Genomic DNA, 52,052 nt, shown 5'->3' on the forward strand with positions numbered 1-52,052 from the left:
GGGTTTGGGGCTTAAGCCCCAATAAAATCTTTCTTTCCAATTTTTTTTATCCGAGGGTCAAAGGACAGCCTCTCAAGATGGTCCAAGGCACAGCAAATCGTCGTAACCCAGGCATCCCCCCTGCCCGGTTGATCACCAGAAACCGGAAATCACTATCGCCAATGAACAATGGTCCATCCTTGTGCCAGGGCCATTTTCTGCAAGGCAGGAGTAGGGTCCACGGCAACCGGATCCTTGGCCGCCATCAGAATACTCAGGTCCGCCTGATGGTCGGAGTACACGGCAGCCTGACAGGTGGCCAGTTGTTTGCCGAGATGGTGTTCCAGGGCCACGAGCTTGTCGGGACCGTAACAATTGGGCGACGTCAACATACCCGTGAATATTTCCGGGGAATTCCAATCGGTGCGGGTGCAGACCACCTCCTGGATGCCCAGTTGTTCCGCCAGGGGGATGACGTACAGATCCAGGCTTGCCGTGGCCAGAATGAGGCGATGCGCGGCGTTGCGATGCTGGGTCAGTTTTGCAACAGCCCCCGGCTTGAGCCAGACACGGATCAACTCCGCCACCGTGGCATCGATCCGGCGTTGCAACGTTGCACGGGGCAGATGACCGGCTACATGCCGGAAAAACTGCCCCTTCAACCAGGAGTTGCTGCGCCACCCGGCCTTGTACATAAGCGTTGCCCAGAGCAACCAGGGCACCCGCCCCCAGCGACCCGGTCGCCGCAGCAAGACATGGCGTAAAAATATGCGGAAGGTGTCACAAGACGTGATGGTCTTGTCGAGATCGAAAACCGCCAGGTGGTCCTGTTGATTCTCAAGCATGGGTCGGAGGCGTCCTCATGCACCTTTGGCAGATGTTTCCCACAGACGGGTGCTTTCCCGAAAATATCCCCAAAAAATGGCCAGGATGGCAACAAACATGACATATTCGGGAATTTTGAGCCGGTCCCCAAGGATGCCGAGCAGGCCAAAAACCAGGGACAATCCTGCCAGAAACAGCACGGTCCGGTTGACAGACCAGCCCAGATGCAGGAGCAGATGGTGAAAATGTTTGCGGTCGGGGGCGAAGGGATGACGTTTTTGGAGGATGCGACGCAGCATGACGCTGAACATGTCGATGAGGGGGACGGCGATCAACCAGACAGCGGTCACCGGGCGCAGACTGGGATGCGTTCCCTGGGTCAGGTAGACCATGAACCAGGCCAGGGCGAACCCCAGGAAGGTGCTGCCGGCATTGCCCATGAACAGGGTGGCCGGTTGACCGCGCCAGCGCACATTGAAGGCGAGGAATGGCAGCAGGACGGAGATGAAGGCCATGGCCAGCAAGGTTGCCTCCTGATTGCCACTCAAGCCGGCAAGAGAGGCGATCAAGACAAAGGAGACCAGGCTCAGCATGCCGCCCAGGCCATCCAGACCATCGGCCATGTTCACGGCATTGATCACGCCCACCATGCAGATCACCGTAAACAAAACCGACCACCCCCCCAGATAGATGACACCAAAAGCGAGCAGATTGCCCAGATAATTGATGTCCAGGCCACCCCACCAGGCCATGATCATGGCCACCGTGATATGCACGCCAAAGCGGAGCGCAACGCTCAAATCCAGGTAGTCGTCCACGACGCCCACCAGGACCAGAATGGCAATCGCCACAAACAGGTGGCGCATTTCCGGAAGGTTCAAATTGAGGAAAAAGACTGCGGTCAACAGACCCAGAAACATGCCGGCCCCCCCGATCAGGGGCTTGTTGCCGACGTGAATCTTGCGGGCATCGGGATGATCGACGAGACCGATCCGATGCGCCAGAGGCCGCCCCGCCCACAAGGCTGCATACGTGACCGTCATGCCCAGCAATAAACTGGTCAGGGAATCCGAACCCGTCAACCGCACCCAATCCATGATCCACCGTAAGTTTATATTTTTGGTTCGGATTATGCCAAACCAAGCGATCCTTCCCTTGCTATCATAACCTGTTGCCTGAATGAAGCCAACCGATTTACCCCGTTTCGCTTTCCATTTTCCTTGTCAAGCAATCGGGTTGGTATAAACTTGCGACGGTAGATGGATGCGTGATTGACATTTCGCAACTCTTTGGCCGAATTTTTTCAGGATTGCTCCAACATGGCTGATCGTGACTCCAGCAAACCGGGTTCCTCGAATACCGGATCCGGCCCTGCTCCCAGGGATGCGGCTGCCAAAACCGGGTCCAGCCCTGGCCCCAGGGATGCGGCTGCCAAAACCGGATCCGGCCCCGGCCCCAGAAATGCGGCTGCCGATAAGGGTGGAACAGCCAGCTCCCGTCGCCAGTGGGAAAGATCGGTCTTTACGATCAAGGCGACGCTGACCCTGAATAACCGGGAATTTCCTCCCCTGACTGGTGTCACCGAAGATGTCAGTCTCAATGGCGTCAAATTTCTTCCGGCCCGTGCCATTCCCCCCATTCCCATTGGTCTGGAGGGGTCCCTGGTCGTGGCCCTGGGAGACGGTCCCATGACCTTCCCCTGTCGGACAGTCCGGATTACCAATACCCATATTTTTCTCACCCTCCTGGGCAAGGAGGCCATCTTCGGTCAGGCCATCACGGTCGAAGCGTTCCGCAGCATCAAAAGACCTGGTTCCGACCATAAATAAATAGATCCAGCCCTGGCGTCCACAACACCTATGGCACACTTGCAGTTGTTCGCGATGTATGCACTCCTGGGAGCCGCATCCGGGGTATTGGCCGGTCTGCTGGGGGTGGGAGGCGGGATCATTCTGGTTCCGGTCCTGGTAATCTCTCTGGAATCCCAGGGAGTTGTGCCGGCCATTTCCATGCATGTGGCCCTGGGAACTTCCCTGGCCATCATCGTGCTGACAGCCATGGCCTCCATACGTGCCCATCATCGCCGGGGTGCCGTGGAGTGGTCCATCGTCTGGCGCATCACCCCGGGTATTCTCGTCGGCACCTTTCTGGGGTCCGGGGTGGCCGATCACCTCTCGGGCCCCACCCTGAAAAAATTATTCGGCCTGTTTGCCCTTGGCCTGGCCTTCTATCTGGCTTTTGGTCGCCCCCCCAAAGCCAGTCGGACCCTGCCCAAAGTCACCGGCATGGCCCTGGTGGGCGGCATCATCGGCTGCATTTCGGCCTTGATGGGCATCGGCGGTGGCAGCCTGTCAGTGCCCTTCATGGTCTGGTGCAATGTCACCATGCGCCAGGCCGTGGCCACCTCGGCAGCCATCGGCTGGCCCATCGCCATGGCCGGAACCCTGGGGTACATCCTGACCGGATGGGGTGAGGTCCATCTTCCCCCCCTGAGTCTGGGATATGTGCATTTTCCGGCAGTCCTGGGCGTGGCCATCGCCAGCGTCTTCTGCGCCCCCCTGGGTGCCCGCTGGGCACACACCATCCAGCCCCTCCTGCTGCGCCGCCTCTTCGCCACCCTGCTCCTGGTTTTGGGCGGGCGCATGCTGCTGGCTTGAATTAATTTTATTGAGGACCCGTGCCAAAACGTACCCGTTTCAGATGTTGAATAGTGCCACGCTGCCGAATGGGAACTGAAGAGCAGCTTATTTCGGAAGATCAATTGTCGGATTTCTGCTGAACCAGTACACGATTGCCCTGATGTTTTTTTGATAGACCTGTCTTGCAAAAGTGAATATCTTGGAACATCTCTCCGACTCCCCGCTTTGAAGAGTTGGTGAAAAGTAAGATCGAAAGTGGTTTTTACAATTCCGCCAGCGAGGTGATGCAGGATGCATTGCTGATTTTGGAAAAACGCGACCAATCGCGCAAATTGAAGCTTGAGAAGTTAAGGTTCGAGATTCAAAAAGGAATAGATAGCGGGGAAGCGACCCCCCTGGACGTGGAAAAAATCAAGAAACTGGGTCGGGAACGGCTTGTTTCCTGAAGCTACTGATTCGCTTCGTTTTTCCTTATATTGCCAATCTTCCGGTAACTGCTGTCCTGACTGAAAAATGGAAAGCAGATTGCGACCAGCAGCATGATCAGATTGTTGATGACAAAGCCGCTGATCATGTGGCGTTGTTGCAGGGGTGGCCAACCCATTTTGGGAGTTTCCCGGCGTTTTTGTTTCATGATGAAGGAGGTGACCAGAAACGCGACAAAGAGAAACCCCATGCCCAGGACGGCAATCTCCCGGCGGGCACCATCCCCCATGAACAGGGAGAGGGTACTCAGCAACCAGTAGGGAATGATCCACGGGCAAACGAGCAGTTGCAATACCTTGGTGCCATAGATCACCTTCCACAAGGGCGGAAAACGCTGAAACCGATAGGAAAAACGCAACAATTCGACCAGGAAGGCATTCCCCTTGCGAAATTTATGAAAAATGTAGTCGCGGATGGTCCGTGGCGCACGGGTTTCCCAACCACCGAATGAGGCCAGAAATTCCACCCGGACTCCCTGACTGTGGGCCGAGAAAGCCAGGTGAATGTCATCCGCCACGCAATCGTCCGGAAAGAGACCCAAAACACTCTTGCGAAACAGGTAGCAGGGAGCCACAACAATGGATGCGGAAAAAACCTGACTTTCCAAAACCCGCAAAATATTCTGGTCATGCCAGAATTCCGTTTCCAGGGCAATGGCATCCCGTGGAAACATATTGGCTCCGATCACCCCGACTTCCGGATCCGCCAGCAGGTTTTCGACCAGGTTGCGCACGGTTTCCGGATGGAGGATGGCATCGACATCGGTAAACAACAGCAGGGCCTCATCCGGACATCCCGCCATGAAATGATTCAATTGATTGATTTTTCCCTTGCGGGGTGCCCGGACCAGAAACCACCCCTGCCGCTGGACCAGGGCTTTTTGCAGGAGTTCCAGTGTGCCGTCACTGGAACCGCCATCCACAAAGGTGATGGTCAGTCGCTCTGCCGGATAAGCAATTTTTTCCAGATTGTCTATTTTTGCCTGGATGAGATCGCACTCATTGTAGCAGGGGACACAGATGCGGATGAGGGGCAGATCGGCTGCGGCTGTTTTTCTTGAGGATGAATTTTTCTCCAAAGTGAACATGGCCAGCAGAAACAACAGAATGATATAACCGCAGTAGGACCAGAAGAGGATGAGAACAATGAAAAAATAGCTGGAAATGATGATGAACATGGCCGTCAGCGCACCGTCCAGGATTTCCAGAATACGGCGGGCAATGCCGTCAGATATATTCTGGCTTTTTTGAAGCCCAATTCGTAAGGATGGCGCAACACTTCCAGAAAATAGGGCCAGGAAAGGTAAAATTCCCGGTAGGCTTTTTTGGCCCACTGTTCCATGGCGAGCCAATCGACTTCCGGATAATGGGGGGCACCATTCTTCAACCACCCCTTGGCGACCAGTTCATCATGGAACGGTGTCCCGGGGAAGGGAATCATCAATTGAAACTGGGCCGTATCGGGGCGGATTTCGCAGGCCCAGTTGATGGTTTCCCGAATGCTTGCCGGGGTTTCTCCGGGAAAACCGATGGCAAAATCGCCATGGATATGGATGCCTGCCGCCTTGGCATCCCAGGCAAAGCGGGTCATGCGCTCCTTGAGAACGCCCTTGCGGATCGCCCTGAGAATTTCCGGATTGCCTGACTCGAAACCCACATGCAAATTCAGACAGCCGGAACGGTGCATCGTCACCAGGGTATCCCGATCCATATTGCCCCGGGCATAACAGGACCAGGGAAGATCCAGTCCGGCGGCAATCTTGGCCTCGGCAAACTCGCCGGCCCGACCCGCCGGCAGGGTGTCGTCCTGGATCATCAGGGACCGCACATGGGGCAGATGGCGTTGGATGAATTTGACTTCTTCAATAATATTGGCCATCGAACGCACATTGTAGGTCTGCCCCTTGATGAAAGAGGAGACCCACAGGCAATAGGTGCATTTGCCCCAATAACACCCGCGACCAGTCATGATGTCGATGAAGGGAAATTTTTCCGACGGGGTTCGGTACCAGGAGAGATTCAGGTGCCGATTGAAAAAGTCGCTGACAAAGGGAATGCCATCCAGTACCTCGCCAGAGAGATAGGTGCGGGTGGGATTGAGGTGAATCTCTGCCCCGTCACGATGGACAAAGTTGGGTATGGTGGTTGGATCGGCTCCTTCCAGAAAATCCAGGATCGGATATTCGAACTCGCTGACGACACCCCAGGCGACCTTTTTGGATTTGGCCAGGGTTTCCTGCGGCGAGATGGAAAAAAACGGACCGACAAAAACGGCCTGACATTCATGCAGGGTCAGGAGATGATCGGCCAGGGCCGCATCATTGTCGGCGCTCAACTGGCCGGTATAGATCACCAGGAGATCCGGCTTGAATTCCAGAAACAAGGTTTCGGTTGCGGCATGCGTCAACCCGGCGGCTGGGGCATCCACAAATTTGACTGGATATCCTTGTTTTTCCAAAAGTGCGCCACAATATCCCAACCAGACGGGATACCATTGGGTACCCGAGTTGGAGACAAAATCGCACCGGGCATTGCGCATGTAATCTTTGACAAACGGCGGGGAAAGCAACATCACCCTGGATTTTTGCATCTCTCTTTCCATGTCCGGCAAATGGTGCATTCATCTTGCAGAGATCATCCTGAAGATTGCCTGCACTCGTGTCTTGAATGGGGATTTTACATGTTGCTACAGGCCATCCAGACCTGAATGTCAGAAAAAGTTTCTACAGGAACCTGGATAATTTTCATAGGTTTTTTGGCTGCTGTAAGGAAAATCCCTGGAGCATTTATTGCGATTGCATTCAAATCAAGCTGGTTGCACACTGGCAGGCCTTGTTCGTTCCCTGGCAAAGGATCTGGAGAGATGCTGCGTGTTGCCCTGATCAATCCCTTCACCCCGGACGGCAATTTTGTGCCGCCACTCGGTTTGTTGACCTTGGGGGCGATCCTCGAACAACGTGGCCACGATGTCGCCCTGTTTGACCAGAACCGGAACCCGGATATTGTCAACCATGTGGTCGATTATGCACCTCAGCTCATTGGTTTGACCGCTGTGACATCGGCGGTTTTGAGTGCCCGGCATCTGGCCCGTCGGCTTCGTGATCATTTGCCGGGGGTGCGGGTGGTGCTGGGCGGGCCGCATCCAACCGCCATGCCCGACGAAGTGATCCATTGGCCGGAGGTGGATTTTGTGGTGGTCTCGGAAGGGGAAATTTCCCTGGGACTGCTGGCCGATTGGCTGGCGGCCCGGGGTACGCCGGCCCAACTGGAAAAAATTCCCGGCCTCTGGTTCAAGGATGCCGGGGGAGTTCGCGCCAATCCGGTCGGGGCATTCCTGACCAGCGATGATCTGGATCGTCTGCCGCGACCCGCCTACCATTTGCTGAATATCGAGCAGGTTGTCACCCGGATCCGCCACGGGGTGTTTCGGCAGGGACGGCGGGTATTGCCCTACATGGCTTCCCGGGGATGTCCCTATCTCTGCACCTATTGCAGCGCCATGATGGGACGACGCATGCGGCGGCGACGCCCGGATCTGGTTTTGGACGACTTTCAATTTCTTGTGGATCGGTACGGCATTGACGAAATCTATCTCGAAGATGACAATTTCACCCTCTCCCGGGAGTATGCCGCAACCATTCTGGATGGCGTGGTGGCCCGCCGCCTGCCGCTCACCCTGAAATTTGCCAACGGTATCCGGGTGGACAATCTGCAACCGAGTCTCCTGGAAAAAATGGCGGCCACAGGCGTGCGCAGCCTGAGTTTCGGCCTGGAGAGCGGTTCACCCAAAGTCCTGAAACTCATGCAAAAAAGCTTGAATCTTGACCGGGTACGCGCCAAGACGGAGATGATCAAGCGGCATGGTTTCCTGGTCGGAGCCAGCATGATTATCGGCCATCCCGGTGAAACCGAGGCCGATATTCGGGAAAGTTACGCCTTTTTCAAAAGCCTGCGTCTGGACAGCATGGCCGTGGTCAACCTGATTCCCTTTCCGGGAACTGCCGTGCGGGAACTTTGTGTGGCCAACAACTGGTTGACTCCCCAGGCCCAGGATTGGGACAATTATTATTTCGATATTGCCCATCCCAAAATACTCATTGCCACGGACCTGTTGAGTCAGGAACAAATAACAAAGCTGTTGCAGGAGATATTTTTCAAATTTTACCTGGATCCCCGTCGGGTATTGACCTTGTTGCGCCATATGCAGGTGGAGGATATGCTGGAAGGAATCAAACTGGTCCTGCAAAAAATCAAAAACCGGACCCGATCACAGGATCATGACCCGATCACAGGATCATGACCCGATCATGGGATCATGACCCGATCACAGGATCATGGACTCTTTTTCAGGATCCCCTTCATGTTCAACATAAAATTGCGTTCCAGGGAATTTTTCGCCGCCCTGGCTGAATCCCCGCCAGGGGTTGTGCGTTGTCGTCGCTCCTGGCGGCAGGAGCGGGAACGTCGTGAAAAAATCCTGGTTCACCATTTTGATCCATCCGGCTGGGACGACAACTGGTTCGGGAACAGTCTCAAAGGGTTGCAGGCCATTCTGAAAAAAAGTGCCCTGTATGATCGCGGCATTCAGAATGCGTTGAATATTCAAGTGGTCAGCGAAGAGTTGTTCTTCCCGAATCTGCCCGAGGCGTTTGACGGATACACCATTCTGCATTTGTCGGACCTTCATTTTGGCTCCCTGCCGCAGGTGGATGACATCATCATCCAGACCCTTGACAACCAGGAATGCGATTTGTGTGTCATTACCGGGGATTTTCGGGCCAGCATCCTGGACAGTCATGACCATCTCCTGACCCAGATGAAAAGAGTCGTTAACACAGTTGCCGCCCACGATGGTTTTCTGGCTGTGCTTGGCAATCATGACGCTGCGGACATGGCTGAGCCTCTGGATGAATTGGGTTGCCGGGTGCTGATCAATGCCCGGGTCATTCTGCGCCGTCAGGACGCCGCCATGCACATCCTGGGACTGGATGACACCCATTTTTTTCCTTCCCGCATGGCCATGGCGGCCCTTGCTGCTCCGCGCCAGGAAAATTTCAGTATTCTTCTGGTCCACTCCCCGGATGTCGCCCAGGCCGCCGCCCGGAATGGCTTTGATCTTTATCTTTGCGGCCATACACATGGTGGCCAGATTTGCTGGCCGACGGGAACTCCCATCCTGACCGGTTTGCGGGATGGATTGTTTCACCACAGTCATGGCTTGTGGCGACAGGGCAGCATGCTGGGACGAACCTCCAATGGCCTGGGTGCTTCCCTGGTACCGGTCCGCTTTTTCAACCGCCCGGAAATTGTCCGGATTGTCTTGAGAAAAAGGTTGGATGCCGTTCCGCAAGATGTGGTATCGTGAACGCTGGATTGGTAAACAGATCAATCAACAATCGGTCCTTGTGGGGCAAGCCATGCTTGAAGCTGTCGAAGCTGTTTGCATCAACGGCATCATCAAACCTTTGGAACCGATCATCTTTGAAGATGCGGAACATTTGGTGATATTGCGTTTTCCCAAAACGATATCACCTGCACAGCCAGCACACACGCCTCAGAATGTCACCGTAGAATGGCAACAGTTGGTTGGAGTCTTGAAAAATTCTCCCAACTTTAAAGGCGATCCCGCAGCAATCCAGCGTGCCATGCGCCATGAGTGGGATTGATTGGTTATTGGATACCAGCATGGTGATTGGTCTGCTCAAGGATTATCCTCATGCTGTAGCCTTGGCCGAAGAACAGGAATTGACATTGGACCGTACCGCAATCAGTCAGATCACGCGCATGGAATTGTTGGGATTTCCTGGCCTGACTGAAAACGAGGAAACCGCTATCCAATCGTTTCTAAACGCCGGTCATGTCATATTGCTGGACGCCGCCATTGAGCAGCATGCGATCCGGTTACGTCGTGCCGGCTTGCTGAAATTGCCTGACGCCATTATCGCCGCTACTGCGATTGCCCGGCGGTTGCGCTTGCTTACTTTGGACCGAGACTTGTCCAAGGTAATGTCTGATTTATATTCTGGTTGGTGATCCTGTAGCTTGTTTATCGTTCTTTACCTGTTGCCTGGAAAGTATCAATTGTTCTTCCCAATGACAAATTGGCGTGCTTTGGTCAGTCTTAACCGTTGACAATGGACGCATTTGTCAGTGCCCGCCACCCCCGGCCATACGCCGGATATGGGGTACCAGGTCGGCCACGGCCTGAAAACTGTGGGCTGCCCCCCGCCGTGAGCCGGGAAGATTGATGATCAAAGTATTGCCGCGCATGGCAGCCACCCCCCGGGTCAGAACTGCCGAGCGCACCTGTGCCAAACCGGCCTGACGAATCAATTCCGGTATGCCGGGCATCTCCCGGTTACAGACATCTCGCGTGGCTTCGGGGGTGACATCCCGGGGGCCTGGTCCGGTACCTCCGGTGGTGAGAATGACATCCAGGGTGTGTTCATCGGCCCATTGTCGCAAAAGGTGACTGATTTGTTCCCGGTCATCGGGCAGAAGCGTGCGGAGGATCATCTCGCCACCCGCAGCCCGAACCAGTCCTTCCAGGGCATCCCCGCTGCCATCGTTGCCCAGGTTCCGGCTGTCGGAGAGAGTCAGGATACCTACCCGCAAACCGGTCCAATCCTGTTGTCCGTGACTGTGACTGTGACTGTGACCGTGTCCATGCCCGTGTCCATGCCCGTGTCCATGCCCGTGTCCATGTCCATGCCGGTCGTGATCGTGCCCATGTCCACATCCATGTCCATGCCCATGCCCATGTCCATGCCCATGCCGGTCGTCATGATCGTGCCCATGCCGGTCATGATCGTGTTGGTGTCGATCTTGCCGGCATCGGTGCGAGTCATGACCGGGGAGAGGGTGATCATGGGGGGCCTTGGTCGGGTGAGCGTGATGACCATGGCGATGCGAATCCTGGTCACCATGCTGGTGCCTATCCTGGTGATCCAGATCCTGATCCTGATCCGGCTGGATGTTGGCGGCCTCGCACCCCGGACAGGTATCAACCCACCGTTCCCCTTGCTCGGTAATCTCTTTTTTCCAGAATGTGGCCCGCACCTTCAAATGGTCGATCAGGAAACGACAGGCATCGAAAGCCTCGGCACGATGGGCTGCGCTGGCAACAACAAGAACAATATTTTCGCCCAGAGCCAGACGACCGATACGATGCACCACCGTCAGCCCCTCCACCTGAAAACGGGCCTGGGCGGCAACAATGATTTTTTCCAGTTCCCTTTCGGTCATGCCTGGATAATGCTCCAGTTCCAAGGCAATGACCCGGGCATCCGTCGCCAGGTCGCGCACGGTTCCGACCATGGCAACCACCGCCCCTATGCGGGAATTGTTGGCCGTCAGTGCCCGGATTTCCGCCTCGATGGAAAAATCTTCATGCTGAATACGGATCATGATCAGGACGCCTCCTCACCCCCCACTGACAGGTGGAAAAACGGCCACTTCGTCGCTGTTTTTCACCGGGTCATGGGGACGGGCATACACCTGGTTGACCGCCACTCGCAAATGCGCCCCTTCCAGGGCGGCGGCGAAATTTTCACCCTGCTGGCGCAAGAAAGCCAGCATCTCCGCAACGGTACACGTCTCTCCGGGCAGGTCAATGTCCATCCGGGTTTGACCGATTTTTTCGCGTACCCGGGCAAAAAACAAAAAACGGGCCATCGACTCAACTCCTGGCAAGTCCACATTCCAGCCACTGGTGCGCCGCAGCCAGATCCATGGGGGTATTGATGTTGAAAAAGGGGTCCGGGGCATCTGCCCGCAGCGGGAATTCTACCACCCGATGCGGGTGACCGGCAAACCATTGACCCAATGCCAATTGGCCCGCATCGAGAGCCTCGGTAATTTTTGGCCGGATTTGACGGGGCCACAAGGCCACAGTCGGATGGAGGCGTTCCCCTGTGGCCACAGTGACCGGAATCACCGGATCCTGGGTTGCCTGACACAGGATCCAGACCAGGTTCTGGGGCAGGAAAGGAAGATCCGTCGGTACCGTGAGGACCCAGGGCATGGTCGCCATGGTCAAGGCCGTTTCGATGCCGGCCAGTGGACCTGGAAAATCGGTGCGCAGGTCGGGAAAAACCGGCAGACCAAAGGATGCAAACCGGGATGCATCGCCATTGGCATTGATGGCCAGGGTTGCCACCTGTGGCGTCAGGGAGAAAACCATGCGCTCCAGAAGGGTTTTGCCGTTCAGGGCGAGACTTGCTTTTTCCTGGCCCGCCATACGGCGCGACAAGCCACCGGCCAGAATCACGCCCATGACATCCGCCGGGTCTGTTTTGTGCATGTTGCCCTGTCCATTTCACCAAAGGTATACCGTACCGGTCACCCTGCCGGCTTTGCCAAAATAATTCTTGTATCTATTGAACCTTTCACAACCCATTCTGTCCAATCAGTTCAGAAGGTGAAATCATCAGATACCGTCGCATGAGACTCTTTTTCGAATGCGCGTTGAAATTGTGGTTCAAGATACACTCACCCACAACCGATGAACAGGGGGCAGGGAGCGCCGAGAAAAAAACACATTCCCGGAAGCGGGTGGGTTGCATCAGGAGTATCCAGACATGTTACAAAATCAAGACAAAAAACAAACGTCTCATCCAACCCCCGCCAAAGGTGTCCATCCGGAAAAATCGGTTCATTCCGAACCACACCCGCCAGGCAGGTCCCGAGCAGAGCTTCACCCAGCCAAGGGCCACGCACCCGAGACACATGGAAACGGTGGTCGTCGCCATGCCCCTGATGCCCATGCCCGGGATGGACACGCCAACGACACCCATGACCGGGATGGACACGCTCACGACAGCCATGCCCGTGCCAATCATGCCAGGGAAGATACGGAACATGGGCATCATGCGCACAACAATCACGACCGGGATCAACAAACCCATCTCCACACCATCTCCCCCGCCGTCGTTCACCACCGGGGCCAGAGAGAAGAGGGACAGGAAGAGGAAGATATTCGCAAGGAATTGGCACTTTTGATCCAAAAAAATGCCGAGCGGAAAAAAAGACAGTTATTGTTCCTTGCCCTGTATGTCAGCCTTCTGTTGCCGTCCAGCTACTATGCTTTCGCCTATTTCAAGATGGACCCCTTGCCTCTGGGCGTGGCAACAATTGGACCAGAAGCACCTGCCACACAGAAGAAGCTGGATATTATGCGCACTGTCATCCTGGACACAAAGAGTTCCCTGGTAGGCAATCTGGGTTATGATGACACGAATCACATGAGCGTGGTTGAGGAAACACGACAACCCCATGAGTCGGATGAATCCGGGTCTCCCAAAATACTCCGGGCGGAAAAAGGCCCCCTGTTGATCACGAATGTCCAGACAGGAAAAAATGCCCAGGGCAAATATCACCTGCGCGGCGAACTGTTCAATCGTGGTCAGCAGACCATCGACCGGGCTACCCTCCGGGTTCTGTTCCCGGACCAGGATGGCACACCCTTGATGGTCCAGCAGGTGGATCCCCTGGTCACCCAGAGTTGGGTCCTCGGAGTGGTGAGCGCACCCCTGGAGGGGGGAGCTTCGCGAACCTTCGATGCGGAAATCGTGAATGTCCCCGCAGAGTGGTCCGGAAACATCACAATGGAAATCACCCATTTTGAAGCCACCGAACCAAAACGTGAAGAAAAATCCGTGGACCGCAAACCAGCACACCAATCGGTCGGCGACAAAATTCAGGACTCGGTGAAAATTGCGCAAATGGAAGGAATACCTCGTCCATCGCGCCCATAAAACCCGACCTGCACGATGATGCAACTGGAGATCTGGACCTGGAAGGCCGCAAGTGGATAATATACCGTCCACTTGCGGCTTCATTTTTTTTTAACTCCAGAATAATTCGTCCAATGGGTTGGCATGCATCTGGTGTTGGCTTCCACATCCTTGTTTCGGCGACAATTACTGGAACGACTGGGACTTCCCTTCGTCGTGAGTGGACCGGGCGTGGACGAAACACGTCTGCCAGATGAGTCACCGTCGGCACTGGTGCAACGTTTGGCCGAGGCCAAAGCCCGGGCTGTTGGCCCCGATCATCCCGACAGCCTGATCATTGGTTCCGACCAGGTGGCGGAAATCGATGGGTATATTCTCGGCAAACCGGAAACTCATGCCCGGGCCGTGGCGCAGTTGCAACAGGCCTCCGGACGGCGCGTGGCCTTTGTAACCGGAATTTCCCTGTTGAATACGGCCACGGGACGCCTGCAAACGGACATGGTTCCTTTTCATGCCCACTTTCGCCCGCTCAGCCCGCCCCAGATCGAACGCTACCTGCTGCGGGAGCGTCCCTACGCTTGCGCCGGGAGCTTTAAAATGGAAGGATTGGGCATCGCCCTGTTCGAACGCCTGGAAGGCGATGACCCCACGGCGTTGATCGGCTTGCCTCTCATCCGTCTGGTGACCATGCTTGCGGAAGAAGGAGTGGATGTGATCTGATGTCTGGCAACCATGTATCCATGCCCGGAAAGCTTTTTCGCGTCTGGTTGACGCGCTCCGTTTCTCTTTTGCTCATGGTGATATTCATGACGTTTTCCACTGCGGCAACTGCCGCCCCGGATGGCAATGGATTTCCGGGAAAATTTGTTGAAACCTCCTGGCTGGTGAACCACCTGAACGACCCGGATCTGCGGATTGTCCAGGTGGGAGGAGATAATTTTTACGCCAATCTTCATATTCCGGGAGCGCTGCTCGTGCTATACCAGGAAATTGTCACCACGCGCGATGGTGTTCCCGCCATGCGGGCCGATGCGGCGGATCTTGTGGCCCTGTTCGGTCGGCTTGGTATCGGCCCGACCACCCGGGTCCTGGCCTACGATGCTGCCGGCGGTCTGGATGCCGCCCGTTTCATCTGGACCCTGGCTACGCTGGGTCACGAGCAGGGTGCCGTCCTGGATGGCGGCATGGTGGCCTGGTACCAGGAAAGCAAACCTGTCACACCGGTCGTTCCTTCCGTACCATCTGTCGCGTTCAAACCCGCTCCCACGGAAACGTGGAGCAGCACATGGAACGAGGTACAGAAGATTTCCCAAAGCCAGGATCCGACGATTCTGCTGGATACCCGCAGCGAAGGGGAGTACCTCGGACGCAACCTGAACGGCCCACGCGGGCATATTCCCCGGGCACGGCATCTGGATTGGACGGAAAGCCTGCGGGATCGACAAATGCCGGTGTTGAAAGATCGGCAACTTCTGATGGATTTATTGGCGGCACGCGGGCTGCGTACCCCCGACCAGCCCGTCATCGTTTATTGTCAAACCGCCCACCGGGCCTCTCAGACATGGCTATTGTTGCGCCATCTGGGATTTTCACAGGTGCGCCTCTACGATGGATCCATGGCCGAGTGGGGATTGCGCAACCTGCCCCTGGTGGTCGGGGCCAACCCGCAATAGAAGGCGACAGCAGGAGATGCCATACCATGTTTGATGCCCTGACCAATCGACTGGATTCGGTTTTCAAGAAACTGCGGGGACGCGGCACCCTGACGGAAGCCAACATTGACGATGCCATGCGCGAAGTGCGTATGGCCCTGCTGGAGGCGGATGTCAACCTCAAGGTGGTCAAGGAGTTCATCGTCCGGGTCAAGGAAAAAGCCATTGGCATGGAGGTTCTGGCCGCGCTCTCTCCCGGACAACAGGTCATCAAGGTGGTCCATGACGAACTGATCCACCTGATGGGCGATGCCAACACCACCTTGAACCTCGCCACGCAACCCCCCGCCGTGGTGATGATGGTGGGCTTGCAGGGGTCGGGAAAAACCACCACCACCGGCAAGCTGGCCCGCTGGTTGACCGAGAAACAACGTAAACGGTGTCTGCTGGTTTCACTGGATATTTATCGCCCAGCCGCCATGGACCAGTTGGCCACGGTCGGCAAACAGGCCGGCGTGACCGTACTGCCCGGACGCCCGGAGGCCGATCCCCGCCAGATTGCCAGGGATGCCCTGCAAGAAGCCCGCAACGGTGGGTTCGATGTCCTGTTTCTGGATACCGCCGGACGCCTGCATATCGACGAGGAGCTGATGACCGAGCTGGCCGAAGTCAAGGCGCTGGTCAACCCCATCGAAATGTTGCTGGTGGCCGATGCCATGACCGGTCAGGACGCCGTGACCGTGGCCGAACGTTTTCATCAACGCCTGGCCATCACCGGTGTGGTGTTGAGCAAAACCGATGGCGATGCCCGGGGCGGAGCGGCGCTCTCCATTCGCCAGGTTACCGGTACCCCGATCAAATTTTTGGGCACCAGTGAAAAACTGGAAGGTTTGGAACCCTTCCATCCCGACCGTCTTGCCTCCCGCATCCTGGGCATGGGCGATGTGATCACCCTGGTCGAAACCGCCATCGAAAAGATGGACATGACCAAGGCCGCCCAGTTCCAGGAAAAAATTCTCACCACCCAATTCACCCTGGAAGATTTCCTGGAGCAGATCCAGCAAATGAAAAAAATGGGGTCCATGGGTGACCTGATCGGCATGCTGCCGGGCGTCAAACAGGCCCTCAAAGGCCAGGATCTCTCCGGGGCAGATGGTCAGCTCAAGCGGGTGGAAGCCATCATTCGCTCCATGACCCGGGAAGAACGCCACAAACACCAGGTGATCAACGCCTCACGCCGGCGACGGATCGCCACCGGCTCGGGAACCTCCGTCCAGGAAGTCAACAAGGTTTTGAAACAGTTTGTCGAGATGCAGAAAATGATGAAAAAATTCGGGAAAATCGGCAAAAAAGGGTTCATGAGAGGCGGCTTCCCCGGTCTGCCCAAAATTCCCGGCCTGCCGTTTTGATGTCGTGGAAACCCGCTGTTGAACACTCAAGCCCCAACACAACCGGGAATCCGCCAGACCAGATCAGATTCCCGGGAGTGCCTGAGCCAATGCATGAACAAGTGTGTTGCTGCGGGTCAGGCGACCTTTCTGGTCACCTGCATGAACAAGTGTGTCGCTGCGGGTCAGGCGACCTTTCTGGCCACCTGTTTGCGGATGACATCCTGGAGTCGCCGCATGGGCGCGGAGAGTTCCTCAGCCGCCGTTGTCAGAAGGAAATTGTCCAATCCGCCGGCCCGGTCAATGGTACGGATGATCCGAGTGGAAACCGTGGTGTTGATGAAACGCCCCAGTGCCACGCTGAACATGGACTTTTTTTGAACGTTCGACATCCATTTCCGTTTGGTCTTGCGGTTGGAATGGGATACCTTGTGTCCGGTAAGGGGTGGCTTGTCGCCTATCGTCAGTTTTCTGGCCACGAAAGTTCTCTTTGGCATGGAGAGGTTGGAACCTGAATCAAGTGTCTCATGAACCGGAAAATATAGCGAAAGATTGACCAGGCTGCAAGGGCAGGCAAAAAAATGTTGGCCGGGGAACAGAAAGAAGTGTAAAAAATCAGCGGAGTTTGCGGCATGACGGATATCGATACAGCAAAGCCCATGGCAGATTTGATCCAGGAACATCCGGAAGTTGGGATCATTTTGGCCGAGATGGGCATCGAGTGCGGCAATTGTCTGGCCTCCCAGGTTGATACCCTGGAAGACGTGGCCAGAATGTACAAGCTTGACATGGAACGACTCTTGCTGAAAATGCGTGAATATGCAGCAAACGGAACCGGAGAAATCTCCGGAAACACGGCACCATGATCGGGAACCAGAATCGGTTTTGACGGGAGTCTGCGGCTCTCCTCAAGTGGGCGAAATCGGTATCACATTGGCGATGGATTGACGGCACATGTTGCGGAAGTTCTGGAATATGTTGTTGCGCATGGATGGTTGGCGAATCGTATCGGTGGTGTGTTGGCTGGCCATATCCAGCCTGGCGACGGCGGTTTCCGGCTGCGCAGCACCCCCCACGTCCGAGGTCAGTTCCACACAAGAAACCAGTGCCATTACCAGCGGCGAAGATGCCGGCGACAAAGAGCGTGTTGTCAACCAACTGGAAAATTCTTCCCAGGACAAGGATGTGACGTTCCAGTACCTTCTTGGTTTCATGCATCTGCGCGAACATCGCTATCCAGAGGCCGAAGAGGCTTTCACCCGGGTGGCCGAACTGGATCCCAAAACAGTTGATACTCGTGAAATCATTGCCCAATTGGCCACCCAGCGCGGTGACCTGGAAAAAGCGACTCTCTATGCCAGGGCGGCCATTCAACTGGATCCAAAACGGGAAGGAACCCGTCTGCTGCTCGCTTCCCTGTTGCGCACCCTGCAAAAATTGCCGGAAGCCGCCGAACACTACGAATATCTGATCCGGTCGGGAGACAACGCCGATCAGGTCCGCCTGCTGCTGGCACCCCTCTACGGCCTGATGAAGGATCCCCAACGGGCCTACCGGATTCTTGAACCTCTCTTCAACAAGCCCGGCTATGCCTGGCGTGCCCACCTGGCCATGGGTCGGGTCCACATCGATCAGGATGAGGATGCCAAGGCGCTGGTGTCATTCCAGGATGCCCGGCGCCTGGAGCCGGACCAGATCGAGCCGGTCCTGGCCATGGGCGGCCTGCTCCAGAAAATGGAGCGACAGGCCGATGCCGAAAAGGTCTACCGGGATTATCTTCAGGGCAATCCAGGCAGCCGGGTGATTCATACCCGCCTGGGACGCCTGATGTTGACCCAGGATAAACGCCAGGAAGCCCTGGAACAGTTCCAGGCTGTCACCCGCCTGGCACCCGAAAGCATCCAGGCCCGTTTGACAAGTGCCCTGATCCTGCTCAGTCAGGGAGCCTACCAGGAAGCCCTGAAAGAACTGCGCCTGGCCCAAGCCATCCAACCGGACAACACCGGAATCCTGTTCTATCTCGGACAAGCCCTGGAGGCGATGCAACAACGTGACGAAGCCGCCAGAATTTTTGAAAAAATTCCCAAGGGTGAACCCTTCTACATGGAGGCACAGATTCGTCTGGCCTACCACGAGACAACCCATGGCAAAGGAACATCCGCCATGGAACGCATCCGGCGGCTGGTGAATGAATTCAGCGACAAGGGAGAGGTGTTTCTGGCGGCCAGCGTTCTGATGTTGCAAGAAAAAGATTATGCGGGTGTGGTGGAGATGGCCAACCGGGGCCTGGCCCTGGATGCAAAACTGTCCCGCCTGATATTCAACCGGGCCATGGCCTACGACAAGTTGAAACGCTGGAATGAAGCCGAAAAGGATCTGGTGGCCTATCTGGCCGAGAATCCTGACGACCCGCAGGCTCTCAACTATCTTGGCTACTCCTGGGCCGAGCGGAATGAAAAACTCGATAAATCCTACGAGTATCTGCAAAAAGCCGTCAAACTTGCCCCCGGAGACGGATTCATCACCGACAGCCTCGGCTGGGTATTGTTCCGGCTCAACCGTTTGCAGGAAGCCTTGGCCACCATGCGCGAAGCCGTGCGCCTCGAACCCAAGGATCCAACCATCAACGAACATCTGGGTGATGTCTTGATGGCCGTCGGTCAGGTCCAGGAGGCCATCACGGTTTGGCAAAAAGCATTGGAACTGGATGCGGACAACCATCTCCTGCGGGACAAGATTCAAAAACATGCCAATAAATCTCAATAAGGCAAGGTCAGCGCCTGCATGGTTTCCAGCACGATTTTCCGTGGCAATGCCGCATGGCTGTCTCTTGTGACTGATTTTCGATGCCAATTGGCCTGGCCACGTTTTGGTGTTGCCTGCCGGATATTGTTGTTCGGTCTGTGCCTCCTCGAGGCGGGATGCGCCCAATTTCCTGGTGAGCGTTCGGAGGTGCCGACCGACCGGGAGGTTGTCGGTCGTTTTCAGGGTGACCAGGCCCGCCGCCGGGCAGGCTTTTTGGCCTCCGGCTGGCGCGTGGAAGGTGCGGTTGACATGGAAACGCCCAAGATCATGCGCCGCAATCGGATGACATTATGGGGCGTTGGCGTCAAGTGGGCACGGCTCGTGCTTTTTGGCCCTTTTCATGACGTGGGCGGAGAGCTGCACCTGAGCCGGGATTGGATTCGCTGGTCGGATCCGGGCAAGCGGGAAATCATCGAGGTCCCGGCTACGGAATCCGGCATGCAACATTTGACCGGCCTTGGCCTGCAACCAGGCCAGTTGCTGGAGCTGTTGCAGGCCCGGACCGAAACCGATGTGACCCTCACGACCGATGCCGATGGTGTCGTGTGGGGAAAAACCCGCGCCGGTGAACATCTGCTTCTGGAGCCGGCTACCGGGCACGTCCTGGAACGCCATGGCCGCACACCCGATGGGACCCCTTTCGCGGTCCACTATCTCTGGAACGATGCCACGAAGGAAGAAGTGGCGCTGCCCGGTAAGATTTCCATCCAGTTGGGCGATGATGCCAAATTTATCGTGCGGGTGCGAACCTGGTCGGCCAATCGTGACATGGTGAACAGCCCCACCGGTTCGGTGACCATCCCGGAGGGCTTTACCGTGCGGCGTCCCCTGGAGTGACCGTTGCCCATGACCACGCCCCCCGTTTTTTCCGCCCCGGCCAAAGTCAATCTCGCCTTGCGGGTGGTGGGACGGCGGGCGGATGGCTACCATCTGTTGCAAACGGTGATGACCTTCTTTCCCTGGCAAGATCGGCTGACCTTTCACCTGGAAGAAGAGACCATACGGTTGACATGTCGTCCGGCTGTCACCAAAATTCCCGAAGAAAATCTGGTCTTTCGGACCGCTGAACACCTGCGCCGGACCACTGGTTGCCGGCAGGGTGTCCACATCGTTCTGGAAAAACATGTCCCGGACGCCGCCGGTCTGGGCGGAGGCTCTTCGGATGCCGCCACCACCCTCCTGGCCTTGAATCGTCTCTGGAACCTGGCACTCTCCGCTGCGGATTTGCAACAGATTGGCTTGACATTGGGGGCCGATGTGCCCATCTTCCTGGGCGGTCAGGCAGCGCTGGCCGAAGGGGTGGGTGAACGCCTGACCCCGGTGCCACATCTGCCCGAAGTGCCCCTGGTCGTCGTTCACCCCGGGGTGGGCCTTGCCACGCGATGGGTGTTTGAACGGTTCGCCGGGCAATTGACAAACCATGCAACTCCGATTAACATCCCCGATGTTCGTCGTGGCGAGAAGATTTTTGGGTTGCTGGAGAATGATCTGGAAGCCGTGGCCATGAAGTTGGCCCCGGTCATTCAGCGGGTGGCCGATGCGTTGCGAATTGTGGGTGCCACCGCCACCTGCATGTCGGGGAGTGGTACCGCCGTGATGGGCGTGTTTCCTGCGTTGCCAGATGCCGTCACCGCTGCCGCACTTGTGGCACACCAACACCCGGAGTGGCGGGTGGCCAGCGGCACGACCATGAACCGGCATCCATTCGACACCGAATGGCAACTCCAGAAAGGTTCTTGTCTGTAAATTCGTTGGAACTGTGTTGGGCCGTCGCCAAGCGGTAAGGCACCGGATTTTGATTCCGGCATTCCCAGGTTCAAATCCTGGCGGCCCAGCCACTTTTTTTGCTGCATATGTCGGATTGCTGTTCCTGCGCTTGCCTGAAACCCGAATCATTGCCGGGGTTCAGTACCCCATCAAACCTGAAGCGGTGGATTTGCCATGTCCATTCAAAAGATGTGCCTCTTTTCCGGAACGGCCAATCCCGATCTGGCCGAGCTGATCGCCGGATACCTGATGGTTCAGGTGGGAAATGCCACGGTCAAACGGTTTTCCGACGGGGAAATCTTTGTCCAGATCAACGAAAATGTCCGAGGTCGGGATGTGTTCGTCATCCAGCCGGTGTCAGCCCCTGCCAATGATCACCTCATGGAGCTGCTCATCATGGTGGATGCCTTGCGGCGGGCCTCGGCGGGGCGCGTCACCACGGTCATCCCCTACTACGGCTATGCCCGCCAGGATCGCAAAGAGGCCGGTCGTACCCCCATTTCCGCCAAACTGGTGGCCGATCTTCTGAACGCCGCCGGGGTGCAACGGGTGTTGACCATGGATCTGCACTCCGGGCAGATCCAGGGCTTTTTCAACATGCCGGTAGACAATATTTTCGCCACCCCGGTCTTGCTGGGAGCCATCCGTGAACGGGGCGTCGAAAATGCCATCGTGGTCTCCCCGGATGTGGGTGGCGTGGTCCGTGCCCGCTCCTATGCCAAGCGCCTCAATCTGGAGCTGGCCATCATCGACAAACGCCGCCCGGCCCCCAATGTCGCTGAAATTCACCATATCATCGGTGACGTGTCGGGCAAGGAGTGCCTGATCGTCGATGACATGGTGGATACCGCCGGCACCCTGACCAAGGCGGCCAATGCCCTGATCGAACACGGTGCCCGGTCGGTCGTGTCGGTCTGCACCCATGCCGTCCTCTCCGGGCCGGCTGTCGAGAGAATCGATGAGTCGCAACTGACCGGTCTCCTCGTCACCGACACGATCAAACTCTCGGCCCATGCAGCAGCATGCAAAAAAATCAAGGTGGTCACGGTCTCCAATCTGCTCGGGGAGGCCATTCGCCGCATTTCCGACGAAGAGTCGGTCAGTTCGCTGTTCGTCTGATAAACCAGGATCGGTCGGAATCCAGTCGGCTCTCGGCACCCCTGGAGGCCGGTGACCGGCATATGGAATGTCTGTTCCGATCAGCATGACTTTCAAGAAAGGATGATCACATGGCACAAATCAAAGCCTACGCACGCATCGGGACCGGCAAGGGGGTGGCTCGCAAGCTGCGTCGCGAAGGCAAGGTTCCGGCAGTCCTCTATGGAGCCGGTCAGGAAAATCTGAACCTTGCCCTGGAACGCAAAGAGTGGAACATGCTCATGGAGGCCGAGGGTCGGGCACTCCGGACTCATCCCCAGAATCTGGTCATGGAAGACGGCAAACGGATCGCCGTTCTGGTGCGCAGTTCCCAGCGCCACCCGGTCACCAGCCAGACCGAACATGTGGATTTTCTCCGGTTCGATCCAAACCGTCGCATCGACATCATGGTGCCGGTGGTGATCAAGGGAGATGCCGAATCCCCGGGTGTCAAGCGGGGTGGCATGGTGCAGGCCATCCGCCGCGAGCTGCATGTCCAATGTCGGGCCGACCATATTCCAGAGTGGATCGAAGTTTCGGTGGCCAACCTCGATATCGGCGAATCCATCCATATCAAGGATATCCATCTGCCCGATGGTGTCGAAGTCCACGCCGAGGATAATTTCACCGTGGCCGCCGTGGTGGGTGTCCAGGCTGAAGAGGTCGAAACCCCGGTCGCCGAGGCCGAAGCCGCCACCGCCACGACCACAACCGGTGCCGAAGGGGCCAAAGAGTAGTCAGGTGCGTCTCCTGGTCGGTCTGGGCAATCCCGGTGACCGTTACCGGGCGACCCGCCACAACCTGGGCTGGGATGCCGTCCTGCACTGTGTGCGCCATTTCGGCTGGAGTCAGGACGGCTCCCGGTTTCGGGGGCGTTGGGGTGGAGGGCAGGTGGATGCCGAACGGCTCTTCTGGCTCTTGCCCGAAACCTTCATGAACCTGTCGGGTGAATCGGTCGGTGAGGCGGTGCGCTTCTACAAGCTGCCGCCGGAAGTGGTGATCGTCTTCCACGATGACATGGATCTTCCCCTGGGCAAGGTACGCATGAAGGCCGGTGGCGGCAACGCCGGCCACAATGGCCTGAAATCCATCCAACAACATCTGGGAACCCCTGCCTTTGTGCGGATTCGTCTCGGCGTGGGGCGGCCTGCCGCCGGCATGGATCCGGTCCGTTTTGTCCTGGAACCCTTTACCCAAAATGAACGTGACATGGTCGATGCGCTGCTGGCCACCCTGCCGACAGCCCTGCCCTTCATTTTGCAGGGAGACCTGCCCGGAGCCATGAATCGTCTGACCACTCTCCTGGCGAAATCTGGTGGTTCAACAGTAAAATCGGGCGGTTCAACGGCAAAACCTGACGATCCAACGGTAAAACCTGACAGTTCAACATGAGGCATCCATGGCCCTGAAATGCGGTATCGTCGGTCTGCCCAATGTGGGCAAGTCCACCATCTTCAATGCCTTGACCGCAGCCGGGGCGGCCATGGCCAACTATCCTTTTTGCACCATCGAACCCAATGTCGGCGTGGTGGCGGTCCCGGACCCCCGTTTGCAAGAATTGACCGACTTGATCAAACCCAAGGCCACCATACCCACCACCATGGAGTTCGTGGACATTGCCGGACTCGTCAAGGGAGCGAGTCGTGGCGAGGGATTGGGCAATCAATTCCTCGGTCATATCCGCCAGGTGGATGCCGTGGCGCATGTGGTCCGCTGTTTCGAGGATCCCGACATTACGCATGTGCATGACCGGGTTGATCCAGCATCGGATATCCAGGTCATCGATACCGAACTGATGCTCGCCGACCTTGATGCCACCCGTCGCCGCCTGGACAGCACCGGCAAGAAAATCCGTTCCGGCGACAAGGATGCCCTCTTGCTGGCAGCCGTCTGTGAAAAAGTGGCCGCCGGTCTGGATGCCGGGGTTCCGGTACGACGACAGAATCTTTCCGCCGAAGAAAAACTGGCCGCACGCGAGTTGTTCCTGTTGACGGCCAAACCCGTTTTGTATGTCTGCAACGTGGCCGAAACCGAAGTGGCCGCCGCCCAGAAACCCGGCACCCATGCCCTGGTGGACGCCGTGCGGGCCATTGCCGCCGAAGAAGGTGCCGTGGTGGCCGTTGTATGCGGGGCCATCGAGGCCGAAATCGCCGAATTGCAGGATCAGGAAAAACAAGCCTTCCTGGATGATCTGGGCCTGGCCGAACCCGGCCTGAACCGCCTGATCGCCTCGGCCTACGACCTGCTGGGACTCATTACCTATTTTACTGCCGGACCCAAGGAAGTGCGGGCCTGGACCATCCATCGTCACGATACGGCCTTCGATGCCGCCGGTGTCATCCATACCGACTTTCAAAAAGGGTTTATTCGGGCAGAAGTCATTTCCTATGCCGACATGATTGCCTGTGGTGGTGAACAGGGGGCACGCGAAAAAGGACGTCTGCGCCTGGAAGGTCGGGATTATTGTGTGGCCGATGGCGATCTCATGCACTTTCGTTTCAATGTGTGATGCCTCTGGATGCTGAAAAGGGTGGAATTTTTGATCGTCGAGTCGTATCGTCGTCCAGTCGGAGAAAAATGGACTGGAGATGCGCTGGTCGTCATTTCCCCCAGGTTCATCCAGAAAGGTCATTCGCATGTTGCATACATCCGCATTCGATGCCCAGGCTTTCGTAAAGCGCCTCAAATCGGCAGGCGTTTCCGAAGAACAGGCCGAGGTGCATGTCGATTTGATGATCGAGTTTCTGGAGGCTCGTCTGGCCACCAAAACCGACATGGCACAGGCGGAAGCGCGTATCCTGGAATTGAATCGTGATATCAAGGAACTGGACACCAAGAGTGCCATCAGGCTGAAAGAGATTGACATCCAGGGTGAGGCCAGGCTCAAGGAATTGGATGCCAAGATCGAAACTTCCAAGCTGGAGCTGATACACAGCATCGATGAACTTCACATCAAGGGCGAGGCCAGGCTCAAGGAATTGGATGGCAAGATCGAGGCATCCAGGCTGGAATTGAAGCGTGATATCAAGGAACTGGATACCAAAAACGAAACCAGGCTCAAGGAATTGGATGGCAAGATCGAGACATCCAAGCTGGAACTGAAGCGTGATATCAAGGAACTGGACACCAAAAACGAAACCAGGCTCAAGGAACTTGACATCCAAAACGAAATCAGGCTCAAGGAACTTGACACCAAAAACGAAACCAGGCTCAAGGAATTGGATGGCAAGATCGAGGCATCCAAGCTGGAACTGAAGCGTGATATCAAGGAACTGGACACCAGAAACGAAACCAGGCTCAAGGAACTGGACACCAAAAACGAAACCAGGCTCAAGGAATTGGATGGCAAAATCGAGACATCCAAGTTGGAACTGAAGCGTGATATCAAGGAACTGGACACCAAAAACGAAACCAGGCTCAAGGAACTGGACGTCAAAAACGAAACCAGGCTCAAGGAACTGGACGTCAAAAACGAAACCAGGCTCAAGGAACTGGATGGCAGAATCGAGACAGCCAAGTTGGAATTGAAGCGTGATATCAAGGAACTTGATATAAAGAACGAAATCAGGCTCAAGGAACTCGACAACAAAAACGAGACCAGGCTCAAGGAACTCGACAACAAAACCAATGAGTTGGACATGAGCTTGCGGCGGGAAATTGCAGAAACCAAAAGTGACCTGATCAAATGGATGGTGGGCGTGTCTCTGGCAACTTCCGGTGCGGTTGTGGGAATCCTGTTTGCCTTGTTGCGGATTGTCCCACACGCTCCCTGACCATCCCGGCATTCCGTCTTGCCATCAGACTCTTCTTTCCCCAACCAAAAATTTCCTTGATTTTTAATCTGTTTTTCTTAAAGCCAGCGTTTTCGGAATAGATGCCGATTCAATTGATCTGGATCATTTAACTGGCGCAGGATAATTGCGAACATCGCCTCTGGAATAGCGCAATTTCCAGGACAAGTTGCCACGACTTTCGAAAAAAAAATTCCGGACAACGACCCTCTGACCATAAAAAAAATTATTCATGCAAAAAAATTCTCTGGCAACCTTTGCTGACCTGTTTGGCCAATCACCTGCCCTGACGCAAGTGATTCGGGCCGCCAAGGCCATCGCTTCCACCGACGTGACGGTGCTGTTGATGGGAGCATCCGGTACCGGCAAGGAACTCCTGGCCCAGGCCATGCACCAGGCCAGTCACCGTTGCCGGGGACCCTTCCATGCCATCAACTGCGCGGCCCTGCCCGAAACCCTGGCAGAGGCCGAACTTTTCGGCCATGCCAAGGGAGCCTTTACGGGAGCGGACACCTCCCGTCCGGGATGGATCCGCGCCTCGGATGGTGGAACCCTGCTCCTGGATGAAATTGGTGACATGCCCCTGCCCATGCAGGCCAAACTGCTCCGCTTCCTGGAAAGCGGTGAACTCCAAATCCTGGGCCAGCAATCCCTGTGTCGGGTCAATGTGCGTATCATGGCCGCCACCCATGTCAATCTGGCGGCCATGGTGCAGGAAAAAAAATTTCGCCAGGATCTTTTCTTCCGTCTGAACATTGTCCCCCTGGAACTGCCGACGCTCCATGACCGCTTGGGTGACCTGGAATTATTGCTGGATCATTTGACCAACCAGCAGGCCACCAAACATCACCGGCCACCACCTCATTTTTCTCCGGCGGTTTTTGACTCTCTCCACCGCTACGCCTGGCCAGGCAATGTGCGTGAACTGAAAAATTTTTGTGAACGTATGGTTCTCCTGCATGGTGGAGAGACCATCCAGCCCGATCACCTTCCCCCGGAAATGCGCTCACTCCAGGCAGACAAAATTCCCTGGCCAATGCGTGACATGCGCCATCTGGAGCAGTTTGTCCTCCCCAACAACGGCCTCTCCCTGGTTGACCTGGAACGACATCTCATCGAACAGGCCTTGCACAGAAGCCAGGGAAACCGCACCCATGCCGCCAGACTTCTCGGCCTCAGCCGGGATACACTGCTCTATCGCTTGAAAAAATATTCGACCGCGTGAATCGTCAGGAAATCCTTTTCGCGTGCATCACCTGAAAATCATTTCCAACAACTTAAATCATCTTGAAATCATTTCCAACCTCTTGAATCGCCTGAAAATCATTCTCAGCCAAAAAATATTCGACTGTGTGATTTCACACACCCGGCAGGTGATATCACACACTTTCCGGTTGGCAAACCGGGTATATTATATTTCAATAGATTGAAAACATTATATTTTTATAATTGGAACACATCCTGCTGAAGCTCCCGCATCGTGGGCCGGTTCGTTGACTGGCCGGCAGACAGATTCAAGGCAAACTGGATACCCGGGAGCGTCGGAAATCATGTTGTATTGCGCCGGAATGGATCGATGGCGACGTGGGCTTGCGCATGCAGAACGACGCATGAGACCGACCCTGCATCCAGATGTGATGGCATTGTTGGTCCTGTTGACCATTTTTTTCCAGGATGGAACCCTTCAGGCCGCATGGGACAAGGATCCCGCCCCGGCAGCGCGCTCTCCCGCCTCGGGTGCCTGGACCCCTTATCCCTTGTGGCGCAAGGTTCCTCAGGGTCGTACCCGCTTGCAACTGCATGTGGTGGGTATGCCGGGTTCCATCCTGGAAGTTTTTTCTCCCGCCCCGGGCCAGGATTCCCGGTTCACGCCTTTCACGGTTCCCCTGGACAATAACGGGGCCATGGTGCAGCCCGGAAACCAGGTCGGCAACTACCACTGGCTTGCCGCCCATACCGAAACTCCGGCAGAGTCCACAACCCTGACGACGGTCCATCATTTTGCCATTCCCGGTCCTTCACCAGCCCACCTGTTGCAGGCGCACAAGTCCACCCTGGAGGTGATCCCCGTGCCCCTGCCCAGGGAGTATGCCACCTATCGGGCCGGGGAGCGTTGGTCCTTTCTGGTACGGTTTGCCCAACAACCCCTGGCCGCTCAAACAGTCACATTGTACACCCCCGGGCAGGAAAAAATTTCCTTCACAACCAACGCCGCCGGCGTGGCGCAGATCACTTTCCCCCCCTTTCGGGACATGCCCCGGACGGATTCAGACAAAAAACATGGCCAGCGTCGCCCGAGTGTTCCGTTTCAGGTGGTCACCACCCTGATGCAGGACAATCGCCGTTTCACGACCATCTTTCAACATGACTATGGCCCGGAACCTTTGGCCAACCGCAGTCAACTTCATGGCCTGATCTTTCTGTTGGTTGGCATGGGTGGGGGATTGACTCTCTGGCAACGCCACGCCCCCGGTGGTGGATTACCCTCCCGGCAACGTCAACCACACCGCCAACGAGACAAACAATCATGACCGATGCCGCTGTCCCGCTCCCTGCACCCCATCCCTGGTCATTGAGTCGCCTGCGCCTGGGGGTGCAGATCGTCCTGTTGGGCGTCACGGTTTACGGTGGTCTGGTGACCGGTCCCTACATGGCCGACAAACTGGCCAATGCCCTGCCAGCCCTTTCCTGCGCCTTTGATCAGCAGAATGGTGGCTATTGTGCCCTGATTCCCTTTCAGCATCAGTTTCACCACCAGTTGGGCGAAGGCCTGGCCCGCACCGGCAGCCTTGCCTGGGCGACCCTGTGGCCGGTTTTGGTTACCTTGATGATTTTTCTGGCGTTTTTCATTTTTTTGAACAAGGCGTTCTGCGGTTGGGTCTGCCCGCTGGGAACGGTCCAGGAACTCCTGGGCAAGGCTGGTCGGCGGCTGCATCTGCGATTGCGGTATCTGCCACCCGGCTGGGTCGGGAGGGTGCGTCTGGTCAAATGGTTGCTGTTGTTGTTTCTGGTGTTCGCTCTCCCCCTGGCCGCCGGTCTGGGTCTGGCTCCCCAGGCAGCGGGGGATGCCTGGTGCCGCATCTGCCCCTCACGCATCGTCACCACGCTCCTGACCGGCAATCCGGAACAGTTGGCCCTGGCCATCGGTTCGCCCCTGGAGGTGATCCTGGGCATTCTGGGCAACCTTCTGGCCGGCTTTGTCCTCATGGCAGCATTTGTCGTGCGCCAACCCTTCTGTCGCATCTGTCCCATGTTGGCGCTGCATGCCCTGTTTCGTCGTCTGCCCCCCCTGCGGCTGGCCAAACAACGCCATCCCCGCTGCGGACGTTGCCACTCCTGTCATGCAGCCTGTCCCATGGAAATCCGGGAAATTTCCACTGCCGACGGCCCTGCCGCCTTCCATGACGATTGTACCCTGTGCGGTCGCTGCATCGAATATTGCCCGGAAGAGAATGTCCTGAGTCTGCGCCTGGGTCCCTTGACGCTGTACCGATCCAGTCGTGCCCTGTTCCAGACACGGACCGGGTGTGAATCCCCTGCCGGTTTTCCCAAAAAACGGCCCATGCCAACAATATCTGCGACACCTGCAACACCCACAATACCCACAACACCCATAATACCCACCCCCGGCACGGCAACGGAAAGAACCGGTCATGGATGACACGGTTGCCCAGGCCGCCACCTTTTCGGCCACCGCCCTGCTCGGCTTGACCATGGGATTGACCGCCTGCTCGGCCTTTTGTCTGCCCTATTTCGGAACCTGGATGATGGGGCGCGGCGTGACGACACAACCCTGGCAGGATGCTGGCAGCTTCCTTTTGGGTCGGCTCACCGCCTATACCCTGCTGGGAGGGATGGCGGCAGGCGTGGGCAACCTGGCATGGCTCGCCTGGCTCGAAAATACCGGTCGTCTGGCCCTGGCCGGCCTTGTGTTGTCCATCGGGGGATGGTTGCTGCTCTCTCCCGTCCCCAAACCCATCACCTCCTGCCGGAATTCAGCTCTGGATCGGACGCTGCCCCCCTTTGCCCTGGGTCTGACACTGAGTCTGGTCCCCTGTCTGCCCCTGCTGACCCTGCTGGCAAGCTGTGCCCTGGCCGGTGGTGTGATTCAAGGTCTGTTGCAGGGTGCCCTGTTCGGTTTGACCGCTTCCCTGGCCCCGATTTTTCTGGCCACGGTGGTGTTGGGTGGGATCGGTCGCGGGTTGATCCATCAGCAACCACGCTTTGCCCCCTGGTTGCGTCGCGGTGCCGGGTTGATTCTGGTGGCCATGGCCGTTTCGCCCCTTGCAACCCTGTTCGCATGGATCGGTGGATAAACAAGGATGCAAGCGGCAAACAACATCTCCCCCCTGTGGGCAGTCACCATCTCCCTGCTTGCACACCTCCTGCTCATCGTCGGGTTGTTCAACTGGCCGAACACCCACCGACAACCGCCGCGCTCCCTGGCCACAGTCACCTTTGAAATGACCCCATGGTCTCCCCCCGCACCTGTGATCGCATCCACCTCACCCCGGGAAACGGTCTTGCCACCCCCCCCTGCGGTCGAGGTTCCCCCTCCCCCTCCCTCTCCCTCCGAACCCATGCATCCCAAGCCGGAACCCTCGCTTCCCGTAACCAGAAACCCGGCTCCGCCGCCTCCTCAACGCCAACCCAAACCCGTCAAGGCGAAAAAAACCGTTCCGCCTGCCAAACCTCAGACCCGGTCGCCACAAGAAAATGTAAAACCTGCACCAACGGCGGACCCGTTACCTGCCACTTCACCTGCCACTTCAACAGACACCATCAATCCAAGGCAGGTGCCGGAGTCATGGCCTCCCGCAACCCGGGTATACCCTGCTGCCACAACAGAGTTGCCCAATAAACCGCTTCCGGAATCCCCTCCCGACCATACGGCAGCCTATCTGCACAATCCCCGACCTGCCTATCCCCCGTTTGCCCGGCGCATGGGACAGGAGGGGACGGTCGTACTGCGGGTGGATGTCTCTGCGACCGGTGGTGTTCTCAACGTCAGCGTGCAACACAGTTCCGGTTTTCCCTTGCTCGATCAGGCCGCTGTGGAAGCCGTGCAACACTATCGATTCGTCCCGGCACAACGCGACGGTGGACCGGTATCGGAACGTGTGATGATTCCGCTGCGTTTTCGCCTGCAAGAGGCTGAAGCGCGATGAATTTTCGTTCCCCATCCCGGCAAATACTGCCCAACCCGGCTTCGCCATCGACCGGAAAAGGGCCGCATTCTCATGAACATCCGGCAACCAGTCAAAATTTTTTGAAATGAATCAAAGGAGTTTCACATGTCGTCCACCCCCCGGACCATTGCCACATCACTGTTGCTGATGCTCTCCGCCGGATCCCTGGCCCAGCAGGCCACCAGCGCCCATGCCGCTGAAAAGCAGGATTCACCTGCCCTGGAAGAGATCACCGTCACGGCCACCCGTGAAGGGGAACTCAAAAGCGAAACGCCGGCCACGGTCAATATCATTCGGGAAGATGTCGTGCAAAAGGGGCGTCCCTCCCATCCCAAAGAGATCATGAATCAGGTCCCCGGGGTATGGGTCAGCAATCTGGCCGGCGAAGGCCATTCGACCGCCATCCGGCATCCCCTGACGACCAATGCCGTCTATCTTTATCTGGAGGATGGCATTCCGACCCGTTCGACCGGTTTTTTCAACCACAATGCCCTGTATGAAATCAACCTGCCACAGGCCGGCGGGATTGAAATTTCCAAAGGCCCGGGCAGTGCCTTGTATGGCTCGGACGCCATTGGCGGCACAATCAACGTGATGTCGCGCACGCCCCCCAAAAAGGACGAATTGGAACTGACCGGTGAAGTCGGATCCTATGGCTGGGGACGCCTGTTGCTGAGTGGCGGCATGGCCCGGGAGAGCGACGCCTGGCGGGCCAACCTCAACCTGACCCGCACCGATGGTTGGCAGGAGGGTTCCAGTTATGATCGGGAGACCGGCTCCGTCCGCTGGGATCGCGCCCTGACCGGCAACTCCCTCTTGAAGGTCCTGGTCAGTTTTGCCCAGATCGACCAGAACCACGTCGGCGATTTGAATCAAGCGGATTATGATGGCAATCCACGCAAAAACAACACCCCGTTTTCCTATCGCCAGGTCGAAGCCTTGCGGCTGTCGGCAGCCTATGAACAGGAGACCGCCCACTCCCTGCTGTCGTTCACGCCCTATTTCCGACATAACGTCATGGAGATCATCCCCAATTGGTCGTTGAGTTATGACCCCGCCAAATACACGGTCCGCAACGACTCCTTTGGCCTCCTGAGCAAATATCGCCAGGATTTTGCCCCGTTGCGTACCCGGCTGATCGGTGGCCTGGATGTGGATTACAGCCCCGGATCACACAGCGAGGATGCCATCCGGGTCACCCGGACCGGTACGGTCTATTCCAGTTACGATTCGGCCACCCGGATATACGATTACGATGTCACCTACCGAGGGATATCTCCCTATATACAGGGAGAATTTTCTCCGTTAGCCCGGTTGCGGCTGACCACCGGCCTGCGCTACGACACCATGCACTATGAATATGACAATCTGCTGCCGGATACCGCCACTCTGGGACCGACCGGAGCCTTTCCAGCCGGGGGATGGTATGGACATGTGGCGGATGGCAGCGTCACCTATACCCATTTGAGTCCAAAACTGGGGGCAACCTTCGCTTTCACCCCGGATTTGAATGGCTTCATCAGCTACAGCAACTCCTTCCGTGCCCCTTCCGAGGGACAGGTATTTCGCGGTTCACGCGAAACCACGCCGGCCCGTGCCCAACTCGCCGCACAATCCCAACGCAATCTCAAACCGGTCACCGTGGACAATTATGAAACCGGTCTGCGCGGCCAACACGCCAAACTCACCTATGAAGTATCCCTCTTTCACATGTACAAAAAGGATGATCTCATCAGTTATCAGGATCCGGTGACCACGCAGAGAACCGTCGTCAATGCAGGCGAAACCTCGCATCGCGGTGTCGAAGCGAGCATCGGTTTTCCCGTTGGCCAGGAGTTGCATCTGGACTCCAGCCTCTCCTACACCCAACACACCTATGACAAATGGAGCGTCTCCGGTACGGCGGATTACTCCGGCAAGGAGATGGAGACCGCCCCAAGGATGATGGCCAATACCCGGTTGACCATTGCCCCGGAGTTCATGCAGGGCGGCACTGTGCAGGCAACCTGGACCAGACTGGGGAGTTACTGGCGTGATCCGGCCAATACCAGTCAATACGAAGGACATGATCTCATCCACATGCAGGCAAGTTATCCCCTCACCAAAAAATTGGAAATCTACGGCAAGGTCAACAACCTGTTTGACAAAAAATACGCTGAAACCTCCGGTCTGTCGGCAGGGGCACCCACCTATACGGTCGGCCAACCCCGCGTGATGTTCATGGGGTTGCAGGCCACTTGGTAATTTCCCGCCAACCCAACAATCCGGACAAACTGACAAAACGGAGAAGCCCATGCAAAATATGACAACATGGTTGACCTGGTGGAACAATGGGGATTTCCTGGTCAGGGGGGTCTTTCTCCTGCTGCTGGCTTTTTCCCTGACCGGATGGGGCATCATCATCCATAAGCAGTTCAAATTCGATAGACTGCTGCGGAAAGAACGCCGTATACGTGTCGCCATGGAACAGGCCCTCCGGCAGGGAAATTCCCTGCCAGCCGAGGTTGGCATTCTCGGGGAAATTGCCGCCCTGGTGACCCTGCGCAAAGTGTCCGCATCTCACCGGAATGCCACCTGGGAAGCCAACCTGGCTCATGCCCTGCGAGAAAAAAGGGTGGAGTTGGAAAGCGGTCTCACCCTGTTGGCTTCCATTGCCTCATCGTCGCCATTCATTGGCTTGTTCGGCACGGTTTGGGGAATCATGCATGCGCTGGAGGGGTTGGGCCACAAATCGCTCTTGACCATGGACGTGGTGGCCGGCCCCGTGGCCGAGGCCCTGGTGGCCACGGCCCTGGGTCTGCTGGTCGCCATTCCTGCCGTGATTGGCTACAATCTGCTGGTTCGTCGTCTGCGACGTCTGCTGACCACCGCCGAAGGCAATCTGTTGCGTTCCATCCATCAGATCGAACAAGAGAGCCACCCAACCCTCACCAATACGCCAGGAACGGTCATTCCTTTTCCCGATGCCCCATTCGACCACAGAGGAACGGACCATGGCTACCGGATTCCTTGACCTTGCCGGAAACGGTCATTCTTTTTCTGACTCCTTTTACGACCGCAGAGGAACGAACCATGGCTACCGGATTTCTTGACCATGATGGCGAAGACCGTCCCCTGGCCGAGATCAATGTCACCCCCCTTGTGGATGTCATGCTCGTTCTGCTCGTGATTTTCATCATTCTGGCCCCGGTGATGGCGCAGTCGTTGCGCATCGATCTGCCCAAAACCACGGCCAACGCTCCCCTGCTGCCTGACCCTCTCATCGTCACCCTGCATCAGGATGGCACAATGCAATTGGGCGACCTGACCCTGACACCGGAACACTTGGCCAATCGCTTGCAAACCGCCAGCGCCCAAACCCCTGACACGGTTTTGCGTATCGATGCCGACAAGAATGTCATCTATCAAAAACTGGCCGACCTGTTGGCCCTGGCCCAAAGCAACGGCATTCGCAAAATTTCCTTCACCACCTCTGCCGCGCCATGACCAGATCCGGTTCTCCGGCATGCAATGATTTAATAATAGTTATTTTCCCCTGCCTGCCAGATTTTTCCGGAGTTTTATTCATATCACCATTAAAGGGAGATTCACTGCCCGTAATCGGGACAATCACTCTGCGACCGCACGCAGCATGCGCATGATCCTGGTGCCTTTGTGCCGGGATTTGTTTTCTTCCGCCACAGCCCGCCCCTCCACAAGCACGCATCCCAGCCAGCCACGAAACGCCTTGTTTCCAGAAACATCCGCAGGATAATCCGTCAACCCGGTCATATGCATGACCAGTTTATGTTGTCCTGTTGTACCGGCAGGAACCACGACACGAAATATTCCTGTTTCATCTTTTGTTGATAACCATGTGGTTCCCTTGTCGGGTTTGCTTGCCATCACGCACACCGACTTGCCCTGGTCATTGATCAATCCGGGAATCAGGGACAGGGAAAGAGAGATGTCCACGGTTTCGGGATTCCGGATGTCCAGGCAGAAGGGGTAATCTCCACTTGTCTGTTTTTCCAGAGGTACATGAATACGACCCGCAGTCGTTTCGGCACAAAATTCAACATGCAATTCAAGCCGGCTGCCGGGACCATGGGCCAACAGGTCACCAACCCCCAACAAGATTGTCAGGCATCCTGACAAGCACCCAAACAATAGTGTAGATTGCAACAACGCCGGCATCCTTGAAACATCTTGTGCATTTCAGGGTACCAAAGACAAGACCAGTCATGGTACATATCCTGGAGGGAAGGAAATCGTCATGATACGCTCTGATATATTATCCGATCATGGCCGGGAATGTCCAATGGATTCCTTTCCTTGACTCCCACGCCCGGAATTTCCCATAGACATCCCAAGGATCTTCCGATCAGGTTTGATAAGAGACTCCCATGTCAGAAAATCATGAAAAACCCCAAAAAGATTCCTTCGACACTCCCTGGAAAGACATACTGGAGGCCTACTTCAAGGATTTCCTGGCCTTTTTTTTGCCGATTGCGCATGACAATATTGATTGGGAGCGTGGCTACGAATTTCTGGATACCGAGTTGGCCAGCATTACCCGCGAGGCAGAAATCGGCGACCGGCGCATGGACAAGCTGGTCAAGGTGTGGCAACGCTGGCCCACCTGCAAGCCAAAAAGACCAGGAATCGACCAGAAAAACGTTATCAGATGAAATTGTCCCTGGTCCGAAGCTTGTACAAACGGGGATTCGGTCGCCAACAAGTGATTGATATTTTTCGCTTTATCGATTGGGTACTCCGTCTGCCGGAAGAGATCGACAAGCGGTTTCGGCATGAGATGCTCAACTTTGAGGAGAACCAGAAAATGCCCTACATTTCAAGCGTGGAACGAATTGGCATGGAAATAGGCCGTCAAGATGGCCTCAAAGAAGGCCTCAAAGAAGGGGCGGCTGTCGTTTTCCTGCGTCTTCTGCAACGACGTTTTGGTCCATTATCTGTGAGCATCCATGACACCGTGAAAAGCGCAGATATTGCATCCCTGGAACTATGGAGTGACAAAATCTTTGATGCCAAGTCGATTGAGGAAATTTTTGCCAATTGATTGTCGCTGGCTGGGGGTTGGCTTTCGCAGCCTCTTCCCCGGTGTCTGCCTCGCCAGGACTCTTTGACCTCAATATCTTTCAGGTTTCCTGGTTTTGGCGGTGCGCAGGACACTGTCGTCGTTGCCGTTTCCATTGTCCTGGTTGGGATTATGCGGGTGGATAACGTCGTTTTACTGTTTTTTCAGCCGTTCATTGACCTCCCGGGTGGCCCGCAACATCTCTTCCTGCACGGCAGGCATGATCTCCGCCATGTAAACCCCGAACTTCTTCATGGCATTGGAACCGTGTTGGGATCCATAAAAATCAGCCAGGGCATTGAGTTCATCCGCAGTAAATATTTTGACCATGGCTGCACGGGTGAACTTTTCGACATTGTTCAATCTGGTTACTTCTTTCATCAGGGTGGTAAATTCGGCACGCCTTTCCGGGGGAAGGTTTTTTGCCATTTCATTATATGAATCATCAAACAGCTTGGAGAGGGGCACGACCTTGAGATACCTGTCGCAGGCCGCTTCCCGATTCGCCACGCTGTCCTGACTGTCCTGCGCCTGGAGCGGCAGAACAATGGCGCTTGCCACAACAAAAATCACGGCACAGCAGGACATTTTCAAAGAGTTCATCGTGACGCCTCCGTTTCAAACACATGGAAATTTCAGTCGGTTGTTCATGCGGCCAACAGGCATGATCAGCCAACAGGTGCGATCAGCCAACAGGCGCAATCAAGAAGATTGGAAGGATGGCATCCTCCCAGGCTCTTAGTTTAGACACAATCAAGATACATGAACAATAAAAAAACAGATACGGTAGCGGTTTGGTTTTGCCTGCACAGGCCGGATTGGATAAACTGGCAATTATGGAAAAAAACATCGAAGATGGACGGTTGGAGAAAATTGGACCCGGGCGATGCAGCAACGCAGTCAGGCGGAAACGACCATGAAGAAAGTGGAAATATTGGCCCCGGCCGGCAACCTGCCCTCGCTGAAAGCGGCGGTGGACAATGGGGCCGATGCGGTTTATTTCGGCTTTGGCAATGCCACCAATGCCCGCAACTTCGAAGGATTGAATTTTACCGAAAAAGAGGCGGCATCCGGCATCGCCTACGCCCATGCCCGAGGGGTCAAGGTCAATGTCGTCCTGAATACCTTCCCCCAGATCAACGATCCCGACATCTGGTATCGCACCGTGGATCTGGCAGCCAGGATTGGTGCCGATGCCATCATTCTGGCCAACCTGGCCCTCCTGAAATATTGCCGGGACAAGTATCCAGATCTTCCCATCCATCTGTCGGTGCAGGCCTCGGCCAGCAATCAGGCCGCCATCAATTTTTATCAACGCCATTTTGCCATCCAACGGGTCATTCTCCCCCGGGTCTTGACAGTGGCCGAAATCCGCGATCTGCGCCAACAGGTCCAGGTTGAACTGGAAGTGTTTGCTTTTGGCGGACTGTGCGTCATGGCCGAGGGACGCTGTTATCTCTCCTCCTATGTGACCGGCGTCTCACCCAACATTGAAGGGGTTTGTTCCCCGGCCCGCGCCGTCCGTTTTGACAACAGCCAGGATAAACTCCAAACCCGCCTCAACGGCATCCTCATCGCCCAGTATGCCCCCGATGAAGAGGCGGCCTATCCCACTGTCTGCAAAGGGCGCTTTGCAGCCAATGATCAGATTTATCACGTCATGGAAGAACCCGGCTCCCTCAATATTCTGGCCATGCTGCCGGAGGTGATCGCCTCCGGCGTGGCGAGTCTCAAAATAGAAGGACGCCAACGCACCAAATCCTACGTGGCAACCGTGACCCGCATCATGCGTCAGGCCGTGGATGCCTACTATGCCGATCCGGATCGTTTCCAGGCCAAGGGAAGCTGGCTCAAAACCTTGAACGCCACCTCCGAAGGAACCACCTATACCCTGGGAACCTATCAGGAAAATTGGCAATGAATGGATCCATTTCCGGAAACCTGTCAGGAGAATCGGCCATGACGGACCTTGTTCAGGAGAACGGCTGGTCAGGAGAATCAGCCATGACGGCCCTTGTTCAGGAGAACGGCTGGTCATGAAAATTGCCATCGGTCCTGTTCTTTACGAGTGGGGAAAAAAAGGGATACGGGATTTTTACCGGCGCATGGCTGATGAGACAGCGGCGGATGTTCTCTACATCGGCGAAGTCATCTGTTCCAAACGCAACCACCTGACCCCGGACGAAATGGCTCTTCTGGCCGAAGAACTCCGTCCCTCAGGCAAGGAGATTGTCTTTTCGACCCTGGGCCTGGTCATGAGCGGGGAAGAACAGGAGTACATTCAACAGGTGGTGCAACAGGCCACCCGCCTGGGCATCCTGTTCGAGGCCAATGACATGGCCGGAATTGCCATGGGCGAAGGACACCCCATGGTGGCCGGACCCCACATCACCACCTACAACCCGGAAACCCTCGATTTTCTTGCAGAAGTCGGTGTGCGCCGCGTCGTGATTCCGGTAGAACTCTCCCAGGCCATGATCGCCGGTCTCATCCGGCAAAACCGCGCCCGGGTACAGGTGGAAGTGTTCGCCTACGGTCGGCTCCCCCTGACGTTTTCGGCCCGTTGTTACACGGCCCGGGCCTTCCATCTGCCCAAAACCAACTGCCAGTACAAATGCGGCGATTTCCCCGATGGGATGGTCATGAAAACCCAGGATGGCGTACCCTTCCTGAACATCAACGGCATCCAAACCCTGTCGGAACGACTCTGCAATCTCGTCACCGAAGTGGAACAATTGGCCACCATGGGTGTGGACATGATCCGTCTTTCGCCGCAAAGTCGTGACATGACAGCCATCGTGCAGGTCTGGCAGGAGCGTCTGGCAGGCCGGATGGACGCCGCCGAGGCCCTGGCACGCCTGAATGAAATCAATCACCAGGAACCTTTCTGCAACGGATATTTTCATGGCCGGGCCGGCCTGGAGTTTGTGGCCCCCCGCCCGGTCAAACCGCACCTGACGAATGAAGCCCCGACTTCCGGAGAGTGAATCATGCAACTTGACAACAATCTGATCGATCAAATCACACAAAATGTCCTGGGAATATTTGAAAAAGTCGGAGCAACCCGCGATGAACTCCATCGCCGGATCCACGACGCCGTCAAGGAGGCCATCGTCCATTTTGATATCGTGACCCGGGATGAGTTTGATGTCACCGCCGAACTCCTCAGCAAAACCCGCATCAAAGTGGAAGAGATGGAAAAGAAAATTGCCGATCTGGAAAAGCTTCTGGCCGTCAAGGGAGATGACGAACCCCAGACGGAAGCCAAATCCAAACCGGACAAGGTTGCCAAAAAATCGTAGATCAGGCAGCGAATCAGTCACGCATCGAGCAGGGAGAAAGAGTCATGCGCAAGGCCTATCTGGCGGGAACCTGGGTGGAGAGCGGCAAGAGCCAGGATGTCATCAATCCCTACAATGGTACCGTCGTGGACCAGGTGGTCCAATGCACCCCGACCGAGATTGACCGTGCCCTGGATGCCGCCGTCGCCTCCCTGGAAGAGACCCGGAATCTGGAACCCTACCAGCGGGCCGATGCCCTGTGGTTTGTCGTCAACCAGCTCCAGGAGCGTCAGGAGGAGTTTGCCCGTCTCCTGTCACAGGAAAATGGCAAAACCCTGGCTGAATCGCGTCTGGAAATGGCCCGGGTTATCGCAACATTCGAAATTGCCGCCGGAGAAGCCACCCGGGTTTATGGAGAGGCGTTCGATCTGGGCATCAACCCGATGGGTGCCAAACGCCGTGCCCTGGTCCGCCACTATCCGGTGGGGGTGGTTTCAGCCATCGCCCCCTTCAATTTTCCCCTCAATCTGGCCGTACACAAAATTGCCCCGGCCATGGCCGTCGGCTGCCCGGTGGTCCTGAAACCCGCCTCCAAAACCCCGCTGACCTCCCTGCTGCTCGCCGAAATCATCCAAAAGTCCGGCTGGCCTCTGGGGGCATTTTCGGTCCTGCCCTGCGACCGGGCCGCCGGGCAAATGCTCGTCGAGGACGAACGCATCAAATTGCTCTCCTTTACAGGCTCACCGGAAGTGGGCTGGAAAATGAAACGCGACGCCGGCAAAAAAAAGGTGGTCCTGGAGCTGGGCGGCAATGCCGGTCTCATCGTGGATCGGGATGTCCGGGATTGGGATTGGCTGATCGCCCGGGCCATCACCGGAGCGTTTTATCAATGCGGGCAGGTGTGCATTTCAGTGCAGCGCATCTTTTTGCACCAGGAGATCATGGGCGAATTTCGCGCCCGCTTCAAGGCCGCTGCCGAAGCCCTGAAAATCGGCGATCCCCTGGATGAATCCACCACCCTGGGACCGATCATCGACCAGGCCAACCGGGAACGCATCGTGGCCTGGATCCATGAAGCCCTCGATCTGGGAGCCAAACTGGTCACCGGCAACACCATTGCCCCGGTCGGCGTCGGCAACAGCCTGAGCGCCACCATCCTGGAAGAAGTCGATCCCCATTCCCGCATCGCCGCCGATGAAGCCTTCGGCCCGGTCGTCACCCTGACCCCGGTCAGTTCCATGAACGAAGCCTTTGCCCTGGTCAACAACTCCCGCTTTGGCCTGCAATGCGGCATCTTTACGAATGATTTCAACACCGTCATCCAGGCCCTGGACACCCTGGAAGTGGGCGGCGTCATCCACAACGATGTCCCCTCCTTCCGCGTGGACAGCATGCCCTACGGTGGCCTCAAGGACTCCGGCCTCGGTCGAGAAGGGATCCGCTACGCCATGCGCGACATGCTCGAAGAACGGGTCCTGGTCTATAAACGTTGAACTCGATCCGGAATCCAGGTACATGACAGGAGCTTCCATGACCATAGCCGAAGAAATCTACGAACGTGCGCTGCAACTGCCAGAAAATAAAGCAGAGGTGGTACTGAATTTTATTGGTTACCTGGAAATGGCGGCGATGGAAAGAAAGAGCAATCATATTCAAGAAAGCCTTGCCATGACAGACAAGTTGAAAACCTATTCCACAGTAACCATCCCAGTCATCGTGGACGAAGCACCACCTGATGATTGGCCTGAACCTATTCATGTCGATTCATGGGACGACAATATCGACCTGAGCCGGAATGCCTTGTATGGCGATGATGGACGATAACGCCCTGTTTTTGGATACCAATATCCTCGTTTATGCCGCCGTGGGAAAATCTTTGCATCACAAAACATGTGTCAAATATCTGGTCAATAAGCGTCGATCCAACACGAAACTTGTTATCAGTCGTCAAATCCTGCGAGAGTTCATGGCGGCACTCTCCCGCCCACAAAAGGCCTTTTCTCCCATTCGAAGAGACAGGATCGTGCGTATGGCGCTTGCATTTCAGCGCCGCATGGCTGTTTGCGATGATCATGCTTTGGTCAGTACTCATCTGGTACAAATTTTCGAAGAATTTCCGGTAGGTGGCAAGCAGGTCCACGATGCCAACATTGTCGCCACCATGTTGACCTACGGTATGTCAACCCTGGTCACCTATAACGTGACCGACTTTCGCCGTTTTGATGGACTTATTCGTTTGGTCACACCAGGGGATGTTGCAGAAGAATAACGCATGACCCACCCCCGGAATCCGCTGGTCCTGCTCCTGAGATGCGCAGGAAAGTGAGCCATTGTGATTTTCATGTCCGTGGCACATAATCGCGAACTGCCGAGAGTCGGTTGCCTGTCATCTGAACTGCCACCAAGTTGCATTGGGAGGTTCGTCGTGAGCAATAAGTCATTGGAAGCCACTGTGGATCCTGAGCTGGTGCGAAAGTGGATCAGCGATATCGGGTCGGATTCCACGGCGGCCGTGCCGCTGCTGCAAGCCATTCAGACGGAGTATCGCTATCTGCCCCGCACAGCCATGGATCTCGTGGTGGGGAATACGAGCATTACCGCCAGCCAACTGTATGGTGTCGCCACTTTCTATGCCCAGTTTCGTTTGCGCCCGGTTGGTCGGCACATGATCAAGGTATGCCACGGAACGGCCTGCCATGTCAGTGGTGCAGACCGGGTGGATACCGCCATTCGCCAAATCCTCGATCTGCGGGAACCGGATGCGGATACGGCTGCCAACGGCAGCTATACCATGGAAAAGGTGGCCTGCATCGGCTGTTGCAGTCTGGCCCCCGTCATGTTGATCGGCGAAGAGGCCTTCCCCCACCTGAAAGGGGCCGATGCCCAACGCTTCATCCAGAAACATGCCAAGGGTGTCGGAGAAGCACTGCCGGGAGACGCCGGAAAAAATGATGCCGGCGACGCGGCCCACGACAAACCAGGCAAGACGAAAAAAACCATGGAGGCGCGGCCATGACGACCGGTAAAGGGATGACCATCACCATCGGTGAGGGAACTTGCGGTATCGCCGCCGGTGCCCGCGATGTGGCCAACATGTTGGGACAACGATTCCCGGATGCCCACATGCGCAGCGTCAGTTGCATGGGCATGTGCCACCAGGAACCCCTGATCGAAATCACCAATCCAGACGGCAAATCCTTCCTGTATGGCAAGGTCAACAAAAAAAATCTCCCCAAGATTGTCCATTTTCATCGGGGAGAAGGAGAGTTGCCCGTCGGCAACTTCATCCGCTCCACGGATCAGCCGGAAACGGAAAAATGGTCCTACATGGGCAACCAGACCCGTATTGCCCTGCGCAACGTGGGTCACCTGAATCCCACATCCATCAGCGAAGCCCGGGCCAGAGGCAGCTATCAGGCCATCGAAAACATCCTCCAGGGTGGCATCTGCCCGGAAGCGGTTCTCGAAGAGGTGAAAATTTCCAAGCTGCGCGGACGGGGTGGTGCCGGCTTCCTGACCGCCACCAAATGGGGCTTTGCCCGCAGCGCCCCCGGTTATCCCAAATATCTGGTCTGCAACGGCGACGAAGGTGACCCCGGTGCCTTCATGGATCGCTCCCTGCTGGAAGGAGACCCCCACTCCGTCCTGGAAGGAATGCTGATCGCCGCCTACGCTATCGGTGCCAGCAAAGGGTACGCCTACATCCGGGCAGAATATCCCCTGGCCGTGCGCTATTTCGGCAAGGCCATCGAAGATGCCCGGGCCGCCGGTTACCTGGGCGAATTCATCATGGGAACCGACTTTTCCTTCGATATCAAAATCAAGGAAGGAGCAGGAGCCTTTGTCTGCGGTGAAGAGACCGCCTTGCTGGCCTCCATCGAAGGCCAGCGCGGCATGCCCCGCATCCGGCCACCCTTCCCGGCCATCCAGGGCCTGTTCGGCAAACCCACCATCATCAACAACGTTGAAACCCTCGCCAACCTCCCCTGGATCCTCAAAAACGGCGGCAAGGTCTATGCAGCCATCGGCACGGAAAAAAGCAAGGGAACCAAGGTGTTTGCCCTGGCCGGTGCCGTCATGCACGGCGGACTCGTCGAAGTACCGATGGGCATGACCATCGAACGGGTCATCAACGAAATCGGTGGCGGCTCCGCCTCCAGTCGGCCCATCAAGGCAGTCCAGCTCGGCGGCCCCAGCGGCGGATGCATCCCGTCCTCCCTGTTCAACACCATCATCGACTATGAAGCCATCAACGCCACCGGTGCCATCATGGGTTCAGGCGGCATGGTGGTCATGGATTCCCAATCCTGCATGGTGGATATCGCCCGCTACTTCCTCGACTTTACCCAGGTCGAATCCTGCGGCAAATGCACATTCTGCCGCATCGGTACCCTGCGCATGAAGGAGATTCTCTCCAAAATATGCGGCGGTCGCGGTACCATGGAAGACCTCGAAATTCTCGAAGACCTGGCACCCCAGATCAAGGACGCCAGCCTCTGCGGCCTGGGTCAGACCGCACCCAACCCGGTCCTGACCACCCTCAAATATTTCCGGGAAGAGTACCTGGCCCATGTGCTGGACCATCGGTGCCCGGGCGGAGTCTGCAAAGCCCTGATCACCCATACCATCAACCAGAAAGAGTGTACCGGATGCACCATCTGCAAACGGTACTGCCCAGCCGAATGCATCACCGGCGAGTTGAAAAAACCCGAAACGTGGTTCATCAACCAGGAGTTGTGCATCAACTGCGGCATGTGCAAGGAGGTCTGTAATCCCGAGGCCGTCATGGTGGAGTCGCTCGGCTTGAAAGCGGCCCACTCCCAGCCAGCGAGGGCGTCCGCATGAGCAACAAAATCACCATTACGTTGAACGGTCGCTCCACCGAAGCGGCCCCTGGTGCCACCATCCGTGACGTGGCAGAAGCCCATGGCATCCACATTCCCACTTTCTGCCATGATGACCGGCTGAAACCTTTTGCCTCCTGCTTTTTGTGTGTGGTGGAAGTGGCCAATGCCCGGACACTTCTCCCTGCCTGTTCGACCAAAGTGACCCCCGGCATGGTCATCGACACCGACAGCGCCAAAGTGACCGCCAGCCGCAAAACCGCCCTGGATCTGCTGCTCTCCGATCACGTCGGCGATTGCGTCGCCCCCTGCGAAGCGACCTGCCCGGCCAATATCGACATCCAGGGATATGTCGCCCATATCGCCAATGGCGACTTTGCCTCCGCAGTCCGGTTGATCAAGGAACGCAATCCTCTGCCGGTGGTGTGCGGTCGCATCTGTCCACACCCCTGCGAATCCCAGTGCCGGCGGGGTCTGGTCGATGAACCCGTGGCCATCAACCCCCTGAAACGGTTTTCCGCCGAATATGAACTGATCAACGGACCTTTCGTCCCCAAACCAGGTCCTGATACCGGATACAAGGTGGCCATCGTCGGCGGCGGACCCGCCGGACTTTCCGCCGCCTTCTATCTGCGCAAAATGGGCCATGGCGTCCACATTTTCGAAGCCCTGCCCGCCCTGGGCGGCATGGCCCGCTACGGCATTCCCCGTTTCCGGTTGCCGTGGGATTTGATGGACAAGGAGATCCAGGCCATCCTGGACATGGGCGTGTCGGTTTTCCATAACCAGCGCCTGGGACAGGATTTTACCATCAGCGACCTCCGGGCACGCGGTTACGGGGCTGTCTTGCTGGCCATCGGTGCCCACAAGGCCAAACCCATGCGGGTCCCCAATGAAAATGTCCCCGGCGTCATCGGCGGGGTGGATTTTCTGCGCAAGGCCGTCCTGAACGAACCCCTGCACATTGGCGCAGGAAGCCGGGTTGCCGTCATCGGTGGCGGTGATACCGCCATGGACTGCGCCCGCGTGGCCCGCCGGTTGGGGGCCGAAGTGGCCCTGCTCTATCGGCGCACCAAAACCGAAATGCCCGCTCTCCCCATGGAACAGGAGGAAACCCATGAGGAAGGCGTCGATATTCAATATCTGGTGGCTCCGGTCGAAGTTCTCCTGAACGAAAACGGCACAGCGCGTGCCCTGCGCGTCATCACCATGCAACTCGGTGAACCCGACGACTCGGGACGCCGCAGTCCGGTGCCGGTTCCCGGCAGTGAAAAGGATCTTCCCTTCGATCTGATCATCGCCGCCATCGGCCAGGATCCCGATCTCTCCTGCATCAGCAAAGAGACGGACAAGCTCAAGACCACCCGTTGGAATACCATCATCTATGATGAAAAAACCAATGTGACGAGTGTTCCCGGTGTCTTTGCCGCCGGGGACTGCTCTTTCGGACCCGATATTCTCATTCGGGCCATTGGCGAAGGTCGCCGGGCCGCCATGGCCATCGACCTGCACCTGAACGGGGCCGAGGTCCGTCTGACCAGCCAGTACACCATGTCCAAGGGACGCCTGGCCGATCTCGATGCCGCCGATTATCAACCCAGATTTGTCCACAAAAAGCGCGCCAGAGAAAGCACCCATCCCCCGGAAAAAAGATTGACCAATCAGGGTGGTTGGGCATCCATCAACGAGGGTTTGACCCGGGAAGAGGCCATGGCCGAAGCTTCCCGCTGCATCCTTTGTGGTTGCGCAGCCCGTTTTGATTGCGACCTGCGTCACTACTCGACGACCTACGGAGCCACCGAACACCGCCTCTCCGGCGAAAGACGCTCCTATACGGTCGATCAGCGTCACCCCCTGATCACCATCGAACCGGACAAATGTATCACCTGCGCCAGTTGCGTTCGGATGTGTTCAGAGGTGCGGAACATTCATGCCCTCAGCTTCATCAACCGGGGTTTTGCCACCCGGATCGGTCCTACTTTCGACGATCCGCTGCCGCAGACCGGCTGCGATGCCTGCGGCATGTGCGTGGATCTGTGTCCCACGGGTACGTTGACCGTCAACTTCACCCAAAGTACCGGTCCCTGGGTCAGCATGGCCCGGCAGACCACCTGCACGGCCTGTAGTCGCGGCTGTGGTCTGGAAGTGCATACCGCCGATGGCCGGGTGGTCAAGGTGCGTGCCATTGATGGCGATCCGGTCAATGGTGCCAACATTTGCGCCGAGGGACGCTTCAGCTATCGTCTCATTGGCGAAGAGCCTGTCGCCGATCCGGAAACCGCCATGGGCCGGATCGAAGATATTCTCAATCATGCCGATCATCCGGCAATCGTCCTTTCGCCCTTCATGACCGTCGAGCAGACGTATCTTGCATCCATGCTCGCCCGGGCCAAAAAAGGCAACCTCTACTACCAGACTGGAACAGAGATTGCCGGTCCCGTCAAACCCTTCGGAAAATTCCGGGGCGAGGCCAACGTGTCTCTGCTCAAGAGGCTGGGTGCCGTTCCCTGGAATCCGGATCTTCGCCCCGATGTCCTGATCATGGTGGGAACCACGGTGGAATCACCTCATGTGGATGTGACACGCCGCATCCTCATCGGGCCTTTCCGGGGCAATGCGGTTGTCGCCATCTATCTCCAAACCGCCGATCCTCTGGAAAACTTCGGCTCGTATCTGAATCGGGACGGTCAAATGGGCCGGATACGCCCGGTCCTGGGCATTACGGGTCCCAATCGCAGTATCGTCAAGTTCATGGCCCGTATGCTCAATGATCCGGATGCCAGCAAGATGGAAGTCCTTCAGCATCGGCTGATCCGGGATGTCCCCGAGCTGGCTCCCATGCTGGTCCTGAATGGCGACCATGTGCGCGTGGTCCAAACCACCCTTCCCCCGGTTCTGGAGCCGGCCATGCCCTCTCTGCGGCAAATCCGGTTCAAGGAACATATGCAAAAACTGAATCTTGCCTGGCCGTGATGCAGTCGCTCAAATTGTAGTCTGTCGCTGTTTCTCGCCTTGCCCGCAAGCACCCCGTGTAATGAATTATGCGGGGTGCTTCGGGTGAGGAGCCTCTTGTTTGTTCATGTGGGTAATCAGGACCTGATTTTCTTGTTTTGGTCTGGTATTCAAGTGTACAATCATGATCGATTTTGAGCGTACAATTGGGTTTGACTGGGATTCAGGTAACAAGCGGAAGAGTGTTGATAAGCACGGAGTCAATCAGGAGGAAGCTGAGCAGGTCTTTTTCAACCTCCCGCTTCTGTTGGTGGAAGATATCCAGCACAGTCAGGCAGAGCAGCGTATCCACGCCCTGGGAAAAACGAAGTCTGGACGCTTGCTGCATGTAACGTTCACACTGCGTCATCATTCGACGAGAATCCGGGTGATCTCTGCACGCGACATGAATCGAAAGGAGCGTCATGTTTATGGCCAAAAAACTCAGGCCAATCCCCGCCTTTCAGAATGAAGCCGAAGAACGACTGTTCTGGGAAGCCAATGACTCCACGGCCTATGTCGATTGGGAAAAAGCCAAACAGGTACGTTTTCCCAATCTCAGGCCGTCCACCCAATCCATTTCCTTGCGACTGCCCGTGGATCTTCTCGAACAAATCAAGGTCGCCGCCAACAGGCAGGATGTGCCTTATCACGCCTTGATCAAAATGTGGCTGGCCGAAAAGGTCAATGCATGACCTAGCGTTGCTTGTCCGCCGGTGGCTGGCTGAAAAGATCGTTACGTGACTTTGCGTCGCTCGTCCATCAATTGTAATCGATCAGCCAGACATCAACGAGATCACCGGTATGCATCTCTGTCGGTGGTGGCGGCAGGACGATGAAGGCGTTGGCCCGGCTCATGCTGGTCAGAATGCCTGATCCCTGGGCACCAGTGCTTTCCACCCAGGGGCCATCGGCATCAAAGTGAACCACGCCGCGCTGAAAATCCATGCGGCCATGTTTTTTGACCAGACGACCGCGCAGGGGCAGGCGCAAGCGCCGATCTGGTTCCGGCGTGGCACCCATCATGTGCAGCAGGGCCGGTCGGACCATGAGCAAAAATACCGCCAGACAAGAGACCGGATTGCCCGGCAACCCAAAAAATGCGGCCTCTCCCAGACGACCATAAGCCTGGGGTTTGCCGGGTTTCATGGCGACCTTCCAAAAGTCAATATGGCCTTCTCTGGCCAGTATTTCCTTGATCAAGTCGTAGTCTCCAACGGAGACACCTCCGGTGGTGATCACCGCATCGGCACTGGCGACCCCTCTGGCCATGGCGGCCTGAATCTCTTCCCGGTCATCACGGGCCAGTCCCAGATCGACGATGGTGACTCCCAAAGCTTCCAGGGCGGTTTTCAGGGTGGTGCGGTTGCTGTCATAGAGATGCCCGGGCAACAAGGGGGTCCCGACAGGTTGAATTTCGTTGCCGGTGGACAATACGGCCACCCGGAGTTTTTCGGTAACCGTGATGCTCGTGCAACCCAGGGAGGTCAGCAGGCCAAGGTCGGCGGGTGTCAAGCGACGCCCCTGTTCCAGGACCAGGGTACCGGTGCGAATATCCTCGCCGGCCCGGCGAATGTTTTGTCCGCTGCGTTGGTCGGGGGGAATGGTGACCTGGTTGGCTTGGCGTTGGACATGTTCCTGCATGACGACACAATCGCAGCCGGCGGGAATCGGGGCACCGGTCATGATGCGCACGGCTTCACCAGCAGCGAGGGGTTGGGTCAGACGGTCACCGGCAGGCAGGTCAGCCACCACGGTCAGGATTGTCTCCCGGGTCGGGGATAAATCGGCCAGGCGCACGCCGTATCCGTCCATGGCGCTGTTGTCGTGATTGGGCACATCCAGGGGCGCGGTGATGGGCATGGCCAGCACCCGGCCCAGACCGGCAATCACATCAATCTGTTCGGTCCGACCAGTGGGATTGACTCCGGCCAGGACCCGCTCCCGGGCTTCTGCGAATGAGATCATGCCATACCTCCCCTTGAAGTACATAAAGTGGTGAGAATACCATATCCTTGTTCGATTTTGGATCAAAATCCCAAAAAAATAAAAACATGAAAGTGAAAATTTGGCTGTTGACTCTCTACGCCAAAAACGAAGCGGAAGAGATTCCCTCAAATGTCCTGGCAGAATTGCGGAAGGAATTGGAGAAATGAAAAAAAGAGACATTGGGCAAGAGTTGCTGGAAGGAGTCCGGGCCATCAAGGCAGGAAAAGGCAAATCAACTCAAATAGCCATACCCGACCCCCGCGTGGTGCGGGAAAAGGTTATGTTGTCCCAGTCAGCGTTTGCAGGATTGCTGGGAGTGAGTGTGCGTACTGTTCAAGATTGGGAACAGGGTCGGCGTATTCCTTCTGGTCCTGCTGTCTCTCTTCTGCGGATTGCCAACCACAATCCAGAAGCATTGAAATGGTTTACCTGATACCGAATGGCTGGTGCCTGATTGCATGTCAAATTATGGCCTCAAGCCCTTTGCGCTCCACGATGGAGAGGAGTTTCAGGCAGGTACCTGTCGGCTTTTTCTCCCCGCGCTCCCACTTGCTGACATAATCCTTGGTCACGTTCAAATAGTGGGCAAAAACAGCTTGGCTGACCCCCTCACGCAAACGCAAGGCACGCACATCATCGCCAGTAAAATCATGAATTGGCGTCAGGCAGGAAAGATCGAAACTGCGCATCGTTTGCTTGTCAATAACCCCGGCATCGTACATCCCGGCTGCCGTTTCATGGATCGCCGCGAAGGCATCACTGTCGATATCATCCCGATCTTTTTTTGAAAAACCATAGACAAAGAAAGGCAGGCAAATTTAGCAAACAACTTGTTTTTGAAAATACGCATACCGGTTCACCTAGACCACATCACCCCCCGTCCTCAACGTATAGTTCTCAGAGCTACATTTCAAGCTCAATTTTCTGCTTGGCACTCCAGCATTGAAAAAAACGATCCACTCTACTGAAAATCCATCTGGTAATAGATGATATCATCCTCGATCCGGCTGGTGACTTTCAGGCCGCTTTTTTCAAACACGGCCCGCATGAGCCGGTTTGACACGAGGGTTTCGGCGGTAAAGCCCCGGATGCCGTTACGTTTGGCAAGGGTGACGAGATATTGCATCAAAAATTTCCCGATCCGGCGACCCTGCCAGGCATCGCGAACCACAAAAGCCACTTCGGCGCGATTGGTGATCGGGTCGAGATAGTATCCGCCCACGGAAACAATCTGTTCGCCATAGCTTTCCGGAATGACGCCGACCAGGACCACATCCTTGCGGTGATCAATATAGACGAATTGTTTCAGTTGCTGGAATGAAAACCGTTTCAGATTGCTCATGAAGCGTCGATACACCGAAACCTGGGAGAGGGAGTAGAGCATTTCCCGAATGGAGGGTTGATCGGTGGGAAGGGAGGGACGCAGGAGAATCTGGGTTCCATCGTCCAAAAGCAGGGTGGTTTTCAAGTCGCGGGGCGTGATGAGGGTTTTGCCATCCACTTCGGCCAGCTCCGGATGGACATAGTAGCGGCGAATCGCTTCCTGGAGCAGGGTGGCCCGAAAGTTGGGATGGGCAATGCTGATCATGGCCATGGCCCGTTCCTGGATGCTTTTGCCATGCAGGTAGGCCACCCCATGTTCGGTCACGACATAATGAACATTACCCCGCCCGAGAGAGATGCCCGCCCCTTCCCGAAAACGCACCACTATCCGGGAAACATTGCCGCCATCCGCCGTGGCCGACAACACCACGATGGATTTGCCACCCGGGGCATGGGTTGCTCCATGACTGAAATCCACCAATCCCCCAATCCCCGCATGAAACCGGGCACTGATGGCATCGGAACTCACCTGCCCGGTCAAATCCACCTCGATGGCCGTATTGATGGCCACGAGGTGACGCTGGCGGGCAATGATGAAAAAATCATTGACATACTCCGTGGGATGAAACGCAAACAGGGGATTGTTGTGGAGCAAGTCGAACAATTTTTTGCTGCCCAGGGCAAAACTGGTCACGATGCGCCCCGGATCCAGGGTTTTGCGGGTCCCGGTAATACACCCTTTGGTCACCAGATCGACAATGGTATCACTGATCATTTCGGAATGGATGCCCAGATCGCGTTTGTCGTCCAGAAAAGGGAGGATCATCTGGGGCAACTGACCCAAACCCACCTCAAGGGTGGAGCCATCTTCCACCAGGGCCGCCACATGCCGGGCAATATCCCGGGTGATCGTGTCGGGTGGCGGCAACACATACTCGCGCAAAGGTTCTTCAAACGGGACCAGCCAATCCAGATCCTGCACATGCAGGAAACCATCACCCAGGGTGCGGGGCAGGTGCGGATTGACCTGGGCGATGACCAGGGCGGCATTGTGGGCAGCACTCTTCACCACATCCACAGCCACACCCAGACTGACCATCCCCCGGTCGTCGGGAGGGGTCACCTGGATCAGGGCAACATCCAAAGGCATCTGGCG

At 56.4% G+C, this 52,052-nt stretch carries 55 protein-coding genes and 1 tRNA gene; 43 read left to right on the forward strand and 13 right to left on the reverse strand.

The features are described 5' to 3' along the window. Nucleotides 1-152: 152 nt before the first annotated feature. Together HQL65_06790 and HQL65_06795 are read right to left on the reverse strand one after the other, a co-directional pair. Nucleotides 153-824: an HAD-IB family hydrolase gene (locus tag HQL65_06790; GenBank protein ID MBF0135929.1), complete on the reverse strand. Its 672-nt coding sequence runs from the start codon at nucleotides 822-824 to the stop codon at nucleotides 153-155. 15 nt (nucleotides 825-839) lie between these two features. Continuing rightward, nucleotides 840-1,886, reverse strand: coding sequence for an undecaprenyl-phosphate alpha-N-acetylglucosaminyl 1-phosphate transferase (locus HQL65_06795; protein ID MBF0135930.1), 1,047 nt, complete (start codon nucleotides 1,884-1,886; stop codon nucleotides 840-842). Between the two features lie 237 nt (nucleotides 1,887-2,123). Here HQL65_06795 and HQL65_06800 point away from each other — a divergent pair, with 237 nt between their 5' ends. The 3 genes from HQL65_06800 (at nucleotide 2,124) to HQL65_06810 (ending at nucleotide 3,889) form a co-directional block, all read left to right on the forward strand. Then, nucleotides 2,124-2,633 (forward strand): PilZ domain-containing protein, encoded by a 510-nt coding sequence (locus HQL65_06800; GenBank protein ID MBF0135931.1) that lies wholly within the window; start codon nucleotides 2,124-2,126, stop codon nucleotides 2,631-2,633. A gap of 30 nt (nucleotides 2,634-2,663) precedes the next feature. Then, entirely contained in the window at nucleotides 2,664-3,461 is a 798-nt protein-coding gene (locus HQL65_06805; GenBank protein MBF0135932.1) for a sulfite exporter TauE/SafE family protein, read from the forward strand. Nucleotides 3,462-3,637: 176 nt separating this feature from the next. Continuing rightward, the gene (locus HQL65_06810; GenBank protein ID MBF0135933.1) at nucleotides 3,638-3,889 is read left to right on the forward strand and encodes a type II toxin-antitoxin system ParD family antitoxin; all 252 of its coding nucleotides are present in this window, start codon (nucleotides 3,638-3,640) and stop codon (nucleotides 3,887-3,889) included. 2 nt (nucleotides 3,890-3,891) lie between these two features. Here HQL65_06810 and HQL65_06815 read toward each other — a convergent pair whose 3' ends face one another. Beyond that, entirely contained in the window at nucleotides 3,892-5,106 is a 1,215-nt protein-coding gene (locus HQL65_06815) for a glycosyltransferase (GenBank protein ID MBF0135934.1), read from the reverse strand. A gap of 5 nt (nucleotides 5,107-5,111) precedes the next feature. Further along, on the reverse strand, nucleotides 5,112-6,518 hold the full coding sequence (locus HQL65_06820; protein ID MBF0135935.1) for a radical SAM protein: 1,407 nt from the start codon (nucleotides 6,516-6,518) through the stop codon (nucleotides 5,112-5,114). A 273-nt stretch (nucleotides 6,519-6,791) separates the two neighbouring features. On the opposite strand from HQL65_06820, the gene HQL65_06825 reads away from it, so the two are divergent. The 4 genes from HQL65_06825 to HQL65_06840 are packed head-to-tail and all read left to right on the forward strand — an operon-like array spanning nucleotide 6,792 to nucleotide 9,961. Next, nucleotides 6,792-8,228 (forward strand): B12-binding domain-containing radical SAM protein, encoded by a 1,437-nt coding sequence (locus tag HQL65_06825; GenBank protein MBF0135936.1) that lies wholly within the window; start codon nucleotides 6,792-6,794, stop codon nucleotides 8,226-8,228. A gap of 60 nt (nucleotides 8,229-8,288) precedes the next feature. Further along, nucleotides 8,289-9,293 (forward strand): metallophosphoesterase, encoded by a 1,005-nt coding sequence (locus HQL65_06830; GenBank protein ID MBF0135937.1) that lies wholly within the window; start codon nucleotides 8,289-8,291, stop codon nucleotides 9,291-9,293. Continuing rightward, nucleotides 9,280-9,594 (forward strand): antitoxin family protein, encoded by a 315-nt coding sequence (locus tag HQL65_06835; GenBank protein MBF0135938.1) that lies wholly within the window; start codon nucleotides 9,280-9,282, stop codon nucleotides 9,592-9,594. The genes HQL65_06830 and HQL65_06835 overlap by 14 nt, the downstream gene beginning before the upstream one ends. After that, on the forward strand, nucleotides 9,581-9,961 hold the full coding sequence (locus tag HQL65_06840; protein ID MBF0135939.1) for a PIN domain-containing protein: 381 nt from the start codon (nucleotides 9,581-9,583) through the stop codon (nucleotides 9,959-9,961). Before HQL65_06835 ends, HQL65_06840 begins: the two co-directional genes overlap by 14 nt. Before the next feature lie 114 nt (nucleotides 9,962-10,075). Here HQL65_06840 and HQL65_06845 read toward each other — a convergent pair whose 3' ends face one another. The 3 genes from HQL65_06845 to mobA are packed head-to-tail and all read right to left on the reverse strand — an operon-like array spanning nucleotide 10,076 to nucleotide 12,230. Further along, on the reverse strand, nucleotides 10,076-11,335 hold the full coding sequence (locus HQL65_06845; GenBank protein MBF0135940.1) for a molybdenum cofactor biosynthesis protein MoaE: 1,260 nt from the start codon (nucleotides 11,333-11,335) through the stop codon (nucleotides 10,076-10,078). Nucleotides 11,336-11,350: 15 nt separating this feature from the next. Continuing rightward, nucleotides 11,351-11,602, reverse strand: coding sequence for a molybdopterin converting factor subunit 1 (gene moaD, locus HQL65_06850; protein MBF0135941.1), 252 nt, complete (start codon nucleotides 11,600-11,602; stop codon nucleotides 11,351-11,353). Nucleotides 11,603-11,606: 4 nt separating this feature from the next. Further along, a complete protein-coding gene (gene mobA / locus HQL65_06855; GenBank protein MBF0135942.1) occupies nucleotides 11,607-12,230 on the reverse strand; it encodes a molybdenum cofactor guanylyltransferase MobA in 624 nt (207 codons plus the stop codon). Nucleotides 12,231-12,507: 277 nt separating this feature from the next. Between mobA and HQL65_06860 the strand changes: the two genes are divergently transcribed. The 4 genes from HQL65_06860 (at nucleotide 12,508) to ffh (ending at nucleotide 16,723) form a co-directional block, all read left to right on the forward strand. Then, nucleotides 12,508-13,683, forward strand: a complete 1,176-nt coding sequence (locus HQL65_06860; GenBank protein ID MBF0135943.1) for a hypothetical protein — start codon at nucleotides 12,508-12,510, stop codon at nucleotides 13,681-13,683. Between the two features lie 123 nt (nucleotides 13,684-13,806). After that, nucleotides 13,807-14,382: a septum formation inhibitor Maf gene (gene maf, locus HQL65_06865; GenBank protein ID MBF0135944.1), complete on the forward strand. Its 576-nt coding sequence runs from the start codon at nucleotides 13,807-13,809 to the stop codon at nucleotides 14,380-14,382. Further along, a complete protein-coding gene (locus HQL65_06870) occupies nucleotides 14,382-15,335 on the forward strand; it encodes a sulfurtransferase (GenBank protein ID MBF0135945.1) in 954 nt (317 codons plus the stop codon). Before maf ends, HQL65_06870 begins: the two co-directional genes overlap by 1 nt. A gap of 26 nt (nucleotides 15,336-15,361) precedes the next feature. Beyond that, entirely contained in the window at nucleotides 15,362-16,723 is a 1,362-nt protein-coding gene (gene ffh / locus HQL65_06875; protein MBF0135946.1) for a signal recognition particle protein, read from the forward strand. A gap of 164 nt (nucleotides 16,724-16,887) precedes the next feature. Here the strand turns inward: ffh and rpmB are convergent, their stop codons facing one another. After that, complete coding sequence (gene rpmB / locus HQL65_06880; GenBank protein MBF0135947.1) at nucleotides 16,888-17,199, reverse strand: 50S ribosomal protein L28; 312 nt, start codon at nucleotides 17,197-17,199, stop codon at nucleotides 16,888-16,890. Between the two features lie 135 nt (nucleotides 17,200-17,334). Between rpmB and HQL65_06885 the strand changes: the two genes are divergently transcribed. The 18 genes from HQL65_06885 (at nucleotide 17,335) to HQL65_06970 (ending at nucleotide 34,877) form a co-directional block, all read left to right on the forward strand. Continuing rightward, on the forward strand, nucleotides 17,335-17,568 hold the full coding sequence (locus HQL65_06885) for a DUF1858 domain-containing protein (GenBank protein ID MBF0135948.1): 234 nt from the start codon (nucleotides 17,335-17,337) through the stop codon (nucleotides 17,566-17,568). 88 nt (nucleotides 17,569-17,656) lie between these two features. Beyond that, complete coding sequence (locus tag HQL65_06890) at nucleotides 17,657-19,468, forward strand: tetratricopeptide repeat protein (GenBank protein ID MBF0135949.1); 1,812 nt, start codon at nucleotides 17,657-17,659, stop codon at nucleotides 19,466-19,468. Between the two features lie 18 nt (nucleotides 19,469-19,486). Further along, nucleotides 19,487-20,344, forward strand: coding sequence for a hypothetical protein (locus HQL65_06895; protein MBF0135950.1), 858 nt, complete (start codon nucleotides 19,487-19,489; stop codon nucleotides 20,342-20,344). A gap of 9 nt (nucleotides 20,345-20,353) precedes the next feature. Then, complete coding sequence (ispE, locus tag HQL65_06900) at nucleotides 20,354-21,253, forward strand: 4-(cytidine 5'-diphospho)-2-C-methyl-D-erythritol kinase (GenBank protein MBF0135951.1); 900 nt, start codon at nucleotides 20,354-20,356, stop codon at nucleotides 21,251-21,253. Nucleotides 21,254-21,270: 17 nt separating this feature from the next. Beyond that, a tRNA-Gln gene (locus HQL65_06905) sits at nucleotides 21,271-21,345 on the forward strand. 109 nt (nucleotides 21,346-21,454) lie between these two features. After that, nucleotides 21,455-22,393 (forward strand): ribose-phosphate pyrophosphokinase, encoded by a 939-nt coding sequence (locus HQL65_06910; GenBank protein MBF0135952.1) that lies wholly within the window; start codon nucleotides 21,455-21,457, stop codon nucleotides 22,391-22,393. A 110-nt stretch (nucleotides 22,394-22,503) separates the two neighbouring features. Next, nucleotides 22,504-23,148, forward strand: a complete 645-nt coding sequence (locus HQL65_06915; GenBank protein MBF0135953.1) for a 50S ribosomal protein L25/general stress protein Ctc — start codon at nucleotides 22,504-22,506, stop codon at nucleotides 23,146-23,148. Between the two features lie 4 nt (nucleotides 23,149-23,152). Further along, a complete protein-coding gene (locus tag HQL65_06920) occupies nucleotides 23,153-23,803 on the forward strand; it encodes an aminoacyl-tRNA hydrolase (protein MBF0135954.1) in 651 nt (216 codons plus the stop codon). 7 nt (nucleotides 23,804-23,810) lie between these two features. Next, entirely contained in the window at nucleotides 23,811-24,920 is a 1,110-nt protein-coding gene (gene ychF, locus HQL65_06925) for a redox-regulated ATPase YchF (GenBank protein ID MBF0135955.1), read from the forward strand. A gap of 127 nt (nucleotides 24,921-25,047) precedes the next feature. Continuing rightward, nucleotides 25,048-26,184, forward strand: coding sequence for a hypothetical protein (locus HQL65_06930; GenBank protein MBF0135956.1), 1,137 nt, complete (start codon nucleotides 25,048-25,050; stop codon nucleotides 26,182-26,184). Between the two features lie 250 nt (nucleotides 26,185-26,434). Further along, a complete protein-coding gene (locus HQL65_06935) occupies nucleotides 26,435-27,427 on the forward strand; it encodes a sigma 54-interacting transcriptional regulator (GenBank protein MBF0135957.1) in 993 nt (330 codons plus the stop codon). A gap of 385 nt (nucleotides 27,428-27,812) precedes the next feature. Further along, complete coding sequence (locus HQL65_06940) at nucleotides 27,813-28,733, forward strand: hypothetical protein (protein MBF0135958.1); 921 nt, start codon at nucleotides 27,813-27,815, stop codon at nucleotides 28,731-28,733. After that, a complete protein-coding gene (locus HQL65_06945) occupies nucleotides 28,730-29,863 on the forward strand; it encodes a 4Fe-4S binding protein (protein ID MBF0135959.1) in 1,134 nt (377 codons plus the stop codon). The genes HQL65_06940 and HQL65_06945 overlap by 4 nt, the downstream gene beginning before the upstream one ends. Continuing rightward, nucleotides 29,856-30,518: a sulfite exporter TauE/SafE family protein gene (locus HQL65_06950; protein ID MBF0135960.1), complete on the forward strand. Its 663-nt coding sequence runs from the start codon at nucleotides 29,856-29,858 to the stop codon at nucleotides 30,516-30,518. The genes HQL65_06945 and HQL65_06950 overlap by 8 nt, the downstream gene beginning before the upstream one ends. A 6-nt stretch (nucleotides 30,519-30,524) precedes the next feature. After that, complete coding sequence (locus tag HQL65_06955) at nucleotides 30,525-31,370, forward strand: energy transducer TonB (GenBank protein ID MBF0135961.1); 846 nt, start codon at nucleotides 30,525-30,527, stop codon at nucleotides 31,368-31,370. A 168-nt stretch (nucleotides 31,371-31,538) separates the two neighbouring features. Continuing rightward, complete coding sequence (locus HQL65_06960; GenBank protein ID MBF0135962.1) at nucleotides 31,539-33,635, forward strand: TonB-dependent receptor; 2,097 nt, start codon at nucleotides 31,539-31,541, stop codon at nucleotides 33,633-33,635. Between the two features lie 49 nt (nucleotides 33,636-33,684). After that, a complete protein-coding gene (locus HQL65_06965) occupies nucleotides 33,685-34,404 on the forward strand; it encodes a MotA/TolQ/ExbB proton channel family protein (GenBank protein ID MBF0135963.1) in 720 nt (239 codons plus the stop codon). A gap of 59 nt (nucleotides 34,405-34,463) precedes the next feature. Continuing rightward, nucleotides 34,464-34,877 (forward strand): biopolymer transporter ExbD, encoded by a 414-nt coding sequence (locus HQL65_06970; protein ID MBF0135964.1) that lies wholly within the window; start codon nucleotides 34,464-34,466, stop codon nucleotides 34,875-34,877. Nucleotides 34,878-35,000: 123 nt separating this feature from the next. Here the strand turns inward: HQL65_06970 and HQL65_06975 are convergent, their stop codons facing one another. Next, a complete protein-coding gene (locus HQL65_06975; protein MBF0135965.1) occupies nucleotides 35,001-35,507 on the reverse strand; it encodes a hypothetical protein in 507 nt (168 codons plus the stop codon). Between the two features lie 269 nt (nucleotides 35,508-35,776). Here HQL65_06975 and HQL65_06980 point away from each other — a divergent pair, with 269 nt between their 5' ends. Both HQL65_06980 and HQL65_06985 read left to right on the forward strand, forming a co-directional pair. Beyond that, nucleotides 35,777-36,061 carry a hypothetical protein gene (locus tag HQL65_06980; GenBank protein ID MBF0135966.1) on the forward strand — a complete coding sequence of 95 codons (285 nt, stop codon included), beginning with the start codon at nucleotides 35,777-35,779 and terminating at the stop codon, nucleotides 36,059-36,061. Further along, a complete protein-coding gene (locus tag HQL65_06985; GenBank protein ID MBF0135967.1) occupies nucleotides 36,058-36,450 on the forward strand; it encodes a DUF4351 domain-containing protein in 393 nt (130 codons plus the stop codon). Before HQL65_06980 ends, HQL65_06985 begins: the two co-directional genes overlap by 4 nt. A gap of 171 nt (nucleotides 36,451-36,621) precedes the next feature. On the opposite strand, the gene HQL65_06990 is transcribed toward HQL65_06985, so the two are convergent. Next, nucleotides 36,622-36,897, reverse strand: coding sequence for a DUF2059 domain-containing protein (locus HQL65_06990; GenBank protein MBF0135968.1), 276 nt, complete (start codon nucleotides 36,895-36,897; stop codon nucleotides 36,622-36,624). A 487-nt stretch (nucleotides 36,898-37,384) separates the two neighbouring features. On the opposite strand from HQL65_06990, the gene HQL65_06995 reads away from it, so the two are divergent. From HQL65_06995 to HQL65_07045, 11 genes are all read left to right on the forward strand, one after another. Further along, the gene (locus tag HQL65_06995; protein MBF0135969.1) at nucleotides 37,385-38,389 is read left to right on the forward strand and encodes a U32 family peptidase; all 1,005 of its coding nucleotides are present in this window, start codon (nucleotides 37,385-37,387) and stop codon (nucleotides 38,387-38,389) included. Between the two features lie 115 nt (nucleotides 38,390-38,504). After that, nucleotides 38,505-39,455, forward strand: a complete 951-nt coding sequence (locus HQL65_07000) for a U32 family peptidase (GenBank protein MBF0135970.1) — start codon at nucleotides 38,505-38,507, stop codon at nucleotides 39,453-39,455. 3 nt (nucleotides 39,456-39,458) lie between these two features. After that, entirely contained in the window at nucleotides 39,459-39,770 is a 312-nt protein-coding gene (locus HQL65_07005) for an accessory factor UbiK family protein (protein ID MBF0135971.1), read from the forward strand. A 44-nt stretch (nucleotides 39,771-39,814) separates the two neighbouring features. Continuing rightward, the gene (locus HQL65_07010; protein MBF0135972.1) at nucleotides 39,815-41,242 is read left to right on the forward strand and encodes an aldehyde dehydrogenase family protein; all 1,428 of its coding nucleotides are present in this window, start codon (nucleotides 39,815-39,817) and stop codon (nucleotides 41,240-41,242) included. 37 nt (nucleotides 41,243-41,279) lie between these two features. Continuing rightward, nucleotides 41,280-41,573, forward strand: coding sequence for a hypothetical protein (locus HQL65_07015; GenBank protein MBF0135973.1), 294 nt, complete (start codon nucleotides 41,280-41,282; stop codon nucleotides 41,571-41,573). Then, a complete protein-coding gene (locus HQL65_07020; protein ID MBF0135974.1) occupies nucleotides 41,554-42,018 on the forward strand; it encodes a type II toxin-antitoxin system VapC family toxin in 465 nt (154 codons plus the stop codon). Before HQL65_07015 ends, HQL65_07020 begins: the two co-directional genes overlap by 20 nt. A gap of 156 nt (nucleotides 42,019-42,174) precedes the next feature. Beyond that, entirely contained in the window at nucleotides 42,175-42,765 is a 591-nt protein-coding gene (locus tag HQL65_07025) for an NAD(P)H-dependent oxidoreductase subunit E (protein MBF0135975.1), read from the forward strand. Nucleotides 42,766-42,779: 14 nt separating this feature from the next. Further along, a complete protein-coding gene (locus HQL65_07030; GenBank protein ID MBF0135976.1) occupies nucleotides 42,780-44,594 on the forward strand; it encodes an NADH-quinone oxidoreductase subunit NuoF in 1,815 nt (604 codons plus the stop codon). Next, nucleotides 44,591-47,566 carry an FAD-dependent oxidoreductase gene (locus HQL65_07035; GenBank protein ID MBF0135977.1) on the forward strand — a complete coding sequence of 992 codons (2,976 nt, stop codon included), beginning with the start codon at nucleotides 44,591-44,593 and terminating at the stop codon, nucleotides 47,564-47,566. The genes HQL65_07030 and HQL65_07035 overlap by 4 nt, the downstream gene beginning before the upstream one ends. Nucleotides 47,567-47,729: 163 nt before the next feature. After that, nucleotides 47,730-48,056 carry a BrnT family toxin gene (locus HQL65_07040; protein ID MBF0135978.1) on the forward strand — a complete coding sequence of 109 codons (327 nt, stop codon included), beginning with the start codon at nucleotides 47,730-47,732 and terminating at the stop codon, nucleotides 48,054-48,056. Further along, on the forward strand, nucleotides 48,016-48,279 hold the full coding sequence (locus HQL65_07045) for a BrnA antitoxin family protein (protein ID MBF0135979.1): 264 nt from the start codon (nucleotides 48,016-48,018) through the stop codon (nucleotides 48,277-48,279). Before HQL65_07040 ends, HQL65_07045 begins: the two co-directional genes overlap by 41 nt. A 67-nt stretch (nucleotides 48,280-48,346) precedes the next feature. Here HQL65_07045 and HQL65_07050 read toward each other — a convergent pair whose 3' ends face one another. Then, complete coding sequence (locus HQL65_07050) at nucleotides 48,347-49,552, reverse strand: molybdopterin molybdotransferase MoeA (protein ID MBF0135980.1); 1,206 nt, start codon at nucleotides 49,550-49,552, stop codon at nucleotides 48,347-48,349. Nucleotides 49,553-49,736: 184 nt separating this feature from the next. Here HQL65_07050 and HQL65_07055 point away from each other — a divergent pair, with 184 nt between their 5' ends. After that, nucleotides 49,737-50,006 (forward strand): helix-turn-helix domain-containing protein, encoded by a 270-nt coding sequence (locus HQL65_07055; protein MBF0135981.1) that lies wholly within the window; start codon nucleotides 49,737-49,739, stop codon nucleotides 50,004-50,006. Nucleotides 50,007-50,034: 28 nt separating this feature from the next. Here HQL65_07055 and HQL65_07060 read toward each other — a convergent pair whose 3' ends face one another. Both HQL65_07060 and HQL65_07065 read right to left on the reverse strand, forming a co-directional pair. Then, on the reverse strand, nucleotides 50,035-50,295 hold the full coding sequence (locus HQL65_07060) for a DNA-binding transcriptional regulator (protein ID MBF0135982.1): 261 nt from the start codon (nucleotides 50,293-50,295) through the stop codon (nucleotides 50,035-50,037). Between the two features lie 239 nt (nucleotides 50,296-50,534). Then, nucleotides 50,535-52,052: GNAT family N-acetyltransferase (locus HQL65_07065; protein MBF0135983.1), on the reverse strand; the 1,518-nt coding region annotated here is incomplete at its 5' end.

The sequence above is a fragment of the Magnetococcales bacterium genome (assembly GCA_015228935.1).
Lineage (GTDB): Bacteria > Pseudomonadota > Magnetococcia > Magnetococcales > DC0425bin3 > HA3dbin3.

Bases quoted from the DNA above. Each gene is read 5' to 3' on its own strand.
- HQL65_06790 (MBF0135929.1), bottom strand. From the start codon at position 824: ATGCTTGAGAATCAACAGGACCACCTGGCGGTTTTCGATCTCGACAAG.
- HQL65_06800 (MBF0135931.1), top strand. From the start codon at position 2,124: ATGGCTGATCGTGACTCCAGCAAACCGGGTTCCTCGAATACCGGATCC.
- HQL65_06805 (MBF0135932.1), top strand. From the start codon at position 2,664: ATGGCACACTTGCAGTTGTTCGCGATGTATGCACTCCTGGGAGCCGCA.
- HQL65_06815 (MBF0135934.1), bottom strand. From the start codon at position 5,106: ATGTTCATCATCATTTCCAGCTATTTTTTCATTGTTCTCATCCTCTTC.
- HQL65_06820 (MBF0135935.1), bottom strand. From the start codon at position 6,518: ATGCAAAAATCCAGGGTGATGTTGCTTTCCCCGCCGTTTGTCAAAGAT.
- HQL65_06825 (MBF0135936.1), top strand. From the start codon at position 6,792: ATGCTGCGTGTTGCCCTGATCAATCCCTTCACCCCGGACGGCAATTTT.
- HQL65_06830 (MBF0135937.1), top strand. From the start codon at position 8,289: ATGTTCAACATAAAATTGCGTTCCAGGGAATTTTTCGCCGCCCTGGCT.
- HQL65_06835 (MBF0135938.1), top strand. From the start codon at position 9,280: ATGTGGTATCGTGAACGCTGGATTGGTAAACAGATCAATCAACAATCG.
- HQL65_06840 (MBF0135939.1), top strand. From the start codon at position 9,581: ATGAGTGGGATTGATTGGTTATTGGATACCAGCATGGTGATTGGTCTG.
- HQL65_06845 (MBF0135940.1), bottom strand. From the start codon at position 11,335: ATGATCCGTATTCAGCATGAAGATTTTTCCATCGAGGCGGAAATCCGG.
- moaD (MBF0135941.1), bottom strand. From the start codon at position 11,602: ATGGCCCGTTTTTTGTTTTTTGCCCGGGTACGCGAAAAAATCGGTCAA.
- mobA (MBF0135942.1), bottom strand. From the start codon at position 12,230: ATGCACAAAACAGACCCGGCGGATGTCATGGGCGTGATTCTGGCCGGT.
- HQL65_06860 (MBF0135943.1), top strand. From the start codon at position 12,508: ATGTTACAAAATCAAGACAAAAAACAAACGTCTCATCCAACCCCCGCC.
- maf (MBF0135944.1), top strand. From the start codon at position 13,807: ATGCATCTGGTGTTGGCTTCCACATCCTTGTTTCGGCGACAATTACTG.
- HQL65_06870 (MBF0135945.1), top strand. From the start codon at position 14,382: ATGTCTGGCAACCATGTATCCATGCCCGGAAAGCTTTTTCGCGTCTGG.
- ffh (MBF0135946.1), top strand. From the start codon at position 15,362: ATGTTTGATGCCCTGACCAATCGACTGGATTCGGTTTTCAAGAAACTG.
- rpmB (MBF0135947.1), bottom strand. From the start codon at position 17,199: ATGCCAAAGAGAACTTTCGTGGCCAGAAAACTGACGATAGGCGACAAG.
- HQL65_06885 (MBF0135948.1), top strand. From the start codon at position 17,335: ATGACGGATATCGATACAGCAAAGCCCATGGCAGATTTGATCCAGGAA.
- HQL65_06890 (MBF0135949.1), top strand. From the start codon at position 17,657: ATGTTGCGGAAGTTCTGGAATATGTTGTTGCGCATGGATGGTTGGCGA.
- HQL65_06895 (MBF0135950.1), top strand. From the start codon at position 19,487: ATGGTTTCCAGCACGATTTTCCGTGGCAATGCCGCATGGCTGTCTCTT.
- ispE (MBF0135951.1), top strand. From the start codon at position 20,354: ATGACCACGCCCCCCGTTTTTTCCGCCCCGGCCAAAGTCAATCTCGCC.
- HQL65_06915 (MBF0135953.1), top strand. From the start codon at position 22,504: ATGGCACAAATCAAAGCCTACGCACGCATCGGGACCGGCAAGGGGGTG.
- ychF (MBF0135955.1), top strand. From the start codon at position 23,811: ATGGCCCTGAAATGCGGTATCGTCGGTCTGCCCAATGTGGGCAAGTCC.
- HQL65_06930 (MBF0135956.1), top strand. From the start codon at position 25,048: ATGTTGCATACATCCGCATTCGATGCCCAGGCTTTCGTAAAGCGCCTC.
- HQL65_06935 (MBF0135957.1), top strand. From the start codon at position 26,435: ATGCAAAAAAATTCTCTGGCAACCTTTGCTGACCTGTTTGGCCAATCA.
- HQL65_06940 (MBF0135958.1), top strand. From the start codon at position 27,813: ATGAGACCGACCCTGCATCCAGATGTGATGGCATTGTTGGTCCTGTTG.
- HQL65_06945 (MBF0135959.1), top strand. From the start codon at position 28,730: ATGACCGATGCCGCTGTCCCGCTCCCTGCACCCCATCCCTGGTCATTG.
- HQL65_06950 (MBF0135960.1), top strand. From the start codon at position 29,856: ATGGATGACACGGTTGCCCAGGCCGCCACCTTTTCGGCCACCGCCCTG.
- HQL65_06955 (MBF0135961.1), top strand. From the start codon at position 30,525: ATGCAAGCGGCAAACAACATCTCCCCCCTGTGGGCAGTCACCATCTCC.
- HQL65_06960 (MBF0135962.1), top strand. From the start codon at position 31,539: ATGCTCTCCGCCGGATCCCTGGCCCAGCAGGCCACCAGCGCCCATGCC.
- HQL65_06965 (MBF0135963.1), top strand. From the start codon at position 33,685: ATGCAAAATATGACAACATGGTTGACCTGGTGGAACAATGGGGATTTC.
- HQL65_06970 (MBF0135964.1), top strand. From the start codon at position 34,464: ATGGCTACCGGATTTCTTGACCATGATGGCGAAGACCGTCCCCTGGCC.
- HQL65_06980 (MBF0135966.1), top strand. From the start codon at position 35,777: ATGTCAGAAAATCATGAAAAACCCCAAAAAGATTCCTTCGACACTCCC.
- HQL65_06985 (MBF0135967.1), top strand. From the start codon at position 36,058: ATGAAATTGTCCCTGGTCCGAAGCTTGTACAAACGGGGATTCGGTCGC.
- HQL65_06990 (MBF0135968.1), bottom strand. From the start codon at position 36,897: ATGGCAAAAAACCTTCCCCCGGAAAGGCGTGCCGAATTTACCACCCTG.
- HQL65_06995 (MBF0135969.1), top strand. From the start codon at position 37,385: ATGAAGAAAGTGGAAATATTGGCCCCGGCCGGCAACCTGCCCTCGCTG.
- HQL65_07000 (MBF0135970.1), top strand. From the start codon at position 38,505: ATGAAAATTGCCATCGGTCCTGTTCTTTACGAGTGGGGAAAAAAAGGG.
- HQL65_07005 (MBF0135971.1), top strand. From the start codon at position 39,459: ATGCAACTTGACAACAATCTGATCGATCAAATCACACAAAATGTCCTG.
- HQL65_07010 (MBF0135972.1), top strand. From the start codon at position 39,815: ATGCGCAAGGCCTATCTGGCGGGAACCTGGGTGGAGAGCGGCAAGAGC.
- HQL65_07015 (MBF0135973.1), top strand. From the start codon at position 41,280: ATGACCATAGCCGAAGAAATCTACGAACGTGCGCTGCAACTGCCAGAA.
- HQL65_07020 (MBF0135974.1), top strand. From the start codon at position 41,554: ATGGCGATGATGGACGATAACGCCCTGTTTTTGGATACCAATATCCTC.
- HQL65_07030 (MBF0135976.1), top strand. From the start codon at position 42,780: ATGACCATCACCATCGGTGAGGGAACTTGCGGTATCGCCGCCGGTGCC.
- HQL65_07035 (MBF0135977.1), top strand. From the start codon at position 44,591: ATGAGCAACAAAATCACCATTACGTTGAACGGTCGCTCCACCGAAGCG.
- HQL65_07040 (MBF0135978.1), top strand. From the start codon at position 47,730: ATGATCGATTTTGAGCGTACAATTGGGTTTGACTGGGATTCAGGTAAC.
- HQL65_07045 (MBF0135979.1), top strand. From the start codon at position 48,016: ATGGCCAAAAAACTCAGGCCAATCCCCGCCTTTCAGAATGAAGCCGAA.
- HQL65_07050 (MBF0135980.1), bottom strand. From the start codon at position 49,552: ATGATCTCATTCGCAGAAGCCCGGGAGCGGGTCCTGGCCGGAGTCAAT.
- HQL65_07055 (MBF0135981.1), top strand. From the start codon at position 49,737: ATGAAAAAAAGAGACATTGGGCAAGAGTTGCTGGAAGGAGTCCGGGCC.
- HQL65_07060 (MBF0135982.1), bottom strand. From the start codon at position 50,295: ATGTACGATGCCGGGGTTATTGACAAGCAAACGATGCGCAGTTTCGAT.